This is a genomic window from Dysgonomonas sp. Marseille-P4361, assembly GCF_900343125.1.
In the GTDB taxonomy this organism is placed as follows: Bacteria; Bacteroidota; Bacteroidia; order Bacteroidales; family Dysgonomonadaceae; genus Dysgonomonas.
The window spans coordinates 346,029-403,699 of sequence record NZ_OPYL01000002.1 but is presented as its reverse complement, the minus strand read 5'-3'; the positions used below and the strand labels follow the sequence as shown (position 1 = coordinate 403,699).

Sequence of the window (57,671 nt, the reverse complement as noted above, 5' to 3'; positions counted from 1 at the left end):
CACCCAATTTCGCAGCATATACTCCATATCAGTCCATCCCGGTTTCCGCTGAATATGCCACAGAGAACTGCCGAAACGAGTTACATGAGCAGAAACAATATCGCCAATAGCACCTTCTGCTACACGACGATAAGTTTCGATACAGTCTTTTTGTGAGCGTCTGATTGTCCCGCTTATTACAGACAGACCTCTTTGGGTTGCTCTCTTTCCTGCTGCCAATATTTTTCTTGCTCCTACTGCATCAACAGCACAAGGTTTTTCAATAAAACAATGTTTCCCTTTCTCAATTGCATATTCGAAATGCATAGGTCTAAATACTGGAGGGGTACATAATAAGACTATATCTACTCCGGCATCTATTACTTTCTGATATGCATCAAAACCTAGGAAGCATTTATCATCAGGAATATTTTGTCCTTTTTCACTTAACGTTTTTCTACAACTATCTAATTTATCTTGGAAAACATCACCTATTGCAACAATTTCTAAACCATCACCTGAATCAATAAAATTGATTGCCGCTCCTGTACCTCGGCCACCACATCCGACTAAGCCGGCCTTCAAAGGCTGTCCATCAGGTGCCTTTGCTAAGATTTCGGGAACATCTGCTTTAATTTTCGTTTTGCTATCTTGGTCACTACTTCCACCTGAACAACTTGTCAGGATAGAAGGGACTGAGATTGCGCCTAGGGTTCCAACAGCTGAATGCTTAAAGAAACTCCGACGATCTAATTTTCCATTTTTTTTCATGATATATTAAATTATAGTTATTTGAACCTAGTATATGATTGGATAAAAGGGCATATTTTTTATCCATACGAATGCATCCCACTAAGATAATAATTTACTCCGAAATATGTCATCAAAACACAAGCAAAAGCGATGACCGATAATAAATTAAACAAATATGGATTATCCCACTTCTTCACCAGACGCACATGAGTTACGATAGCATATACTACTACTGTAACTAATGCCCAAGTTTCTTTTGGATCCCATCCCCAATAGCGTCCCCAAGATTCATTCGCCCATATTGCACCTAGAAATGTACCAATAGTCATCAAAGCCAGTCCTGCCCACAAAGACATTTCATTTATTATACAAAGTTCTTCTATTCTACTTTTGAGCATAATATTTTTCTTATTTTTATTTATACGTAATAAGACTAAGTTAGTTGTTCCCAGAAGAAAACTAATTCCGAAAAAACCATAGGCTGCTACTATTACAGCAACATGAATCATAAGCCAAGGCGACTTCAATACCGGAACTAAAGGACTTATCTGAGGATTCATCCAGTTTAATCCGGATACGAATAAAATAACCCCAGCAAACAACGTAGCAAGAGCAACTGTGAGTTGACTCTGTCTTGCAAAGACCAGTCCGGCTATAACTGTTATTGCGGAAACGTAGATCATTGTCTCGTACGAATTACTCCATGGAGCATAGCCTGCTATATACCATCTCATTGCCATACCAAAGAGGTGATATAATACCCCTAGAACAACAAAAACGAGTAAGATATTAAATGCTATATTAATCGATTTTCTTTTTTTAAGAATATTTATAAAGGCCAATAACAACAGTACACCTCCTAATATTAAATACACTTTCTTACAAAATCTATTTATATTTAACTCATTGTACAGCAGTTCTGCATCTATTTTATCAGAAGAGACCTCAACCGTTTTATTCTTTTCTAATTGGAATGACTTTATTTCCTCTAAAATTTTATCTGCATCAGCCCAGTTATCAGTACGAACACCTTCTTTTACACTTTGGAGGTAGTGTTCAACATTTTGTTTCACGAAAGAGGAGTCTAAACTGGAAAATGTAGATAAATTATCCCCATAAGCAAACCAGCTATGATTTTTATCTAATTCGTTAGGGAAAATCTTAACCATTTTACGTCCTAGAAGTTGATGCAGAATATTTATTTGTTCATCGAGTTTTATCAGATCTTTATCAAACTTCGTTCGTTCAGATATAGGCTTTGCAAATACCTTATCCAAATCTTCATGCAGCTTATAATTTCCATTCGAATCAAAGAGTTCTGTATAAGCGCACATTTTTTCCGAAATGTCATAATTGAAGGCTATATCATCATTCTTATAGGAAATTAAAGGTATATGCATCCACATTTCAGGGAATGTCAATACGCTTAATAAAAATTGATCTGAATTTAAGTCTCCAAACTTATCAGAACTATGCAACTTCCTTAATACTTCGGACGAGAATGTATTAATAGGCTCTATCCTTCCATCAGTAGCCTGCATGGGTAAAGCTCCAAACTTGGCAGCATGCTCTTTGTCCACTCTATTTTTCTGCAAAGCTTCAACAATATGATTCTCTGCATTCTGCCCTATTAATGAAGATAGAGGGATAGAAAAACATAATAATAATATCAATAATGATTTTTGAGCCTTAATTTCTTTCAAACGAGCTATTAAGTATCTAAATCGAGAGTTATGAACAACGAACGAAAGCAAGAAACCTACTATTAATAAAGCATACCCGGCATATGTGATAGTCCTACCCAACACATCTCTATTTACAGACAAAATTGTTCCCTTCTCATCTGTGTCATATGATGCCTGAAATAATCGGTAACCTTTTATATCTAAAACGTTATTCATAGATATTACTTTTTGCTCAAAACGTCCTTCAGTATGAAGTGTTAAGAGACTTTCATACGAAGAGGGACTTGATGAACCCGGATATCTGGTTAAAGTAAACTTATCCAGCTTAATACTAAATGGCAAATTAAATTTATGCATTCCTTTATTTGTCTGCACAACCATATGGCTAACCGATTCTCCTTCTCTGATATGAATAGTACCCTCTACACCCGAAACGTGGGTAATAAAAGCTCCTATTAAGATTATTATCAATGAGAAATGGACTACTATCCCACCCCACTTCTTCTTTTTGAATAATTTATTTTTTAATGAAGAAAAAATAAAGTTCAGTACTAGAAGCAATTGCAATAAAATAAATAATGGAGAATAGTATATCCATATTTTTGCAGTTTCTGTACTTGTGTATTTCTCTACAAAAGTGGCAATAGCCATAAAGAGTGCATACAGAAGCATCATTATAATCGAAGCCTTGTATGAATACAAAATACCAACTAGAAAGTTTTTCAATTTCATTATTCTATTATAAAATGTTTTATACAAAAGTAAAAAAGTGAAGGATATAAAATATCTCTTCACTTATTTACTTACATATTATATTTTAAGATTGTATTTACAATACAGCCTTTTCCCACTGATCACGCAATAATTTTACAGATTCAGGTACAACGACAGCTCTATCGCCTTTACATCCACATTCGTAGCTAACATACTTATCGTAATTTAGCATTTTCAGAGCTTTAAATCCTTCGATGTAATTATCTGCATCTCCGTCTTCACCTGGCATACTACGACGTTTGCGGCTAGCCACATGCACGTGCTGTAGATATTCTCCTGCAGACAAGAAAGCTCCCATATCTGAATTTTCTTCGAATGTCATATGCCAGAAGTCTCCCATACAACGAACACCCGGATTGTTAATATCGCGACAGATTGAAGCTGCATCTCCTACCTGACGTAGATAAAATGCTTCTTTTCTGTTTAGAGGTTCAAAGATTACAGTTGTACCATGCTCTTTAGCGAAATTTCCCATTTCGTTAAATTGCTCACACAAGAAATCTCGTGTTTCTTGAGTGTGAGGCATAACCGGAACTTGTTGATTAAATGCCGGAACAATAATAACTCCTGTGGATTCTAATTCTCCTGCAGCAGCTATAATCTCCTTCATTGTATCCATACATTCCTTTCTCACTGCAGGGTCTGTTGATAAAATAAAACCTTTAAAACCAGCGCAAATAGCACTTACTTTGATATTGCGTCCACTTAAAGCTTCTTTTATCTCAGCAACACGACCAGCAAGACCTCCACCCCAAGGTTCAAAACCAACAATGCCTAATTTCTCCATGTAGTCGAACTTTTCGTTCAACGTTTCTCCCGGAGCAATTCCTTCTTGAAAAGAAAGTTTTAATTCAGTTGTATTTATTGGTTTTTCCTCTTTAGAAGCAGGCGCTGCACATGCAGAAATAGCTGTGCCGCTTAGTGCTACTAAAGCGGCTCCAGATACTGACGATTTCAAAAAATTTCTTCTATCTAATGTCATAATTCTATTCAATTATTTACCAGATCCAGGAACAGGAACTGTAAATGTACTCATATCCATTTTACCTAAGTTCAAATCAGCAGGAGTATAATCTTGAGGAGATGCTGTCATTTGCTCCCAAGTAATCTCAGCCCCTGTATATGCTGATTCGCGTCCCATGATTGCAGCCATATTAGATACTGCTGTTTCAGAAGCCTGATCAATTGGTTTCTTAGCACGGATATGATTTACTAAGTTAACATGTTCTAGTACATAAGGATTCATTTGTTTAAATTGAGCTTCTGTAGCTTCTTTATCATATTTCCAAACAACATTTCCAGCTAGATCTTTAATTTCATTAGTTGCACTATCCCAAGAGCCTTTAGTCCCTTGTACAAATTCACTTACATTATTAGCACAACCATCAATTTGACGAGACATGCTATGTAGATGAATGCCATTTTCCATAGTAAAGTCAATACTAAAATTATCGTATTGGTCTCCAGTTATACGACGTTGACGAGATCCAAATCCTGTAGCTTTAACTGGTTTAAGACCACTGAACCATGTAAATACATCTATATTATGTACATGTTGTTCAACAATATGATCTCCTGATAACCATTTCCAATTTACCCAGTCCTTAATCATCCACTCAGCATCAGACCATCCTGATTGACGTTCTTTATACCAAAGCATTCCCTGATTCCAATATACAGTTCCTCCTGTAATTTCCCCAATAAGACCATTCATAATCTGCTGATATGCTTGCACATATCTATGTTCATGATGACGTTGTGTTCCTGTAACTACACATAGATTTTTAGCTGCAGCTTGTTTCGAAGCAGCCATGATTGTACGATAGCCGACAGCATCTACACAAATTGGTTTTTCCAAGAATGAGTGTTTCCCTTTTTCTGTTGCATATTTAAAGTGTAAAGGACGGAATACTGGCGGTGTTGCTATAATCACAACATCAATATCTGAATCGATAACTTGTTTGTAAGCATCAAGACCTACAAAGCGTTTATCTTCCGGAATATCTATACCTTTCTTTTCTTTTAATTGATTTGCTAAACCATCTACTCTCTCTTTAAAAGTATCAGCAAGTGCTACAACTGTAACACCATTAGCAGCCGCTAAGAAGTCAAAAGCTGCACCAGAACCACGTCCACCGCAACCAATAACTCCAGCTTTAAGTTCTTGACCATCTTTTGCTATATCCATCAATTCAGGAACATAATAAGTTCCTGCTGCTTTTAATGGTTTTACAGCAGTATCTGAACTATCACTGCCACCACATGAAGTCAACATTGCAACTCCACCAGTTGTACCTAATGTACCTGCAACTCCTACAAGAGCTGAGCTTTTTAAGAATGATCTTCTACTAATACTGTTTTCTTTTTTCATGACTGTGTATTTAAGATTTTATATTTATTATTTAACTAATCCATTTGTGTCGCATACAACGCGGAAACCAATACCTTTTATATCAGAATACCACCAAATACTTTTAGGCTGCTGAGGGTCTGTTTTCAGCCATGCATCGTGTTTTGTATAATCTCTGGCTGCACATCTTAAATCTGCAGCATCAGATGTATAGTTTCCTCCACGAACAACCCACTCTTCGCCTTCGGTATTAAGAGGATTCGTTACGTTATCACCTCCTTTTGAGTATGCTTGAGGGTCATATTTATCTGCACAATATTCCATAACGTTTCCTAACATATTTTTAAGTCCGAAAGGATTGGCTTTAACAAGTGAAGGTTCTTGTGATCTGTTCTTACTGTTTTTACCATAAATAACGAATCCTGAAATAGGATCTACATCCGCATCAAAGAATTTACGCCAAAAACCTTGATCTGAAAAATCTTTAGGATCTCCCTCAAAGAAATATGGTGTCTCTGTACCACCTCTAGCAGCATATTCCCATTCAGCTTCGGTTGGTAGACGATATTTTTTACCTGTTTTTTTAGATAACCACTGACAGAACGTTTCTGCGGCATAGTGAGTCATTGTAATAGCCGGACGATCTCCGCCTCCCCAGCCTTGGTCAGGGAATCCAAACGGAGGTGTAGGTCCAGAAACCGCATCTACATCTGGGTTACTATTGTTAGCATACACCTTTTCAGGAGGGGTACGACCTTCACTCATTGTTTCTTCATAGAAAGACCAATACATATCCCAAGTTACTTCAATTTCTGCCATAAAGAATGGACTAAGTGTTACATTTCTCATAGGGCTTTCATCTTCTTTGCGGAAAGATTCTTTTTCATCGCTACCCATTTTGAAAGTACCTCCAGGTACAGCAACCATATTGAACGAAACTGGTGTTCCTGGAATTTGTTCCACATAGTTTTCAAAAGCAGTTACTTCTGTTGCTGTTTTGAAATAAGCACTTGTATCAACAGCATTTTTAGAAGTAGGAGCAGCAGCCAATGTTCCATGTTGGTAATTTGGATTATAGTGTCCTGCATCTAAGTGGCAACTGATACATTGTAGATCTAGTTTTTCTTCATTCTCTTCGTAGTATAAGTGAGCTGTTACAGCATCATCTGTCACTCCATCAGGAAATAAATTATAATGACATTCTTTACACGATGCATTAGGAATATATGTTACGGCATAGTCTAATTCAGACATTCTATCCCAGTCAAAATCAGCACTATCTTTAGTTAGGTATCCCCAAACATCACGAATACCAAGCTTAGCCTTCGCCGTATAATGATCCCAAGTTTGATTTTTGGGGGGTAAGTGACAATCGACACAATGGACTTTGGTTCCACTGCCATTATCCATGTGCTTGGAGAGTTTCCAACTTTCTTCCGCATGAGGATGCACATGACACATCATACAAGACTCATCTGTAGAAAAGTACACTGATGTTTGATACACTGATATCATGAGAATGATACCAAAAACTAAACCGAGAAGTAAATAAAATGATTTACGCTTAAAAAAATTCTTTTTTTTGTTTCTATGGCTTTCGATCGTCATCTTAATTTTTAATAAGGTGCCTAAATTTATATTAGTTTCAGATTTTTAAGAAATACAAAGAACGATAAATTATTTAATATATCATAATTTCCATTTCACGAAAGAACAAATATAAATATCATTTTTATCTTTTTTTAATAATTAAGCAGTAAATTTGCAATATAATATTTCAAATACAATCATTTTCGACTAACTTACTCAATATTTGATATTTAAAAAAGCATATTTTATTACTATAATTTATTCTATGAGATATATCTATATATTTTTAATTGTATTCATGATCGCAACTAGCTGTAAAGAGAAAAAAGAAAGCTATTTTGAGACAAGAGGAAGCATCTTTCACACTACATATTCAGTAAAATATAAGCATACACATTCTCTTGATGAGGAAATAACTGAAAAGCTTGCATTATTCGACAATTCCTTAAACCCTTTCAAGACGACAAGCATCATATCGAAAGTAAATAATAATGAATCTGCAAAACTGGATAGCTTTTTCATTAATGTATTTAACAAGTCAAAGGAAGTATCTATGGACACAGATGGGATGTTTGATATAACAGTATCCCCTTTGATCAATGCCTGGGGATTTGGGTTTAAAAACATAGATAATGTATCTCCTGAAATGATAGACAGCCTAAAGCAATTTGTAGGCTTTCAAAAAATAAGATTAGAAGATAATAAAATAATAAAAGATAGACCCGAAATTCAAATAAATACCTCAGCTATAGCAAAAGGCTACTCCACTGATGTCATTGCTCAACTTTTAGAATCTTATGGCATTAACAACTACATGGTTGACATAGGTGGAGAAATAAGAACGAAAGGCTTGAACGCAAAAGGAAAATGTTGGCAAATAGGTATCACACAGCCTGTAGATAAAGATATTTTTGATTACGAACATTTACAGACAATAATAAAGTTATGTGATAAATCACTTGCTACGTCGGGCAATTACAGAAAATATTACACGCGGGACGGAAAAAGATTTGCTCATACAATAAACCCTAATACAGGATACCCTTCCGAATCAAATATACTAAGTGCTACGATCATTGCCGATGACTGCATGACAGCAGACGCTTATGCTACAGCCTTCATGCTTACAGACACAGCTACAGCGAGAACCATAGCCAAGAAAAAAGGTTTATCCTACCTTTTAATATTAGGAACAAGCGACAGCACATATATGACTGTAAAATCTGAAGACTTTGATAATTACGAGCAAAAGCAATAATCTTAACCCTTACTTAAACAAAGGCTGGGATAATAGATACAATTACTTCTTTAACAAAGTAAAAAGCCAAAACAGCCGCTACGACCAGTTTTGCGACAGTACCAACCAAGAATCCAAGGAAGGCTCCAAAACCTGCTTTCATTGCTTCTTTAAATTCTTTTTCATCAATAAGCTCGCCTATTACAGCCCCGACAAAAGGGAAAATTATAATACCCCAAGGCGGTAATATAAATACACCTAAAACAATTCCCAATAGGCTTCCCCACATCCCCTTCTTTCCTCCGCCAAAGTACTTAGTACCCCAAATGGGGATAAAATAATCGAGAACCTGAATTACAATTACCACAATACCCCATACAATAAGAAATTGGGGTGAAAAATTAACTACAGATGTGAAGTGGAGTAGGACAATACCCAAATAACTCAGAGGAATCCCCGGAAGAACTGGTAATATACAACCGGCAAAACCTACAAGGATACAGATAAAACCTAAACTAATAAGAATAATATCTAAAATCATAATATTTATCAATTAAGTAATATTGCAAAGAAAAAGAAAGTTTATTTACTCCAATAGAGAATTGTATTTATTTAAATGATTTCTTTTTTACAGATACCATAATAAACTACATAGCAAAAACGCTGGCGAACAAATATTCACCAGCGTTGAGAACTATAACTTAATAATTAAAAACGATAATATTAGAAAATTCTATATGTTAACTGAAAGTTAAGCATTGGCCACCATTTCAACCATTGAGTATAGGTGTCAATATCTTCAAAATTTTCTGTTGCATTTTCTAATACATCAAGTTTTTTCCCATTTTGCTTTATCGAATATTTCCCTTGATAAATCATACCTAATTCGAATTTGAAACTTACTCGGCTTTTAGAAATAGCACGCCCTAAACCAAGACCGAAATAAGGTTTGATCACATTTCCTAATTGAAGTGTAGCATCAAGGTTAGCATCATCTAACTCTAATTTATGACCATCAAATTCGATAGAAGGCCATGATTGTCCGTCTTGTAATTGCACCGGACTACCATCCATATTAGCTAAAAAACCTTTAGCCTTAAGCTGATTCTTTCCGATAAAAGCTCCGGCTGTTATATGAAATATACCTTTCTTTACAGGATGAAAATCAACTAACACATGACCATTCGTAAAATTCAACTCTCCCTTCATTTTATAGTCAGGAATCTCACCGAATGCTTGAGAAAGATCTCCATTAGGATCATCTAGAGATATATCAAATGTTCCGGATTTAAATCCCATATAGTTAATACCGGCACGCAACTTCAAAAAACTATTGATCGGTGTTGCAGCTTCAAGACCTACCCCCATTGTTGACAAACGAAGAGATACATTAATATGAGAAAGAGGTCCTCCCTCATAAAACTCATCATCATTTTGTTTTCTATCTTCATCTAGCTTTAGATCCGATGATACTTCTTCTAAATTGGTTTCTTGAGAAATATTCACCATTTGTGCCTCTTGAGAGAATAGATACAGTGAGTTTAACAAAAAAAGTGTTAAGAAGAAACGCTTCATAATTGATAAATAATTTGTGTTAAATTTTTATTATTTTAAAACTGAGCGCAAATATATAACAATATTTAACAGCAAGAAAAATTACAGACTATTTATCTAACAATTCATTATTTAAAGTGTATTTTTGCATCAAAACAATGAATTATGGTATATATAGAAGTTAAGTTCGTTTGTAATCCAAACACCGAAATAGTAAATAGCGTTCTATCTGTAGTGATAGCTGAAATTGGGTTTGAAAGTTTTGTGGAAGATGAAACCGGTACTACAGCATACATTCAAAATAATTTATTTAACCCCACAGAATTAGATAAGGTTCTTCAAGAGCTACCAATTGAGGCTGATATCAGCTATACATATAAGAGTATAGAGGACAAGAATTGGAATGAGGAGTGGGAAAAAAATTATTTCCAACCTCTGATTATAGATAATAGATGTATTATACAAAGCACCTTCCACAATGCCCCTGCTACATATGAATACAATATTTTTATTGATCCTAAAATGGCTTTTGGAACAGGGCATCACCAAACAACAGAATTGATGATTAGAGAGATTTTAAACGAAGATTTTAATGGTCGATCCGTTCTTGACATGGGCACCGGAACCGCTATACTAGCTATTTTAGCTTCGATGAAGGGAGCCAATCCTATAAAAGCAATAGATATAGACAAATGGGCCTATGACAATGCTATCGAGAATTTGGAACTCAACAAGATAAAAAACATTTCTGTTGAAATTGGAGGAGCAGAACTGCTTGGCAATACTACTTTCGATATCATATTAGCCAATATAAACAGAAATATACTACTTAACGACATTCATGTATATGCATCCGTTCTAAATAAAGGAGGCTTATTATTCATGAGCGGATTTTATGTAGAGGACATCCCTGCCATTACAGAAGAATGTAATAAACATGGGCTTAACTTTGTTCACAACAATGTAAAAGACAACTGGACTTCTGTAAAATTCACAAAGTGTTAAGAAAGACATAAGAGGAGGCTTCTGAATCGAAACCTCCTCTTATGTTTGAGTTAATTAGGTATTAGGCTTTAAGGTAAATAAAGATTGTTTGGTTATCAGTACAAAGGAACGCGATTTAGATAACCTCACCAAATAAAAAAACATATTATAAAACATATTTTTATATAAAATTTATTAACCTCACAGCTATTACCTTTATTTTTTAACACTTGATATTTACCTTCATTTTTCTTAATCTACTATACAGCAACTAGATATAGCTAATTTTAGAAAGAAAACACTTTAATTCATATAATCCCACATAGGTAACATTATTGGTTTTTCGTTCAAACTATTGATAGCCTTTCCGTCTAAATATTTCTTATGAATTACTAAGCGAAACATATATTCATCAAACCATTTATCTGTAAAAGTTAAATAACCTCTATTCCCTGAAGCAGATCCCCAGCTATTTTCAAATTCCCATTTCACTGGTTCATCGTTTTCGTCTGTATCACAACCTATCAATAACATGGCATGACTCGATCCGCTTTGACGAGTAAGGATACGCGCTTTTTTATCCATTGTTAAATTAACTCCCAAAAGTGACTCATAATCATACATCGAAGGATCTGATATACCTTCAGCTGAATTCATCTGTTTACCTACGTCACACGATGCATACATAGCTTCATTATTCTTGATTGAAGCCAAGGCAGCTTTCTTTATATCATCATTGGGTAGATTTAGATATACCCAGTTAATCCCTTCAATACTGTTTCTATAATTATCTATCTCGTACACCTTATAATATTCGCGTGTAGGATCATTCATTATCATAATGTAATTTTGAGGAGAATAATCCGCAGGTGTTATTTCCTTATAAAACTGTTGTGGTGTATAATTTTTCAATTCTTGAACATTTCCACTTTTATCCTTATATCTCCACGTAAACTCTGCAGGAGGTTCCCCTAGGCAAAGTGTAAGAATACGATAAACATCTTTCAATATAGAAACTTTTTCTGCTCGAATCTCTTCTATCTTCTTATTGGTAGCAATCAAGCCTCTTAATTGGTATCCTCCCAAGCGTAATTTTTCATTAACCAGCCCAACCATTTGACGAGTATTGTTTGAATGAGCAGTTTCTGGCATTACACTCTTAGGCACAGCGCCATATTTTTCTCCGAGATTATAATACAGATTCCATACCCCTCCGTCACCAACCGGCGATTTGAAAATATAATCTACAGTCCTATCTCCAAAGGCTTCCTTCCCTGTTGCTATTACATTTTCCAGAAACAAATTGGCTTTCTCAAATATATCCCAGAAATATAGATAATTGTGAGAGAAATCAAACTCAGCCACATTATAACGTTCCATTATGCTTGGGCGTAAAACATTCAACGAGGTAAACATCCAACATCTACCCGAGCTTTTCTGATCTGTTATTCCGCTAACTTTTACTCTATATTTGAAATAATGATCTATTTTACCTTGTAATTCTCTATTCAGAGCATTAGCCGTAATGTTTGCATTAGAAGTCAGCACATTTTGAACTGCTTTTGTAGAAGCATCCCGATTGAGACTTGCTTTAATTTCATCTAGCTCTTTAGTAGTAATGTTTTGCGATGATAAAAATATAGAAGAGCATAGTAAGATGCCCGTAAATAATACCTTTTTCATGAATATGTCTTTTAGATATTTAAGTTAAATTACAAATGTAAAGAATTATGCATTAATTGTGATACAAAACAATATATTTAGTCCCTTTTATTCGCATTACAGCCCCAAATTAGAGTAAATTTATTTACCTTTGCCCGATTTAAATAAAGAACGTATGTCTGAATTACAAGCAACCATATACAGCAAACAAAGAATACGTTATGCTGTAATGAGTCTTTTCATAGCCCAAGGGCTTTGCTTTGCCAGTTGGGCAAGTCGTCTGCCTGATATAAAGAAAGATTTTAATGTAGAGAGCTTTTTACATTATGGTTTTCTGATGGCCTTAATACCAATCGGTAAATTTGCGGCTATTCCCCTGGTAGGCTTTCTTCTTCCCCGCATAGGGAGTAAAAAAACTGTATTGATAAGTATCATGGGTTTTGCCCTTTCCTTATTTTTGGTGAGTATAGTACCTGGAATCACAGGTCTCGGCATTATGATGTTCTTATTCGGAACATTCTGGAATATGACAGACATTTCTCTTAATACTCAAGCTATTGAAGTAGAACGCATATATGGCAAACCAATTATAGCCTCTTTTCATGCGAGCTGGAGCCTTTCGGCATGTATTGGTGCACTGATAGGATATGCCATGATTAATATGCAAGTTGGAACTTATCTTCACTTCGCCATAATAGCTGCTCTTGCGGTATTTCTTATCTTATTTAATTATAAATATCTACAAGAGGCATCCGTTGAACCTGAGGAAGTGAAAGTTGAAGCAAAAGAAGTAAACGAACCCAAAAGAAAATGGTTCCACATGCCTGAGATGTTACTTATTCAACTAGGCTTGATTTGGCTGTTAGCTCTTGTTGTGGAGAATACCATGTTTGAATGGAGTGATGTTTACTTCCAGTCGGTGATAAAAGCACCTGAATCGATGCAAGTAGGTTTTTTAGTATTTATGGTAATGATGTTCACCGGTCGTATGTTAACGAATCTGGCTTATTCTAAATGGTCAAAAAAGACTGTATTACAAATAGCCGGAGCTTTGATATTTGCAGGCTTTACGGTCTCATCTATATTTATTGATTATTCAGACTCGCTGACAATAAAAGTTATTATCAACTCTATAGGCTTTATGATGATAGGGCTGGGCATATCGTGTGTAGTTCCTACTATATACAGTATCGTTGCTGAGAAAGCAAAAACACCTGCCGGTACAGCCCTTACAATTATGTCTAGTATTAGTTTTGTGGGACCGCTAGTTGCACCACTGTTGGTTGGGGCAATCTCTCACAAATATAATTTAGAATGGGCTTACTTAACTGTCGGATTATTCGGAGCTTGTATAATCCTTATTGCAACAGTAAGTAAAACCCTTAGAAAGTAGAGTAGTAAGAATTAATAAATTAGATAATAGGAATTCGCTGTTCAGCGGTTCCTATTCTTTTTTCCACATCTTCTTTTGTTCCTTGAAAAGGACCCGATCCTTCTATTTTTATAGTAGCCATAGCTGCTGCAAATTTCCCTGCATCTTCTATGCTTGCACCTTTAGCTCTCTTATATAGATAACCTGTTACATAAGTATCTCCACATCCGGTAGCATCGACCACCTCTGTTGGCTTATAAGCCGGAATTATATAAAATTCTTTTCCGTCATAGATAACAGACCCTAAGCTACCAAGAGTTACAAGAACTTCTTTTATACCCCAGTTATACAGTTGCTGAGCAGCTTGTTTAACATCCGACAGTCCTGTCAGAACTTCCATCTCCAGTTCGTTGACCTTCAGGATGTCGATATATTTCAACGTTTCCAACTTATTAGCCCAATCGATAGGATATACCTTATGATCTCTTACTTCACGCAAGTATCCTTGAGAATCTACAGCAATTAGCCCTTTCTTTGATAGTGACTTCAATATTTCGAGAGGGAAATCATCTGCTAGCAATGCACCCAGTAGATAAATCTTCGCATCTATATTGCCTAACGCATCTACAGCAAATGGATCGGCCTTAGCTAAAACTCGCTGTGTACGATTATCCTGATTTTCACCATAGATATTCTCGAAATAAACAGAGCTCTTACTTGGTATTACCGATACATCAACCCCTTTCGAACGTAAATCATCCACAACAGGCATTTCTGAGAGCGCCAAAGATGTTACCAATTTATAATCAACATCATCAAAGTGACGTATAGCATGTGAAAAATAAAATGCCGTTCCTCCAGGCATATGTACTGTTTTTTTAGGAGTTACTACTTTATCCAAAGTTATATGTCCTATACAGCAAAGATCATGTAAATGCATTATTAATAAATTTTTGAAATGCAAAAGTAGTAAAAAATAATAAAGGTAACAGACTTAACAGGTTTTAAAAACCTCTTTATCCATTACCTTTATTTAAGACTCAATTTAGACCGTATTCTTCTCCAAGAATTTTATCTTATTATTTTTTATTCTTTACATATTTTTCGAGCCACTGATCTTGTTCCCACAAAACATGCAATACCGATTCTTTTGCTGCATATCCATGACTTTCTTTAGGAAGCAACACCAAACGAGCCGGAGCTCCAAACCCTTTCAGAGCATTGAAATAACGTTCACTTTGCATAGTATAAGTGCCAGAGTTATTATCATCTGCTCCATGTATCAACAATAAAGGATGTTTCATTTTATCTGCATGCATAAAGGGAGACATCGCATTATACACATCCGGAGCCTCCCAGTAATTACGCTCTTCTGCCTGAAAGCCAAAAGGCGTAAGTGTTCTATTATAAGCTCCACTACGAGCTATACCTGCTGCAAACAAATCGGAATGACTAAGCAAATTAGCGGTCATAAATGCTCCGTACGAGTGTCCACCTACAGCCACACGATTTCTATCTATATAACCCATTTCATCTACGGCATCAATAGCCGCTTTAGCATTAGCTACCAACTGTTCAATAAATGTATCATTCGATTCCGTGTCACCTTCTCCTACAATAGGGAATGCAGCATTATCCAATATTACATAACCTCTGGTCACCCAATAGATAGGAGAACCATAGTATGGATAAATAAACTCATTCGGATTAGTAGTATTTTGTCCGGCACTACTCTTATCCTTATATTCTGTCGGATAAGCCCACATCACCATCGGTAGTTTTTCTTTATTCTGCATATCATAACCTGCTGGCAAATATAGAGTACCTGTTAATTCAACACCATCAGGACGCTTATATTTAATAACTTCTTTATAAACATCTGCAATACTCTTGAATGGATTTTCGAAATGAGTAACAGCAATCGGAGCTATTCTTTTCTTCGTATTTAAAATATAGAAATTAGGATACTCCGATGAAGATTGCAATTGAACTAAATATTCTCCTTTCTTGATATCAATAACAGATATTATATCAAGCTTCTTATCTGTATAATTTGATTGATACAGTCTTTTTGTAGCTTTCGTTTTGAGATTAATTTCATCAACAAAGGGAAATTGTCCTGCTTCTGTATACCCCTCTCCTATCAGATAAGCTTTTTCACCGTCAAGATTCAACACATATCTGCCATATTCATTACGTTTGGTATCGAACTGCCCCGGATCATTATATACATCCTGATAATTTCTATCTGACAGAATCTCAGGTTTAGTACCAGTTTGAGATGGGTTAAACACATAGGTTTTCGTATTTCGTGTATTCCACCAATTATCATACAGAACAGCTACCTTATCATTTCCCCATAAGATCCCTGCATAACGATTTATAGTTTTTACCATACTCACAGGTGTACTTGTAAAAGGATAATCTAACTGAAACACTTCATCTCTAAATTCCACCTCTTTTTCTGGATCTCCTCCATCCAAAGCTTCAACCCAATATAGAGTTGCAGGTTTATCACTTCTCCATCCTATACTACGCTTACCTGTATAAGTAGCCATAAATCCCTTAGGCATAACTTCTAACAATGCTCTATCATCAAAATCGCTCACCAATTTTCCATCCGAATCATATATAGCAGTTTTCATAGGAAAACGGCTGAATGGTACTATATACGAATATGGACGGTGTATCGTATTTATTAAAATATAGTTCCCATCAGGAGAGAAAGACATTCCTGAGTAAATTGCCTTATTTTTCCACAATGTTTTATTTCCAGACAAATCGACTTTATATAATTGGGATGTAACCAATGTTTCGAAATTAGCCTCATCTGTCGCATTTTGCAATAAATCCTGATAAGTTCTATTCTGAGCCTTTGCTCCTACTTCACTCACCGAAACTGTAGGACCAGTCGGTATTGCTACTTTAGTATCTATTATCTGCGCTTTATCTTTAGGCAAAACCCTAACCAAAAGAGAATTGTTATCCTTAAACCATGTATATGGGTTACCCAAATTTGCATTCAGATTAGCCTCTGTCAGCTTCACAGCTTTAGCAGTAGCCAAATCAACATACCACAATTCTACTCCATTTTCGGCTGTATTCGTAAAGGCAATTTTTGTCTCATCCGGAGACCATGACCAGTTTGAGATTCTAGGATTTTCAGGCAATCCCTCAATTTGCTTTGCTTCACGATCACCGAGAGCTTTGTACTTCAGATTTTCAACATAGGTTGTTGTACTTGAAATATTTGTTCTAGGATTTATACGAAGACCTGCTAATCGCATTTCTGTATCAGATAGATCTGCAAGAGTTTTATACGTACTTCTGTACAGAAAAATCATTTTAGTTCGTTTACTATCCATCATCAAAGATGGAGCTCTCTCAAAGTCTGCTAGCTCTAATATCTCCTGAGGTGGTTTCTGATAGACCAATTCCTCTTGTGCAAATATGCCCAAAGAGAAGCCTATGAATACAAGAATAGGTAATAACCGTTTCATAATCGCTTTATTTTAAGTTTAATCTTCATTCAGTAAATTCAAATATAGTTATTTTACCATTATCTATAGGACAATCAAGGCTTATTTGTTCAACAAAAAAGCCACTCTATAATAGAATGGCTTTTCATAATAAATATAGAAAATCTGTTATTTTTCAATTCCGTTTCTCTTCAACAAAGCTTTCACTGTGGGTTCCTGTCCTCTAAACTTAACATACAAGCTCATTGGTTCTTCCGTGTTCCCTTTTTCTAAAATATTCTTACGGAACGATTTTGCTGTATTCTTATTAAAGATACCAGTTTCTTGGAAAAAAGAATAAGCATCTGCCTCAAGCACCTCTGCCCATTTATAACCATAATATCCTGCGGCATATCCACCCGAGAAAATATGTCCAAAGGTTGGAGACATTGCTGTATTTTCTAATACAGGTAATACTGCTGCTTTTTTCATCGCATCATGTTCAAATTTGATAACATCACCTGTATAGGCTTCTGTTAACGTATGCCATGCCATATCTAGGTATCCGAATGATAGCTGACGATAACATAAATAACCTGCATTATAGTTAGAAGCATCGATTAATTTCTGTACCAACTCTGCTGGAATCTTCTCTCCAGTTTTATAATGTACGGCAAATTTATCCAAGTATTCTTTTTCTGTCAACCAGTTTTCCATTATTTGAGAAGGAAGTTCTACAAAATCGTGTAATACATTTGTTCCCGACAAAGACTCATAAGTACATTTTGTCAACATTCCATGAAGAGCATGACCAAATTCGTGCAAGAAGGTTTCTACTTCATCAAATGTAAGTAAAGCCGGCTCTGTTTCTGTAGGGCGAGTAAAATTCATTACGATCAACACATGCGGACGAGAATCTTTTCCTTTTTCAATATATTGACCTTTAAACTCTGTCATCCAAGCACCTTGTCTTTTTCCTTTACGTGGATGAAAATCTGTATAAAGAACAGCTAAGAATTCACCATTTTCGTCCAACACGTCGAAAGCTTCAACCTCCGGATGGTAAACTGATATATCCGTATTCTTCTTGAATGTGATACCAAATAAATCTGTAGCTAAACCAAATACGCCTTTTTTTACGTTTTCCAACTCAAAGTATGGACGCACTAATTCATCACTAACGTTGTATTTTGCATCTTTCAACTTTTCGGAATAATATGACCAATCCCAAGGCATGAGTGTAATATCTTTACTTTCCATACCCACTGCAAAACCTTCTACCATCTTCACATCCTGGCGAGCTGCCACACCATATGCATCGTACAAGTCATCAAGAAGATTGTAAACGTGTTCTTTATCTTTAGCCATCTTGTTACGCAATACATAAGTTGCATAATCCGAATACCCTAACAGATTCGCTATTTGCATGCGTGTTTTTGTGATTTCTTTTATGTTCTCCAAGTTATCATATTCTCCACCTATACACTGAGTAGTATATGCCATATATAGCTTCTCACGAAGATCGCGACGTGAAGAATATTTCATAAATGCTATGTAACTTGGGGCTGACAGATCAAAGATCCAGCCATCTTTTCCTTTTTCCTTAGCTTTTGCTGCTGCTGCATCTTTAATCATAGCCGGTAAGCCTGCTAAATCAGCCTCATCGGTCAGCAACATTTCGAACTTATTATTTTCCTTTAAAGAGTTTTGACCAAAAGTCAATGTCAGTTGGCTAAGTTTAGCAGATAAATCTTTATATGTATCTCTATCTTTTCCTGTCAAATTAGCACCACTATCTTCGAATGAACGATATATTTTTTCTACTAAACGAATTTGCTCCGGAGTCAGATTAGATTCGTTCCTTTTTTCATAAACAGCCTTAACTCTTTGGAATAAACCTTCATTTAAACTTATTTTATTTGAGTATTCTGATAGTTTAGGTTGAATACGTTGAGCTATTTCGAGCATCTCGTCATCACTTTCGGCACTCAAAAGATTGAAAAATACCGGAGCTACTCGCGACAATAGTTTACCCGACTCACTATAAGGCACAATCGTATTTTCGAAAGTTGGTGCAGCTTTTGTCTTAACTATTTTGTCAATCTCTGCTAGATGCTCTTTTATCCCCTTATCAATAGCCGGTTCGTAATGTCCGTTCTTTATTTTATCAAATGGAGGTGTTCCATATGGTGTCTTATAAGTCGAAAAAAATGGATTTTGAGCTTGAACTGTAGTCATAGTCATAATGAATAAAATAATTGAAAAAAGTCCTTTTTTCATAAAATACATTTTAATATAAAAATTCTAATAATCTCTGAATAGATACAGAGGTTTGCAAAGATATAAAAAAGTAAATCTAAAAATGTATCTTTGCCCTCCAAATAGAAACAAAGAGAAAGTCTAGAATTCAAAAAGTTCTGTAAATCAAATATACTTTTTTTAAGACTTTTTCGTTATTATTTATAACTATAGTTACAAGACCAATATGATCGATTATATAAAAGGAGAAATTACGGAATTAACCCCTGCTTCTGCTACTTTAGAGACGCATGGTATCGGGTATTTTATTAATATTTCTGTAAATACATATTCACAACTTACAGACAAAAAAAGTGCACAGCTATACATTTACGAGGCTATTAGAGAAGATGCATACCAATTATTCGGATTCTTTGACAAGTCTGAACGCGAGATGTTTCTACACTTGATCAGTGTTTCAGGTGTTGGAGCCGGAACTGCCCGAATGATTTTATCTTCGCTAAATACGCAGGAATTAGCAAGCATTATTACTTCAGGGAATGCAGACATTCTGAAGACGGTAAAAGGAATTGGAGCTAAAACCGCACAACGAATCATTATTGATTTGAAAGATAAGGTAAAAGTTGCCGGATTGGAACAAGTTGAAATGTTTGCAACTGCAAATCCTTCGGGAGAGGAAGCCATAGCAGCTCTTGTAATGTTAGGCTTTCCTCAACAAGCTTCCCAGAAGGTAGTTTCAAAAATATTGAAAGAGAAACCAGACAGTGCTACTGAACAAATCATTAAGATGGCACTAAAAATGTTATAGATAAAGGGTTGAAAAGTTTTTTTAAATATTCGTTTATAACAAGCTTATTTCTGTGTTTTACCGGTCTTTTCTTTGGAATGACTGGTAAGCATGAACCTATATTTGTACCCGAAATAGAAGTTTCGCCACACCCTGAAGATACAGTTCCTCTGTTTCCCGTAAAAAAAACACAAATTACAAATTACAAAGATATACAAACAACACCTCCGCTTGACTTAAAAGACCCTTCAAATATAAAGACAACCGTAGAGTATAACCCGAAAACAAAACTCTACATATTTAAAACAAAAATTGGGGACTCTGAAATTTCAACGCCTTTCTCGTTGACTCAGAGCGAATACATGGACTATTCGCTGAAAGAGTTTATGTCTGGATATTTCAAGGGGAAAAATGATTCTTTATATAGCAACAAAGAAGATAATGGTGAATTTTCTTTGAAAAATATACAACTCAACATAGGACCTGCCGAAAAATTATTTGGACCCGGTGGTGTAAAAATCAGTACGCAAGGATATGTTGAAGCAACTATGGGGGCTAAGTATTCCAATACGGACAATCCCACCCTATCTGAGCGCAACAGAAGTAGAACTTCTTTTGAATTCAAGGAAGACATTCAAATGAATGTAACAGCTTCGGTTGGAGACAAAATCAACTTTGGTATGAATTACGATACAAAAGCATTGTTTGATTTTGACTCAAAGAAACTAAAATTAGGCTACGAAGGAAAAGAAGATGAGATAATCAAGCGCATAGAAGCCGGAAATGTAAGTATGGCAACAACAAACTCCTTAATCAACGGAGGAACTGCCTTATTTGGCATCAATGCTGAGCTACAATTCGGAAAACTAAGAATTAACACTGTTATATCTCAACAAGAGGCACAGTCACAGACCACAAGTTCCAAAGGCGGTATACAGACCAACAATTACGAGATCAAAGCCGATCAGTATGATGAGAACAGGCACTTTTTCCTCGGACACTATTTTAGAGATAATTACGACAAGGCTTTAAGCAAATTTCCGTATATACAATCTCCGGTCAATATAACCCGTATAGAAGTATGGATAACGAATAAGCGAAACGACCCTAGCCAAACCAGAGATATTATTGCTTTTGCTGATATTGCTGAACATGATTCTATTAAAAATGCCAATAATCTTTGGAGTAAAACAGGTATAACAAAAACACCCTACAACGGAGCTAATGATTTATACAATAAAATAACGACCGATCCTGTCAGATACCCTTATATCAGAGACATTGATAAAGTCACCAGTCTTTTCGAGAATTACATAGAAAACAGTCTGGATTATGAAAAAGTAGGAAAGGCAAGGTTGCTTGATCCTTCCGAATATACTTTCAATCCTCAGCTAGGTTACCTTTCATTGTCATCAAGACTTCAAGCCGATGAAGTTTTAGCTGTTGCATATGAATATACGATGAATGGATCTTCTTATCAGGTAGGAGAATTCTCTGCCGATATTGTAGATCAATACAATGAATCAAACTCTAAATCAGGAGCTTTATTTGTAAAACTGTTGAAACCCGTTGCTTTATCGCCAAGATCATATACTTGGGATTTGATGATGAAGAATGTGTACAAGGTAAGTGACAATTCGATACAACAAGATCATTTCAGACTTAATATATCTTACCAGTCCGACACTCTAGGAACGTATATTAATTATCTTCCTGAAGGTAGAATTAAAAACGAACTTCTTATCAGAGTCATGAATTTAGACAGATTAAATTCTAAGAATAATGAAGTTAAGAACAAAGAAGGCGCCACTGGTGATGGAATTTTCGACTATGTCGAAGGCATAACCGTACAGTCAGAAAAAGGTCGTATTATCTTCCCTGTTGTAGAACCGTTCGGCTCGCATTTGAGAAGCAAAATAGGAAGTGATATTATTGCTGAAAAATATGTATATCAAGAACTTTACGATTCAACGCTGACCGTAGCCAGACAAATAGCTGAGAAAAATAAATTCAAACTATACGGCTCATATAGAGGGTCAGGCTCTAGCAACTCAATAATTAATCTGAATCAAGAAAATCTTCCTCAAGGATCTGTTATACTTACAGCCGGAGGTAACACTTTAATGGAAGGTGTTGATTATTTGGTAGACTATAATGCCGGAATTGTAACCATTATAAATCAGAATTTGATTGACTCCAATATCCCTATCCAAGTATCAAACGAGAGTTTACAACTCTCGATGCAGAGAAAAACCTTACTTGGGCTGAATTTGAGTTATGATATATCCAAAAACTTCAACATTGGAGGTACAATCATGCACTTGTATGAAAAACCTCTTACTACAAAAACCGAATTCGGGAATGATGCTGTAAAGAATACCCTTTGGGGTGTAAATACATCATTCAAGACGGAGTCGATGTGGTTGACAAATCTTGTAGATAAGCTACCTTTTGTGAATACAACTCAGCCGTCACACATTAGCTTCAATGCTGAATTTGCTCATATGATCCCCGGACATTACGAAAACAAAGAGTCGGGAGGTTATTCCTATTTAGATGATTTCGAAACCTCAGAATCTCGTATTGATATAAAAAACCCTTATTCGTGGACTCTGGCAGCTACTCCATTCAGTAAAGATGGAGACGCTTTATTTCCCGAAGCGGCATATAGTAACGACATCAGATATGGTCAAAACCGAGCCTTGCTTTCTTGGTTTATGATAGACCCTATATTTACTCGTAGAGGATCGTCCCTGACTCCAGAACACATAAAAAATGATAAAGATCAACTGTCTAACCACTATGTTAGAGAAATTCAAATTAGTGAAATATATCCTAATAAGGATATACCGTTCAACGAGTCAGCTACAATACCTGCCTTAAATCTTTCTTTCTATCCTAAAGAAAGAGGACCATACAATTTAGATGCGACCAATATCGACTCTGACGGGAATCTCTTAAACCCTAAAAAAAGATGGGGAGGTATTACAAAAAAGATGGACGTTTCAGACTTTGAAGCGGCAAATATAGAATATATAGAATTCTGGCTAATGGATCCATTCATTTATGCTGATACAATGGGTTCGGTTAAAGCAGGGGGTGACTTATATATCAACTTGGGAGAAATATCAGAAGATGTGTTGAAAGATGGCAAAAAATCATACGAGAACGGACTCCCTATTAATGATAACGATCCTGATGCTATAGAATACACTAAATGGGGTAAAATGCCTAAAAGGCAAGCTATTACTTATGCTTTCGACAATAATTCAGGGGCAGAAGGACGTAAGAAACAAGATGTGGGACTAAACGGGCTCAGCATTGAAGAAGAGTTTGAGTTTGAGACATACAAAAACTATCTGGAATCTTTTAAGGCAAAAATAACACCATCAGCTCTAAGTCGTTTACAAGATGATCCATTCTCTCCTTTGAACGCACCGGCTGGTGACCGCTTCCATTTTTATAGAGGAAGCGACTATGACGAGAAACAAGTTAGCATCTTAGATCGTTACAAATATTATAACAATACTGAAGGCAACTCACCTGCAACCGACCAAACAGACGAAAGTTATTCTACTGCATCCCGATCAACTCCTGATGTTGAAGACATCAATCAGGACTATACTCTGAATGAGCACGAGGCTTACTTCCAATATAAGATTGAGCTAAATCCTCAGAAAATGAATGTAGGAGAAAACTACATTGTTGATAGCAGAAAGGTTAAAGCTAACTTAAGAAATGGTAATGAAGAAGTTATCACTTGGTATCAGTTCAAAGTTCCGGTAAGAAAAGGGCAACGAATCGGTAATATTCAAGACTTTAAGAGTATCCGTTTTATGCGTATGTTTCTCACTAACTTTGAAGAAACAGCATTCTTACGCTTCGGAACTTTACAGCTAGTACGAGGAGACTGGCGAATATATGAACAAACACTCAACAAAGACAATACGCCTTCCGGAAACGGGACGTTGGACCTATCAACAGTAAATATTGAAGAAAATTCAGAACGTGAACCAGTTCGATACGTATTGCCTCCGGGTGTAAGTAGAGTTGTCGATCCACAACAAGCACAGATGATAGAAGACAACGAACAGGCTCTATCATTGCGCGTATTAAATTTGGAACCGGGTGATGCCAGAGCTATCTACAAGAACACATATTATGATTTGAGACGTTACAAACGTATTCAGATGTTCACTCATGCAGAAGAACTAATCAATGGTGATAAAATAGAGAACGGTGAACTGACAGTATTCATGCGATTAGGTTCTGATTATAAGAACAATTATTATGAATATGAAATTCCTCTGATAATAACTCCTGAGGGAAAGTATAGTTCAAACAATCCTAACGACCGTTATGCTGTATGGCCAACAGGCAATATGTTTGACTTTCCGTTAGAACTTCTCAAAAATGTAAAACTCAATAGGAATAAAGAAAAAAGGAAAGCCGGTTCGAAAATATCATATACTACACTCTATTCAAGCGAAGACCCTGAGAAACCGACAAACAAGGTAAGTGTCATAGGAAACCCTTCATTGTCTGAAATTAATGTTATAATGATTGGTGTGCGAAACAATAGCCGATTGACAAAATCGGGAGAAGTATGGGTTAACGAACTTCGCCTTACCGACTTTGACGAAGAAGGAGGCTGGGCTGCACAAGGAAACTTGAACATCGCCTTATCTGACTTGGCAACGATTAGCGTATCTGGGAGAAAAGAGACTGTTGGTTTTGGAGCCCTTGATCAGAGCCTGATGGAACGTCGTTCCGACGATTATCATACATACAATATTGCAGCAAGTGTAGAGCTTGGTAAATTTTTACCGGAAAAGGCACAAGTCAGTTTACCTTTATATTATTCTTATTCGAATCAGACTACAACTCCTAAATACGATCCATTTGATCAGGATGTAACATTGGACGAATCATTCGACCTCGTAGAAACTAAAGCAGAAAGAGACTCTATAAAGAGCCTTGCTCAAGAGAAAACGACTACGAAAAGTCTTAGCATGAATAATATTAAAGTGAATATTCAGAGTAAGACTCCGATGCCGTACGACCCTGCCAATTTCAGCTTAGGGTATTCATACAGCGAAAGTGAGACCAAAGCCCCTTCGGTGGCATACGACGTAAATAGAAACTATAAAGCAAATCTTAACTACACATATACTCCTATGGCGAAGACATGGGAGCCTTTCAAAAACATAAAAAGTAAATCTGGTGCTGCCAAGTTTGCAAAATCATTAGGATTCAATTATCTCCCTAACAACATCACTCTAAACTCAAATATCAACAGATTCTATACCGAAACAATGCTTCGAGATATAGAAAACTATACAATTGGAGGGCCTAACAACGAGAGCCAGTTCTTATCATGGAGCCAGTCTTTCTTATGGGATCGTGATTTTAATATCAATTGGGACTTTACAAAAAACTTGAAGTTCTCCTTCCAATCAAATACTCAGGCTGAAATAGAAGAACCTTACCTACAAGTTAATAAGAAAGCGAATAGAGACGACTACGATGAATGGAAAGACGCAATCATGCGTAGTCTGAAAGGACTAGGTGATCCATTATCTTATCGCCAATTAGTGAAAGTTACTTATCAGCTTCCGACCAAAAGCATTCCTGCTATGGATTGGCTAACTTCAAATGCTAGTTATACAAGCGGCTATCAGTGGGAACGTGGAGCCAGAATAGATAGTATAGAAGTAGGAAATACGATTAGCAATACGATGACTTTCGACTTTACAAACAGATTAAACCTGACTAGCTTATACAATAAATGGGATTTCTTGAAAAAAGTGAATAATCGCTTCGATCGTAGAAGAAGTTCTGCTCCTAGAGAAAGGCAAAGAGAGAGCCGCGAACCGGAAAGACGTCGCTTCACTCAAGATGTAGCATTACAAGAAGATACTGTTGTCACAATTACTCATGGACTGAACACGAAGAACATTCAGGTTACAGGGAAAAAAGACGGAAGAAACTATAAGGTAAAATTCAAGAAGAAAGACGACAATACAATTGTTATTACAAACAAAGATACAGCCAATATACAATTGAGTATAGTAAGTAACAACAAACAAGGTGGATCTTCTGAAACATTACGAAACATTGCCGAATACACAGCACGAGGACTAATGTCTCTGCGATCTGTCAGCTTTAATTATTCGAGGAGAAACGACACTCATATTGCAGGATTCAGACCAGGAACAGGTGACGCTTTTGGGCAGAAAAACTCTGAATATGGTTTAGTGCCAGGAATGGGATTTGCTTTAGGTTTTGATGGAGGAGATGACTTTATCCAAAAATCTTTAGACAGAGACTGGCTAGTTATAGACGAAGATGGCATGAATATAACTCCGGCAGTATATAACCTAGCCGAGAAGTTTGAATTAAAAGCACAAATAGAGCCAATAAGAGACCTAAAAATAGAGCTCAACGCAAACCACGAAAATAATAAGCGTACCGAAGTTCAATACATGTTTGCAGGAACTCCTCGCACAATGGGAGGAAATTTCTCTATGACTACGGTTGCTCTATCGACAGCACTTAGAAGCAGTAAAGCTTCTGACAATTATTATTCCGAAGCCTTTGAAACCTTTTTGAATAATAGAACAATCATAAAAGGTAGGCTCGAAAATATTTACAGTAAATCTGTTCATTATCCAACCGGAGGTTTTATCTCTGAATACAATCCTGTACTAGGAGGAACATCTTATAACCCTCGGAATGGGGAGATAGATATAAACTCAGCAGACGTCTTGATTCCTGCTTTCATTTCCGCCTATACCGGAAAAGATGTAAATAAAGTAACATTATCGGCATTCCCGTCACTGTTGGCAATGCTTCCTAATTGGAGTATATCTTATGACGGATTATTGTCTATACCTTTTATTAAAGAAAAATTCAAAAATTTGCGTCTTAACCATAATTACAGATGTTATTACCAAGTAACAAATTATTCAGTTTTCAATAGTTGGATGGATTCAGGCGAAGGCGATGAACTTGGTTTTATTCGAGATGTATTGAATGATAACCCCACCCCATCCTCTCCGTATAATATTACATCGGTAGGTATTACAGAAGTCTTTAATCCTCTGATAGGTGTTGATGGCACACTCAACAATAACATGTCATTGAATACAAGATACAATACGGGTAGAACTTTGACTCTAAACATGTCTGCATATCAGATTATTGAATCATTGTACAATGAATTTGTTCTTGGGTTCGGTTATCGTATCAATGAGTTTAACAGGCTAATAGGTCTTAATCCGAAGGGTACCTCTACTATTAATAATGATTTAAATATCAAAGCTGATATATCTTACAAGATGAATGAAGCCTTACTCAGAAAGATTGAAGAAAGATATACTCAAGCTACAACAGGTATGACTATTGTTACTCTAAAACTTTCTGCCGATTATACAATGAGCAGAGCACTCACTTTAAGAGCCTTTTACGATCGAATATTGAACAAACCTCTAATATCATCATCTTCCTACCCTACGACGAACAGCAACTTTGGGGTAAGTTTAAAGTTTACACTAGTACAATAAAAGTGAATAAATATTTAACTTGTTAAAAAAAGAAGAGAGAAGTTTATTTTTTCAAATGTTAAACAATATCTTTGTTTTAATTGTTAAATAGTAGAACTTATAACAATTGAGTGATTTAAGTAAAAAAAGGGGATAAAATCTACTAGGTGTAGAAATACTAAAATGAGAAAATCAACGATTTGGATACTTGCTGCTATAATGGCTTTTGCATTCTTTTCTCTATTGTTTTTACAAATCAGGTATTTGCGTGAATCAATAGAGCAGAAGAACGAACAGTTTAAAGAAATAATAAACAGGAGTTTAAGTTCTGTATCAAGCGAGCTAGAAACAGCTCAAGCAAAGAAATATTTAACTGAAGCCTTGTTAGAAAGTCAGAAAAAACAGGCGGCAGCATACAAAAGGGATAAATCTCAGGAGTCTGCCATACTGTTTCAGGAAAGAATAAAGGTCACAGCCAATGATAGTAGATTCAATATGGAATACAATGCATCTACTGTACAGACAAGACCTCAGAATCAGATTTTTCAGACCCCGAGCAAGGCTGGTTCTAATGCAATATCAAGGACAATATATGATATGCAGGATGAACAAAAGAAGAAATTACTATATGAATACGATATTTTATACGAAGTAGCAAAAACAATTGTTAATACAGCGAGTAACATTCCTATTCAAGAAAGAGTAAACTTCAAGGAGTTAGGAAACAGCATAAGAGATCACATAAAGTACAATGGTCTAGAGATGCCATTCGAATATGAAGTAGTAGACAAGAATAACAGACCTATATATCCCGAAGGTGGATTAGGGGCAAAATATAAGAAAGAAGATTTCAGTCAGACTTTATTTCCGAACGACCCGGAGGATAAAACAGTTTACCTGAAAGTCTACTTTCCTACAAAAAAAGATTATTTGATAAGTGAGGTATCGTTTATATACCCATCAATAATATTCACGTTTATTCTATTGGTGACATTTATCATTATCATCTATACTACATTCCGACAAAAGCGTTTGTCAGAAATGAAAAGTGATTTTATGAACAATATGACTCACGAGTTAAAAACTCCGGTATCGACAATATCCCTTGCTGCACAAATGCTGAAAGATGGATCTATTGCTAAATCGCCAGAAGTATTCAAACATATATCGGGAGTCATAAATGACGAAACAGAAAGATTGAGCTTCCAAGTAGAAAAAGTTCTCCAAATGTCTCTGTTCGAAAGGCAAAAAGCTACTCTTAAGATGAAAGAACTGGATATGAACGATATCGTTGTTAGCGTAGCAAACACATTCCAGATTAAAGTAGAAAAGTTTGGAGGAAACTTGGATATCGACTTGCAGGCAACAGAATCTACCATCAATGGTGACAAGATGCATATTACAAACGTATTATTTAACTTATTAGATAATGCAGTGAAATACAGAAGGGAAGACATCCCTTTAGAATTGATGATTCGCACTTGGAACAACAGCAATAAGCTATACATAGCTGTTGAAGATAATGGTATCGGAATCAAAAAGGAATCGGTGAAGAGAATTTTCGATCGTTTCTATCGCGTTTCCACAGGAAACAGACATGATGTGAAAGGCTTTGGATTAGGATTAGCCTATGTAAAAAAGATAATTGATGATCATAAAGGGACAATCAAAGCAGAAAGCGACCTGGGCAAAGGATCCAAGTTTATCATCTGCCTCCCTTTAATGACGAATAATTGAATTAAATAGAAATTGTAAATATATAAGGTAATAGTTATGGAAGAAAAATTGAAATTATTTTTATGCGAAGATGACGAAAATCTAGGTATGCTACTTAGAGAATATCTTCAAGCAAAAGGATACGACACTGACCTTTATACAGACGGAGAAGTAGGATATAAGGGGTTTGTAAAAGAGAAATACGACCTTTGTATTCTAGACGTTATGATGCCTAAAAAAGATGGTATCACATTAGTTAAAGAAATTAGAGCTATCAATACAGAAATCCCTATCATCTTTCTGACAGCAAAGAATATGAAAGATGACATTCTTGAAGGGTTCAAAGCTGGTGCTGATGACTACATCACTAAGCCATTCAGTATGGAAGAGTTAGTTCTTCGTATTGAGGCTATCTTCCGCCGTGTAAAAGGCAAGAGAGCTAAAGACCAACAAGTTTATCAGTTTAGCAATATGAGCTTCGATACTCAAAAACAAATTTTGACTATCGATGGTAACAGCACTAAATTAACTACTAAAGAAGCTGAATTATTAGCTTTATTATGCGCACATGCAAATGACATCCTTGAAAGAAATCATGCCCTAAAACAAATCTGGGTAGACGACAACTATTTCAATGCTCGCAGTATGGACGTATATATCACTAAGCTTCGTAAATTATTGAAACCGGATCCGAATATTGAAATCATAAATATACACGGAAAGGGCTACAAGCTTATAGTTCCGGTTAATGAAGAAGAAGGTGCAGAATAAAATATCTATAATATAAATATAGGTTATAAAAGGTCAGAGGAATTTTCTCTGACCTTTTGTTTTACGACAATGATATCATAAAGAATATTTATCAGTCCTATTTTCTTTTTTCATTTATAAACAGCTATTTTTGTAAATTATTAAAAAATAAAAGGAAGAACATAAAATATGAAACAATATCACGATCTGCTAAAGCGAGTTCTAGCCGAAGGTGTTGAAAAAAGCGACCGTACCGGAACCGGTACAATAAGTGTATTTGGTCATCAAAGCCGCTATGACCTTGCCGAAGGGTTTCCTGTACTAACAACAAAAAAACTGCATTTAAAATCAATTATACACGAGCTACTATGGTTCTTGGCAGGAGACACAAACGTCAAATACCTGCAAGAAAATGGTGTTCGTATCTGGAACGAATGGGCTGACGAGAATGGAGACCTTGGGCATATCTACGGATATCAGTGGCGCTCATGGCCCGACTACGACGGAGGTCATATCGATCAGATCACAGAAGTTGTTAACACCATTAAGAACAATCCTGATTCGCGTCGTATCATAGTTAATGCTTGGAATGTAGGTGACATTAAAAACATGAACCTCCCACCCTGCCATGCATTTTTCCAATTTTATGTAGCAAACGGAAAATTAAGTTTGCAACTATATCAACGCAGTGCTGACATATTCTTAGGTGTTCCGTTTAACATTGCATCTTACGCCCTGCTACTTCAGATGATGGCGCAAGTAACCGGACTAGAAGCAGGTGAATTCGTTCATACTCTAGGAGATGCACATATATACACGAATCACTTAGAACAAGTTAAACTACAATTAACAAGAGACTTCCGCCCTCTTCCTCAAATGAAGATTAATCCGAATGTAAAAAGCATCTTTGATTTCAAATACGAAGACTTCGAACTTATAGGTTACGATCCACACCCTCATATAAAAGGAGCTGTGGCTGTATAAAAAAATAAAAATAGTAGGACTGCCTTTGCTATCTCAATAATAGCAAGGTAGTTTTCTTTTATATCAGACCTACACTTTGAGAATAAACTCTTAGACGTATATTTCAGCATCTTCGAAACATTGATCCAACGTAACAAAATAATATAGAATGTATAAACCTTAAGTCATCAAAGACTATTATTAATTCTAATTCAAAAAAAATATACATCATTTTATCTACTCTTTTCTTTGCTAATTCGCTCATAATTTGTAATTTTGCATGCCGATTATTACGAAATATAGCGTAAAAAATTGATAAACAAACAATTATCATTTACCATACTTAGCTCGGTGAATGGATAAACGTTGTGTGAGTCAGAAAAGTAATTAACCAAATTAATTTTTAAGCAAGTGGATACTTTAAGTTATAAGACCATTTCCGCGAACAAAGCAACTGCAAACAAAGAATGGGTTGTAGTTGACGCAACAGGCCAAACACTAGGACGTATGGCGTCTAAAGTGGCAAAACTTCTTAGAGGGAAGTACAAACCAAATTTCACTCCACACGTTGACTGTGGTGACAATGTTATCATCATCAATGCTGATAAAGTTGTTCTTACAGGAAACAAATGGAACGATCGTGTATACCTAAGCTATACAGGCTATCCAGGTGGACAAAGAGAAATAACTCCTGCTAAATTGATGGAAAAAGGAGCTGACCGCCTAGTTCATAAAGTAGTAAAAGGGATGTTACCTAAAAACCGTTTAGGTGCTGCTCTTCTTAAGAACCTTTATGTATATGCAGGAAATGAGCATACTCATGATGCTCAACAACCAAAATCAATAGATATTAACGCTCTTAAATAAAAATTAATGGAAGTAGTAAATGCAATAGGAAGACGTAAAGCTGCTATAGCTCGCGTATTCGTAAGCGAAGGAACCGGAAAAATCACTATCAACAAACGTGAATTAGACAATTACTTCCCTTCAACTATTCTTCAGTATGTTGTAAACCAACCTCTAAACAAATTAGGAGTTGCTGAAAAATACGACATCAAGATTAACCTAAACGGAGGTGGATATAAAGGACAAGCAGAAGCTGCTCGCCTTGGTATCGCTCGTGCTTTGGTAAAAATCAATCCTGAAGACAAAGCTGCTCTTAGAGCTGAAGGATTTATGACTCGCGACCCACGTGTTGTAGAACGTAAAAAACCGGGACAACCAAAAGCAAGAAAAAGATTTCAATTCTCAAAACGTTAATTTGGAAATTATTTTACCCAATTACGCTTTATCGGCTTTTGCCGCTTAGAGACTTTAGATTGGTTAATATATGATGAGTCGGCCTCATCTCTAAAATTACGTTTAGTATCTAAATTGCCGGGACTTCAACAAATGAGCTACCCGACAATTCGCTAACAGAAAAAGAAAGTAAACGAAACAAAAATCAAAAAATGGCAAAATTAGAATTCGACCAATTACTAGAAGCAGGTGTACACTTCGGTCACTTAAAAAGAAAGTGGAATCCAGCAATGGCTCCTTATATTTTCATGGAGCGTAACGGCATCCACATTATTGACCTTTATAAGACAATAGCTAAGACAGAAGAAGCGGCAGCTGCTCTAAAACAAATAGCTAAATCTGGAAAGAAAATTTTATTTGTTGCTACAAAAAAACAAGCAAAACAAGTTGTTACAGATCTAGCAGAATCAGTAAACATGCCATACGTTGTAGAACGTTGGCCTGGAGGTATGTTGACTAACTTCCCTACAATCCGTAAGGCTGTTAAGAAAATGTCAACTATCGACAAAATGATCAAAGACGGAACTTTCAACACTCTTTCTAAGAGAGAAAGACTTCAAGTAACACGTCAACGTGCTAAACTTGAAAAAACTCTTGGTTCGATCCAAGACCTAACTCGTCTTCCTTCAGCTCTATTCGTAGTTGATGTTATGAAAGAAAACATCGCCATTAAAGAAGCTAACCGCCTAGGTATACCTATCTTTGCTATGGTTGATACAAACTCAAATCCACATGATGTTGACTTTGTAATCCCAGCTAATGACGATGCTGCAAAATCTATCGAACTTATCCTTGGAAGCCTTTGCGAAAGCATTAAAGAAGGTCTTGAGGAAAGAAAAATAGAAAAAGCTGACTCTAGCGCAGCTGAAGCACAAGAAGGCGAAGATGCTCCTAAAAGAGAGCGTAAAGCTAAAACTGGTGCTAAGAAAGTTGTAGCTAAAGAAGACCAAGAAGCAATAAATGCTGCTGTAGCTAGCAAATTTGCAAAAGAGGACGAAGAATAATTTATTATAATTGACTAAGAACTAGCCTCTAAGATACTTCTTAGAGACTATTTCTTGGTCTTTTTTATTAGAAAATAATTATAAACCTAAATAAAAAGAAATAAAATGGCAATATCAATGGCAGATATCCAACACCTACGCAAAATGACAGGTGCAGGTATGATGGATTGTAAAAATGCTTTAACTGAAGCAGAAGGAGATTTCGACAAAGCAATTGAAATTATTCGTAAAAAAGGACAAGCTTTCGCAGCAAAACGTGAAGACCGTGAAGCTACTGAAGGGTGTGTTCTTGCAGCAACTAACGGTGAATATGCTACAATCGTAGCAGTTAACTGCGAAACTGACTTCGTTGCTATGAATGCTGATTTTGTAAACATGACAAAATCTATTCTTGATGCTGCCCTTGCAAATAAACCAGCTGACCTAGATGCTTTAAAAGCTCTTACAATTGATGGTCGTTCGATCTCAGATGTTGTAACAGACAGAATGGGTATCACTGGCGAAAAAATGGAATTAAGTGTATACGAGCAAGTTTCAGCTCCTTATGTAATCGCTTACGTTCACCCAGGAAATAAATTAGCTTCTATCGTAGGTTTCAACAAAGCTAATGTTGACGAGCAAGTTGCTAAAGACGTAGCTATGCAAGTTGCAGCTATGAATCCTGTAGCTCTTGTACCAGAAGAAGTTTCAGAAGAAATCAAACAAAGAGAGCTTTCTATCGCAAGAGAAAAAGCTATCGAAGCAGGAAAACCTGAAAACCTTCTTGATAGAATCGCAGAAGGAGCTTTGACTAAATTCTACAAGGAATTTACTCTACTTCAACAAGAGTTTGTAAAAAATCCAAAACAAACAATTGCTCAATATTTAGCAGCAAGTGATAAAGATCTTGCAGTTGTAGCATTCAAACGTTTCACTTTGAACGCTGAATAATCAGATCTTTCTATAGATAAAAGAAAAAGCAACTCTAAAAAAAGAGTTGCTTTTTTTATGAAAAAATTCATATATAGGTCGTTATTATCTATCTTTTGAACTATTAGCATTTCAAGTTGTTTGGTAGTATATAATATAATTATAAAAATAAAATTAAAAGATATGCTTATCATATTATCACCTGCAAAACTGCAAAACTTTGACACACCAGCTAAGATAAAAGAAGCAACCACTCCCCTATTCGAAAAAGAAGCAAATGAATTATATGCTTCGATGGAAGGAATATCAGTAAGTGAAATAGGTTCACTAATGAATATCAATCCTCAGCTAGCTCACGATGTATATCAGTATATCCATGCTTTTTCTCTGCCCAAAACACCACAAAAGCAAGCGATTTTTGCTTATAACGGAATTGCGTACAAAGGCTTAGATGCCGAAAGCATGACTAAAGAAGACTTAAAATTTGCTCAAAAACATCTTGCACATATAACCGGGCTATACGGTGTGCTTCGCCCTTTAGATTTGATAAAACCATATCGTCTGGAAATGCAGATCCCTTTAGCAAATAATAAAGGTAAAAATCTATACGATTTCTGGACAGAAACTATTAGTAATTATATAGCTAAAGAAATGGAAGCGGATGATAATGTATTAATAAATCTGGCTTCAAAAGAATATTCAAAAGCTGTAAACAAAAAACTACTACCTAAAGGACATCGCATCATAACACCAATCTTTAAAGAACATACTGATAAAGGCTACAAGCAGATTGTTGTCTATGCTAAAAAAGCAAGGGGAATGATGAGTCGTTTCATTATCCAAAACAAACTAACCGATGTAGAACATCTTAAAGCATTCGATACTGAAGGTTATGCATTTTCTGAACAATTATCAAATGATAAAGAATGGGTATTTGTCAGATAACCATCTGACAAAATACAGAATTTAATTTTCCAAATATATTTTACATCTTGTAATTTGTCAGTATTTTAAATACCTTTGCGACATACAGTAGAAATCGTAATTTAAAAATATTATAATGAAAAAAATTGTATTAATTCGCCACGGAGAAAGCGTTTGGAACAAAGAAAACCGCTTTACAGGATGGACAAATGTAGACTTATCTGAAAAAGGAGTAGAAGAGGCTCTAAAAGCTGGTAAACTTTTAAAGGAAGAAGGCTTTAAATTTACTTTGGCATACACTTCTTACCTTAAAAGAGCTGTTAAAACATTGAACAATATTCTAGACCAAATGGACTTGGACTGGATACCTGTTGAAAAAACTTGGCGTTTGAACGAAAAGCATTATGGTATGCTTCAAGGATTGAACAAAGCTGAGACTGCTGAAAAATACGGCGACGAACAAGTTCTTGTTTGGAGACGTAGCTATGATGTTCCACCTACACCACTAGAAGAAACAGATCCACGTTCAGCATCTCAAGACCCTAGATATGCTGATGTACCTAAAGCTTATATCCCTCAAACTGAAGCATTGAAAGAGACTGTAGACCGTATTCTTCCATACTGGCAAGAAGTAATCTACCCATCAATGATGCATCACGACGAAATCATCGTTGCTGCTCATGGTAACAGTCTTCGTGGTATCATCAAATATTTGAAAGGAATTTCAGACGAAGATATCGTAGGACTAAACCTGCCAACTGCTGTACCTTATGTATTTGAATTCGATGATGATCTAAACCTAGTGAAAGATTATTTCCTTGGCGACCCTGAAGAAATCAAAAAATTGATGGAAGCTGTAGCAAACCAAGGCAAGAAAAAATAATATAATTTCTTACTATATATCTAACCCTCTCTATCTTACAAGAGAGGGTTATTTTTTTATTGTAAAACAAATAGGATTATAGTCAATAATTCCTCCTACCCTTTTTAATATTTTAGCTAGGATTATTAAAAGATTTGCATTATCTTTGCACCGCTTTTTGAGCCCGTACGTGTGATGGGAATGAGGAAGCAATCCTTAATTTGAGTAACACAATTAGAAAAATTAAAAAAAATGAAAACATTTGAGTTAAAAGGCCAAGCCAGAGAACTTGTTGGAAAAAAAGCAGCTAACGCACTTCGTAAAGAAGATAAAATCCCTGCTGTAGTATATGGTGTTGATAACAAAGAAGCTGTTCACTTCACAGTAAGCAATAGCGATGTTAGAAAATTAATTTATACTCCTGAGATTTTCCTTGTAGATCTTACTATCGATGGTAAAAATCTTAAAGCAATCCTTAAAGATATCCAGTTTCATCCAGTAACTGACGCTATTCTACACCTTGATTTCTATCAAGTAGCAGAAGAAAGACCTATCGTTATCGATGTACCTGTTGTACTTGATGGTCTTGCTGAAGGTGTGAAAGCAGGGGGTAAACTTTCATTAGACTTACGTAAACTGAAAGTAAAAGCTTTATACAAAAATATTCCAGAAAAATTACATATTAATGTTTCAGCTCTAGCTCTTGGAAAATCTATCCAAGTTGGAGAACTGAGCTTCGAAGGACTAGAACTTCTTAATGCTAAAAATTCAGTTGTTTGCCGCGTTCAATTAACACGTGCTGCAAGAGGTCTTGCTGCTAAAAACGGCTAATTAGGATAACAATATTATTCATTGAATGAAATACTTGATTGCCGGCTTAGGTAATATTGGTAGAGAATACGAATATACCCGCCACAATATAGGATTCAGAGTATTGGACGCTTTAGCTAAAGCGTCCAATATTGTTTTTACAGACAGGCGCTATGGTTCTGTGGCTGAGTTGAAAGTAAAAGGACGTACCCTTATACTTCTCAAACCATCTACTTACATGAACCTCAGTGGCAATGCTGTTCGTTATTGGTTGAATCAGGAAAAAATTCCTATCGAAAATCTCCTTGTTGTAGTAGACGACCTTGCCTTACCTTTTGGCACACTTCGTCTAAAAGGAAAAGGAAGTGATGCGGGACACAATGGGCTGAAGAATATTCAAAGTATCTTGGGTACTCAACAATATGCCCGACTTCGCTTTGGAATTGGGAACGAATTTCCTAGAGGTGGACAGGTTGACTATGTACTAGATAATTTCTCGGATGAAGAAGAGACAGTCCTTCCCGAAAAATTTGACATTTGTGCAGAAATAATCAAAAGTTTCTGTTTAGCAGGAATACAAAATACAATGAATCAATACAATAATAAATAAATTATTTGCAGTAACATCTGCATGTTAACCCCAAAGCAACTAGCTATGAAACATTATATAACTATTTTGCTATTATTGGGAGCATTTAACCTTTATCTCCCCTTAAAAGCGCAAAACACAGTTCCACCACAGTCAAACTTAGCATTGTGGTACAAGCAACCGGCTACAGACTGGATGACTTCTGCTCTACCTATTGGTAACGGACGAATAGGTGCTATGATTTTTGGCGGAATCTCACAAGAGAGAATCCAATTTAACGATAAGACCCTCTGGACCGGCAGCGACACCATAAGAGGGGCATTTCAAAACTTTGGAGATATTTATATAGACTTCGAAGGTCACCAAAACTATAGTAACTACAGACGCGAACTTGATATTGAGAATGCCATTGCAAGAGTAAACTATACAGTAGGAAACATTTCATATACTCGCGAATACTTAGCAAGCTACCCTGATGACGTTATTGTTATGCGTCTTACTTCAAATAAAAAGAAGAAACTGGGCTTTAGCATAAGATTAAATGGAGCACATAATGAAACAACTGAAGTACAAAACGATAATTCCTTGAATATAAAAGGTAGATTTGAGCTTCTTTCTTACTATTCTAAACTCAAAATTGAAACAAAAGGCGGAACGATCACCAAATCAGATTCGTCCATTATTGTTAATAATGCAGATGAAGCCATAATATATTTAACTGCCGGTACGAATTACGACGCAAAAAATCCCGACTATTTAGCAAAAGAGGCTTGGCTTGACCAAATCATCACTTCAAATACCAAAGCAGCAAAAAAAGGATACAAGAAAATCAAAGAAGACCACATCAAGGATTTTCATTCTCTATTCAACCGTATATATCTAAACGTAGGAAATTCGAAACCAACGATCCCTACGAACGAATTATTCAAAAATTATACAAACGGAATTTATGATCCTGCCGCCGACATATTATATTTCCAATATGGGCGTTATTTAAAAATAGCTTGTTCGAGACCGCGGTTAGATCAACCATCAAACTTACAAGGTCTTTGGAACGATAGCAACAATCCACCTTGGGAAAGTGATATACATTCCAATATCAATGTACAAATGAACTATTGGCCTGTAGAAACTACAAACTTAGCCGAGTGTCACCTACCCTTTATCAATTACATATACAACGAAGCTATCCTTCATGACTCTTGGAAAAACATGGCAAAAGAGCTTGATTGTGCAGGATGGGTGGTAAAAACAGAAAACAACATATTCGGACATTCGCGTTGGATGTGGAATCGTCCCGCAAATGCTTGGTATTGCATGCATATATGGGACAAATATCTATTCGACCCTCAGAAAGAATACCTTGAAAACATAGCTTATCCGATTATGAAATCGGCATGTGAGTTCTGGTTAGACAGACTTATTGTTGACGATGATGGAAAACTAGTCGCTCCCAACGAATGGTCGCCCGAACACGGACCTTGGGAAAGCGGAAATGCCTATGCCCAACAATTAATATGGGATTTGTTCTCAAACACTATCGAAGCCGGAGATATTCTTGGTACAGATAAAGAATTCATATCAAATTTGAAGCATAAATTCAACCGCCTTGATAATGGTCTTGCCATAGGAGAATGGGGACAACTTCGTGAATGGAAACATGAACAGGATGATCCTCAGAACCAACATCGACATGTATCTCACCTTATAGGACTTTATCCAGGTAAACAGATATCACCGATGCACAATAAAGAGTACGCAGATGCAGCAAAGGTTTCTTTGAATGCCAGAGGCGATGGAGGCACCGGATGGAGCAGAGCTTGGAAAATATCTTTTTGGGCTAGATTATTAGATGGCGATCATGCCCACCTCTTACTCAAAAGCGCAATGACACTGACAGGGAAAGACCCTAATGGTTTGAACTATAGTGGAAGTTCTGCGGGAATCTACGAGAATCTATTCGATGCCCATCCTCCATTTCAGATAGATGGCAATTTTGGAGCTACTGCCGGAATTGCAGAAATGTTATTACATTCGCATCTGAAAGAATTGCACCTGCTACCAGCTCTACCCTCTGTATGGAAAAACGGAGTTGTGAAAGGACTACGTGCAAGAGATGGCTTTGAGGTAGATATGGAGTGGAAAGAAGGTAAATTAACGAAAGCTACCATTCTATCAACTCATGGAAATAAATGCCGAATAAGAACAGATATTCCAATAATGAATAAAAAGCTAGACATAGTTTCTACCCCTGATATTGAAGGTTATTATATTCTTGAATTTGAGACAAAAACATCAGAAGTTTATCATTTAACTGTGACAGATCAATAGAAAATTGATATTTTAGGAAAATAATATATACGTAATGAAAGAACCTAAAACAGAAGTACGAATTGACAAGTGGTTGTGGGCTGTAAGATTATTCAAGACACGCTCCATAGCTATAGATGCATGTAAAAAAGGACGTATTTCGATAAAAGGAATGACAATCAAACCTTCCAGAATGATTAAAGTCGGAGACGTTATTGATGTAAAACGTCCTCCTATCACCTACTCTTTCGAGGTACTTAATCTGACCGAAAACAGAATGGGAGCTAAACTCGTTCCTGAATTCATGAAAGATGTTACATCTCCCTCTCAACTCGAAATATTGGAACTGTCTAAAGTTAGCGGTTTCGTTGATAGAGCTAGAGGTACAGGACGTCCTACTAAAAAAGACAGAAGAGATCTCCAACAATTTTCTGAAGACTTTTCATTCTTCGACGATTGGGATTTGGATGAAGATGAATAAAAATACTGTTTACATATCTTTTTATAAAGTAAAGGAGACTCTAAGTAAGAGTCTCCTTTTGTATTTTATTCAAAATTATTTCATAACAAGGAAAATTCAATATAGAAAAACACACCTCTAAAATCAAAGGAAACTTCAAAGATACAAAAAATCAAAAATAAATCAATTCCATATCACCAAAGAACAACTAAATAATAAAAACTTAATTTTAATTTACATTTTAATATGAAATTAGTCTCGATTTCATTGAAATGTCTAGCTAAGATTCCTTAAATTTGGAAGCTAGAAAATTTAGCATTTACAAGTGTGATATAAGAAATTTTCTCAACAGAAGCCTCCTCGTTTTATCCGTATGGACAAGAGGTTGAAAAATGAACATTAATATAAGAAAGACAAACTATAAAATAAATAAAGTATGCTACAAGAATTTACGTTAAGCGAAGGAAAAGCAATTATAAACTTCACGTTAAAATATTGTGACACTCGACAAAAAATTTTAAACAGTTACGGGTTCCATCGCGTAATGGAAACTTTTATCAGAAAACTCAAAAAAGAACAAGTTATCATATATGATTATTATATGAAAGAGTTCGAATCTGAGGAAGAGTTTAAACGCACACTCATCGAAGCTTTCAAATTACTAACTGTCTGTAACTCAGATGAAGTACAAACAGTTCACAATAAATATGCTATTTTCTTCAATGATAAAGACTTGTTCATTGAGTTAATCGAACTTCTGTATAGTTTCTGGAGAAGTCTCGAAAGATATACAATCGTACACAATAGCACTGTTGGTCAAGGTTTGCAAAGTGTTAGATTCATGCAAGCCAATGAACTATTCAACGAACTAGTATTATCCATTTATCGTCGTATAGAAGAAACGATAATGGGATACCAACATAGAGTATACCGCCAACTAAACGCTGGTGCTAATGCTGCATTAACTCTTAGTAATGTTAGCTGGAACTGCCCTGTCGAATACAATGGTCTTTCTCAAATACCATTTATAACAGGTGTAATGTTCCAACCTCCGTTTATGTCTTATACTAAAAGAAATACACGCGATGGTATTTTTCAGGAGCATCAACAGAATCCTATCAAGAATATACAGCTGAGTGAAGATGATTGGTTCTTGTTCCCTGCAAAAGTAGGTAACATGCTCACATTTGTGTATTTCCACAAAGACTTTATGGTACATGGATTCTCTCTTTCCAACTTATTCGAACTAGCAAAAGAAAGTGAATATATTGGTAAAAAACCAGATATAATATATGTATTTGGTTACCCTGACGGACAAGAAGAAAAACGTACTTTCTATTATAAAGATACGCAAAACAATATTCTTATCGGGTATGCGAATCATTGCGATGATATAGACTATTTCGGTTACATGAAAAAAATGCTTTTAACATTACATAATGTTAAGCAAATGGAATTTAATCGTCTGCCAATACACGGTGCAATGGTAAACATCCTTTTAAAGAACGGAAAAGAATCTAACATTATCATTATGGGTGATAGCGGAGCCGGTAAATCCGAAAGCTTAGAGGCATTCCGTACACTGAATGAAAAATATATCCGTCATATGCGTGTTATTTTCGACGATATGGGATATTTAAAGAAAGAAGAAGACGGAACAATTAAAGGATATGGAACTGAGATCGGAGCATTTGTGCGCATCGATGACTTAGATCCGGCATATGCATTCCAGCAACTTGAAAGAGGTATATACTCTAATCCGGACAAAGTTAATGCTCGAATTACTATTCCTGCGGCTACTTATGATATTATAATGAGAGGGTATAAAGTAGACTATTTCCTTTATGCCAACAATTATACAGATGCTGAAGATAATAAGCAAATTGAGTTCTTCGACGATCTGGAAGAAGCTATAAAGGTATTCGAAGCCGGAGCTCGTAAAGCAAAAGGAACAACTACCGAAAAGGGACTTGTAACTTCTTATTTTGCAAATCCTTTCGGACCTGTACAAGAACCCGAATTAGCAGGAAGACTTATCAGAGAGTATTTTACCGACATGCATAAAAATGGTGTAAAAATAGGTGAGATATACACCCTCCTGGCAATTGACGGGAAAGCGAAAGAAGGTCCTCGCGAAGCTGCAGAAGAACTATTTAAACTGATAAACGAATAACTTTATTACATGCGACTAGAAGTATGACTTACATCTATTGTAGTCTGCTTCTGGTTACTGTATAATGACTACTATAATAATTTAATAGTAACAATTATGGACAACTTGCAACAACCATTGATGCAGGCCAACATCAAGCTTCTAGGAGATTTGCTGGGTAAAACCATCAGCGAAGCCAGAGGTAAAGATATGGTTGACCTTGTCGAAACTGTTCGCAGACTTTCAAAAGCATCGCATTCCGGCGATATTGAAGCACATAAGGCACTCGTAAAGACATTACAAAACTTAAGAGATGAAGAATTTTTACCTGTTGCTCGAGCATTCAATCAGTTTTTGAATCTGACAAACACTGCAGAACAGTACAATAGTGTTTCTCCCCATTCGCAAGGGGCAGAAAACCCGGTAAACTTTAAAGGGATTTTTCGTAAACTAAAAGAAGCTAATCTTAGCGACGAAGAGATTATCCAAGCAATTGAAAATATATCTATCGACTTAGTATTAACGGCACATCCGACCGAAATAAACAGACGATCTCTTATCAATAATCTTAATCAAGTAGACCATTGTCTGGGACTACTGGATCATGATGACCTATCGGCACATCAAAGAGTTCAGATTTTACGTCGCTTGAAACAATTAGTAGCTCAATATTGGTATACTGACGAAATCAGACAAAACCGCCCTACCCCTAACGAAGAAGCGAAATGGGGATATGAGGTTATCGAAAGCAGTTTATGGAAGGCTGTACCAGCCTATCTAAGAGAACTAGATGAGCAGATACAGGAAGTCTTACATTATAAAATCCCAATTGATGCCCGCCCAATACATTTTTCATCGTGGATGGGAGGAGACAGAGACGGCAACCCTAATGTGACATCAAAAATTACACACGAAGTACTACTTGATAGCAGAAGAAGAGCGACAAGATTGTTCCTTGAAGATATTGAGGTTCTGGTAAAGGAACTTTCGATGGCTACTTGTACTACCGAATTTAGAGATTACATAAAGGATTACAAGATACAAGAGCCTTACCGCGAACTGATGAAAAGACTTCGTTCGCAATTGAAGGAAACCCTTGCATACATAGATGCCAAAATTGCGGGTAAAAATCCTGAATTTACAGAAAACATCTTAGTTCGCAACGAACAGCTTTGGGAACCTCTATACGAATGCTACAAATCGCTAGTTGCCTGCAAAATGGAAATTATAGCGAATGACAATCTGCTCGATACCTTACGCAGAATAAAAGCATTCGGTATGACATTAGCTCAACTTGATATACGACAAGAAAGTACAGTTCACACTGAAGCTTTATCAGAGATTACCCAATATCTGGGTATGGGAGATTATGAGGCTTGGACTGAAGAAGAAAAACAAGCCTTCCTTCTCAGAGAACTAAATTCCAGAAGACCTTTACTTCCTCTTCATTGGGATCCTAGTCCTCAGACAAAAGAGTTATTAGAAACATGTAAAGTCATAGCAGAGACACCGGTTGGCGCAATACCAACATATATAATCTCTATGACCCGTACACCATCTGATATTCTTGCTGTTTATTTATTCCTAAAAGAAGCTGGCTGCCCATATATACTTCCTGTCACTCCGTTATTTGAGACATTGAATGACTTGAATAATGCAAATAAGATCATGCAACAGCTATTTAGCATCGACTGGTACAAAGAAACCATCGCCGGTAAACAAATGATAATGATCGGTTATTCCGACTCAGCCAAAGATGCCGGATCACTAGCTGCGGGATGGGCACAATACAGAGCTCAGGAAGCGTTGATTAAAACATGTCAAGAAGAAGGAGTAGCATTAACCTTATTTCATGGACGAGGTGGTACTGTCGGACGTGGTGGAGGCCCTGCTAAAGTGGCTCTATTCTCCCAACCTCCGGGTTCACTAAAAGATGGATTAAGAGTAACAGAGCAAGGTGAAATGATTCGCTTCAAACTTGGATTACCAAATCTAGCAATCAAAACACTGTCTCTATATACTGATGCTATCCTCGAAGCAAATCTATTACCTCCTCCTGCTCCTAAACAAGAATGGAGAGATTTGATGGATGAGCTTTCGGATATTTCGTGTAGAAGTTATCAGGATCTTGTTTACAGAAACCCTGATTTTATACCATATTTCTATCAAGCTACACCCGAGTCGGAACTTACACGCCTGCCATTAGGCTCGCGTCCGGCTAAAAGACGCCCAAATGGAGGAGTAGAAAGTCTTCGTGCAATTCCTTGGATCTTTGGATGGACACAAAACAGGCTTATGCTTCCGGCATGGCTTGGAGCAGGACAAGCGCTACAAGAGGCTATTGATAATGGAAAACTAGATACGCTGAAAGCAATGTACAGTGAATGGCCATTCTTTGGAACTCGTATGAGCATGTTAGAAATGGTATTTGCTAAAGCTGACCCTAGAATGTCTGAATATTATGACGAAAGGCTGGTTGACCCTAATTTCCTTCCGATAGGAGAAAGACTTAGAGAGCAGCTCGAAAGTGATATAGAAACAATATTAAAGATTTCTCAAGACAATTACTTGATGGAAGGCTTACCGTTGATTGCTGAAAATATCGCTATGCGTAATATTTATACCAATCCGCTAAATCTTTTGCAAGTAGAATTACTTCATCGTACCAGAAAAGATGGTGAACACTCTCACGAATTAGAATTAGCTTTAATGATTACAATTTCAGGTATTGCTGCCGGTATGCGTAATACAGGGTGATGCTCTTGCTGTAATCTTGAAAATAATTTAAAAGAGAATAAGATCTTAGTACCTTATTCTCTTTTCTTTAAAATTACAAGCTGATAAAAATCTTATAATTAATTATAATTATACAATTTAAAGGTCTATAAATATCAAAATATATTTCTCCATCATATCTCTTAATCTATGTTTAAATCTTTGATATAATCTAGGCTTTTGATTAAATTCGCAAAACGAATTGTGAATATTATGCAATATAAAATTAACGCACCAGACGCTATTGATTCTACAATACAATTGCCCGCGTCGAAAAGTATAAGCAACAGAGCTCTTATATTAAATGCTCTTAGTCTTAATTCATATGACATTGAAAATCTGTCCAACTGTGACGATACAAATGTGATGGTAGAAGCTTTCAGAAGTGAAAGTAACCTGATAGATGTAAAAGCAGCAGGAACATCGATGAGATTTCTTACAGCCTTTCTCTCCATTACTCCTGGTCAATGGGTTATCACAGGAACAGAAAGGATGAAGGAACGTCCTATTCATATTCTTGTTGATGCGCTAGTTTCGTTAGGTGCACGAATTAAATATTTAGGAAAGGTAGGATATCCTCCTTTACAGATAAACGGTACAGCCCTAGAAGGTGGTAGTATTTACCTTTCGGGAGATGTAAGTTCACAATTCATCTCGGCTTTGCTGATGATCGCCCCTACAATGACAAAGGGTCTAACAATCCATTTAGAAGGAGATATCATTTCCATCCCTTACATTAAACTTACACTGGGAATGATGGCTCAGTTTGGCGTTAAAGCCCATTGGGAAGACAGAACAATAAGAATTCACCCTGAAGAGTACAAACCAACACACTACGTAGTTGAATCTGACTGGTCAGCTGCTTCATATTGGTACGAAATGGCAGCATTAGTAAACGATGCAAAAATAGAATTAAAAGGACTCTTCAAAAATAGTATGCAAGGAGATTCTAAAGTAGCCGAACTATTTCTAGACTTGGGTATTGAAACGGAATATACCAAAGACGGAGTAATCTTAAGAAAGACAAATAGGACTACTAAAAAAATGTTCCATAATTTTATCAACGAACCTGATCTTGCTCAAACTTTTGTAGTGACATGCTGCTTGATGAATATTCCTTTTATGTTCACAGGTCTGCAAAGCCTTAAAATAAAAGAGACTGATCGGATAGAAGCATTAAAAGCTGAAATGAAGAAGCTAGGCTATCTAATCTACGATAGCGAAAATAGTATTCTGGAATGGAATGGTGAAAGATGTGAACCGGAAGAGACTCCTGTCATTAAAACATATGAAGACCATCGTATGGCAATGGCCTTCGCTCCTGCTGCAATTAAGATTAAAAATATCACAATTGCAGAACCTATGGTTATTACAAAATCTTACCCAAGATACTGGGAGGATTTGAAAGCTGTCGGTTTCTCTATCGAAGAATAAAATATATTAATCTAAGCGATATCCGTATTGGCGGAGTAGGTTATCCCTGCTTCGCCAATCTTTTTCCACCTTGACAAAAATTTCCAGGAATATTTTCTTATTGAAGAATCGCTCTAAGTCTTTTCTCGCCATAGTAGCCATCTTTTTTAAAGCTGCACCTTGATGCCCGATAATAATACCTTTTTGAGTATCGCGTTCTACTATGATTAAAGCTTTTATATTGATTAATCCATCTTCTTCGATAAACTGCTCAACAACTACCTCTACTGCATAAGGAATCTCTTTCTGATAATAAAGAAGTATCTTCTCACGGATAATCTCTGTAACAAAGAATCGAGCCGGACGGTCAGTTAAAGCATCTTTTTCGAAATATGGGGGCGAATCCGGAATCAAATCAAGAATACGTTTTTTTACAATATCGATATTAAATTTGTTTAAGGCAGAAATTGGATATATTTCAGCCTTAGGCAAAAGATCTCTCCATTGTTCTACCAATGTTTCCAGATCTTTTTGATTTGTCTGATCTATTTTGTTGATGAGTAACAAAACAGGAGCCTCTGCTTTCTGAACTTTCTTCAAGAATTCTTCATTCTTATCCGTTTTTTCAATCACATCAGTCACATATAGCAACACATCAGCATCACTCAAAGCTGACTCTGAAAAGTTCAGCATCGATTCCTGTAATTTATAGTTTGGACGAAGAACTCCGGGAGTGTCAGAATAGACAATCTGATAATCATCGGTATTTACTATTCCTAATATACGATGGCGTGTTGTCTGAGCTTTAGATGTTATAATAGAAATCTTTTCTCCTACCAATAAGTTCATCAATGTTGATTTTCCGACATTAGGGTTACCAACTATATTTACAAATCCTGATTTATGCATCAATATAACGTTTTTATTTAAATACAAAAGTAAGAAAGTTTTCAAGAAATATAAACATTATCTATTCTTGCATTGTTCAAAACATTGAAAACTGTCAAAGATTTATTATATTTGTTCAATAAGCTATACACTTATACATACTCTTTTGACCTCTAATATAACTTTATGAAGCATTATTCTCTGGTCTGTTTTTTTGCTATATTATCTCTATTCTTTTGGAGTTGCAAACGAGGGCAGACAGTCATCTCAGAATCAAGTAAAAAAGAAGTTGTAAAATCTATTTTTGCTCAACACTATCCAGAGTTTAACCCTGGTGACCTAAAAGAGAGATTAAAAGAGGTTGTCTCTACCGACTCTATCATAGCGCCTTTTTATGCACATACCTCCTATACTCCAATATGGGTTCATGATACGTTAGACACTAAAAATTTAGCAGAGCTTATCGAACTACTAAACGATGTAGATAAACATGGCTTATCTAATGATTGCTTTACATCTACAGAGATAGCTGCGATAACTGATTCTATATCATCAAAGCTATATGGTGAAGATTTGAATACCATCTATTCAAAAATAATCCATTTGGAACAGAGCGCTACTAAAGCTGTTGCTAAGTATGTAACAGGAATGCGATTCGGTTTTCTTAATCCAAAAGATATCTATGGTAAAAAACTATACGACATAGATTTGTTGAAACCAGACTCAACATACACTGTTTCTCTTTATGAAGAAATGAAGGAGAACCCTATAAAAGCTATGCTAGAATCTCATCCTACTGATAGTATATATCGAAAATTGCAGGAAGAGTATAGCCGTTTAGCAAATTTGTCTGATACAATGTTCCAGAGAATAGTAATGGGAAGCAGTAACTATAGATTGGGTAGCAAAGGGAAGAACATTTCGGCTATAGCAAACAGACTTATATTAACAGGGGAATATACTCCTGATCCTAACAGTAGAGACAGTCTTCATTCAGAATTGAACGAAGAATTACTAGCTGCAATCAATCTTTTCAGAATCAGGAATTCTTATCTGGAAGAAAAAGAGGTTGGACTACTGACTATAAATGCACTTAACCGCCCTATAGAATATTATCTCAATACCATTAAAGCGAATATGGAGCGCTACCGTTGGAAACGAAGCAAGCAAGAGCATGATAAACATATTGAAGTGAATGTTCCTGCATTTATGCTTGTTGCATCTGACAAAAGAAATGATAGCCTTCTTCTTATTTCGAGAGTCTGTGTAGGTTCTATAAGAAATAAGACGCCTCTAATGACGAGCGACTTAGCTTATATGAATCTTAATCCGACGTGGAATATCCCTTCCAGTATAGCTAAAACAGAGGTTGCTGTTTTGCAAAAAAAAGATCCTACATATATCAAACGGAAAAACATGAAATTATATAAAGGAGGAAAAGAAGTTGACCCTGAATCAATAGACTGGTCGAAGATAAACACCTCTAAGTTTTCTTATATTGTAAGACAACAGCCTGGACCAAGCAATTCTCTGGGCTTAATCAAATTTATGTTCAACAATTCTTTTTCAGTATATCTTCACGATACACCATCAAAAGCTACATTCAACAGAAAAAATAGAGCTGTCAGTCATGGATGTATACGGGTTCAAAAACCTTTTGATTTAGCTGTCTTTGCTATGTATCCGGTAGCTGAAATATATAAAGACAGACTATTATATAGCGTAGGTATGAGTGTGGAAACAAAAGAAGCTAAAAAGCTATTGAAAGAGGAAAAATTAAAAAAACTTCCAGACATCATAAACATCCCTGCTGATAATAAGATATCTTTAGCTATAGACTATCGAACAGCTTTCTGCTACCCAAAAGACAAAGCTTTATATTATGCTGATGATATTTACGAATATGATGAATTAATCCTTGAAGAATTAGATAAAATATAATAAAAAAGAGAGAGCAAAAGCTCTCTCTTTTCATTATATATAATTTGTTTAAAATCGAAGACCTAAGAGTATTGATATATTTCTGTTTTTGAGAGTACTCCAACTCTCTCGGGTTATATTATTGAGACCTCTCTCATAATTCAGATTGATAGTATAAATATCATAGATGAAGCCAATACTACCTATTAAACCATAATCCAACCTTTTCCATTTATTCAAATCAAAAGTCTCGCCACTTCCTACTTGCAATGGTTCATATATTATATTTCCTCCATATGGAATAGTTGCTTTAGAATACTTATTTTCATAAGTTCCTTTGAAACCATAAGCTCCATATAGCCCCATATTTACATTAAAAGCGAAATTTCTAGTCAGATACACTTCATAACCTATTGCTAAAGGGATCTGAATGTAATTAGCAACAGTTGTCCTTACTGTATCCAGAATATAGACATCTTTCAGAGCTGTGGTCGTCTCACTATGAGCCTCTTGCTTCAATCCTTTCTTAGATACATAAAACCCTGTTTGCAGTTGGATATTTCCATAGATCTTATAGTTTATATTTACACCAACAACCGCCCCCAATTTAAGTTTATTATCTTCATTCTGCCCATTATTAACATCCATTTCAGCAAAGTTCAGCCCGGCATGGAGATCTGCTGTTAATTTTTTCTTTACTGTTTGTGCATCAGCACTAAACTGGAAACAACCTAATAAACAAAAAATGGAAAATATTTTAAAAAAAGTTTTCATAAAGCTTATATAATAGCACAAAGTTAAAATAATTAATTATATATCAATCGAAAAAGATTTCTTTCATCAAATATTTCATTTGCAACTTCCAGTACTTGCTCTGATGTTATTGAATCTACTTTTGAAAATATTTCATCCAGACTACTGAAATGATTATAATGCATAAAACTTTTGCCTAACGACATAGCTATATTCTCATGATTGTCATTCATCACTCCCAATTGCCCCATAAATTGCTTCTTAGCTTTGGATAATTGTAAGTCTGTCATTTTTTGCGTTTTCAGCTGCAATATTTCTTTTTCTACAAGCCTTAAGCATTTATCGACATTCTTCTTGTCGCACCCAAAATAGATAAACAAAACTCCGGTATCGGTGTATGAAGTTACAGAAGAATCAACCGTATAAACATACCCTCTTTTCTCTCTTAGCGACAGATTTAATCGGCTATTCATTCCCGGCCCACCTAGTATATTGTTCAGTAGTTTAAGAACTCTTCTCTGAGGATGATGAAGTGAATATGATCTGCCTCCTAATACAACATGAGCTTGAGCTGTATCTTTTTCTTCTATTTTTTTCAGAGAATCTACTTTCTGAGGCGATAACCTATCAAAATACTTTATTAATGAAGGTTTTATTGCTCCCATATACTTCTCTGCCCAATATATAATTTTCTTGAAATCTGTTTTACCCAAAGAAAAGAAAACGATATTCTCTGGAACATAATAACGATCTACAAATTTCCGTACTTTTTCTGTATCAAAAGTCAGTAGAGATTGTTCATCACCCAATATATTATGTCCAATAGCAGAATCTTTAAAAACAAGATTTTCAAATTCATCAAAGATCAATTCAGATGGAGTATCTTCATATGAATGTATTTCATCAATGACAACATCAACTTCTTTTTCTATTTCTATTTGAGGAAATTCTGAATTGAAAGTCAGGTCTGACAATAGCTCTATTGCTCTTTGAAAATGTTCTTCTAGAAAGGCCGAATAGATAACGGTTTCTTCTTTATTGGTAAAAGCATTCAAGTCTCCCCCCACGCTTTCCATCCGATTTACGATATGATAGGAACGTCTTTTCTTCGTTCCTTTAAATAGCATATGTTCAACAAAATGAGCCATACCATGCTCGTCCGGATATTCGTCACGAGTACCGGCATTTACAATGAAACCGCAATAAGAGACATTGCTAACTATTGGTTTGTGGACAATACGAAGCCCGTTACCCAATGTATGTGTTTGATAATTTATCATTTCTTCATAAAATTATAAAATGAAAATATAGGGGTCTGAAAAAATATAAATTATCTTATGAGTTATAACCTTTATTTCAATGTCCACTCTGTTCCGTCTTTACCATCTTTAATTTCAAAACCGGCTTCAGCCAATTGATTACGAATAAGATCTGAGGTAGCCCAATCTTTATTCTCCTTCGCTTTCTGACGAATATCTAACAATATATCTACAGCTTTACCAAAGGCTTCAACATTTGCTCCTCCTGATACTACCTGATTACGAATTCCTAATATCTCAAACAAGAACGTATCAAATATATCTTTTAACTCTTCTTTATCGGCTTTCGTCAGTGTGATATTGCCTGCACAAGCCGAGTTGATAATAGTGCTCGCTTCACTCAAGTGAGCAATCACCATTGCCGAGTTCAGGTCATCATTCAATGCATCATAACATTTTTGACGTAAACCTTGAAGACCTACACAAGACACACCTGACAGTGGAGCTTTTTCTATTCTTCCATAAGCTTCGAGCAATCGTTGCAGACCTTTTTCTGCCGCTTGTAAAGCTTCGTTACTGAAATCTACAGTACTACGATAATGCGCTTGAAGAATGAAGAAACGGATAGTCATAGGAGAATAAGCCTGAGTCAGCATCTTGTGCGAACCTGTAAAGAATTCATCCAATGTAATAAAGTTGCCCAACGACTTACCCATTTTTTGACCATTGACTGTAATCATATTGTTATGCATCCAATACTTAACAACACGTTTTTTCTCTATGGCAGTATTTTGTGCTATCTCACACTCATGATGCGGAAACATTAAGTCCAAGCCACCACCGTGTATATCAAACTCTTCGCCTAAGTATTTAATGCTCATGCAAGTACATTCGATATGCCACCCCGGAAAGCCATCGCTCCAAGGTGAAGGCCATCGCATGATATGCTCAGGAGAGGCCTTTTTCCATAAGGCGAAATCTATCTTATTCCGTTTTTCTTCTTGTCCATCAAGCTCTCGCCCTGAAGCCAGCATCTCTTCTATATTGCGGTGCGAAAGAATGCCGTAATCGAAATCTTTATTATATTTTTCTACATCAAAATATACAGAGCCATTACTTTCGTAGGCATAACCACTCTCCAATATCTTTTTTATCGCTTCTATCTGTTCTATAATATGTCCCGAAGCACGAGGTTCTATCGAAGGTGGCAATACATTCAGTTCTTCTATAGCTTTATGGTATCTGTTTGTATAATACTGAACAACTTCCATAGGCTCCAATTGCTCCAATCTGGCCTTCTTTGCTATTTTGTCTTCTCCCTCGTCCGCATCATTTTCCAGATGACCAACATCCGTAATATTCCTTACATAACGTACTTTATAACCTATATGGGAAAGATACCTAAACAACAAATCGAAAGTTATAGCTGGCCGAGCATGTCCAAGATGCCCATCTCCATATACTGTCGGACCACAAACATACATTCCCACATGAGGAGCATGAAGTGGTTCGAAAACTTCTTTTGTACGAGTAAGTGTATTATAAATTGATAATTTCTGTTCCATGTTGATTTATGTCGTTCGTTATATAGATATACAAAAATAGGTAATTATAGTGAGAATTGTGTAGGAATATCGTCCATTATAGCAAACAGTTCGTCAAGAGTCTCTGCCCGCAACATAGCTACACGCGTCTTTTTAAAGTCAGGTATTCCTTTAAACAAAGAACTGACAGCTATATGACGGCGACTATGGATAATACCTCCGCGTTCTCCTGAGTTCTCTACATTTTTATTTATCAGGTCTTTCAAGATCGTCAAATAGTAGTTGAACTCTTTTTTAGGCAGTAATTCACCTGTTTTCAGGTAATGTTTTACTTCTTCAAAAAGCCAGGGACTACCAATACTTCCGCGACCAATCATCACGGCATCCACACCTGTTTCATCAAATCGTTTTTTACAGATTTCGGGAGAAGTAACATCACCATTGCCAATAATAGGAATATGCATTCTCGGATTATTCTTCACAGCGCCAATAAGGCTCCAGTCTGCATCTCCGGTATACATTTGCGCACGTGTACGTCCATGTATTGTCAATGCTTTAATGCCGGTATCTTGCAATTCTTCAGCTAAATCAACTATTATCCTAGAATCATTGTCCCACCCAAGACGGGTTTTTACTGTTACCGGTATTTTTACTGCTTTTACTACAGCTTTTGTTATCTCCACCATCAGATCGGGAGTACGCATCATTCCCGAACCGGCTCCTTTACCTGCTACTTTCTTAACAGGACAACCAAAATTAATATCTAAAATATCAGGTTGAGCTTCTTCGCAAATTTTAGCTGCCTCTACCATTGCATCTACTTCGCGACCATAAATCTGAATAGCAACGGGGCGCTCTGCTTCGCTTATTTTTAATTTTTCGGTGGTTTTATTTACATACCGAATCAGGGCATCACTAGAAACAAACTCAGTATAAACCATGTCTGCCCCAAACTGTTTACACATCAAACGAAATCCCATATCTGTAACATCCTCCATAGGAGCTAAAAACACGGGAAAATCAGAAAATTCTATCGTATCTATTTTCATTAATTTATTCTTTCAAAAAGGATTACAAAGATAGTGATCAAAAGGAATAGATCAAGAGCATTAAACTTATCTTTTAAGATAATAAAGCCGCAGAAAACGTTAAAAATCAGATTTGTTTTTAACGTTTTGTTGCTCTTAGCATTTCTCTTTTTCCGGGAGGACCGGGAAGTCGTTCTGTAGTATAACCCGCCTGTTGCATCATCCGACGCACAACACCTTTGGCACAGTATGTCACTAATATCCCTTGCGCAGAAGACAGTTTATATAACTGGTTGAAAATATCCTGACTCCACATATCAGGTTGTTTATCTGGAGCAAAGGCATCGAAATAAATAAGATCCTGCTGATTGGTTATTTGAGAAAAGTCAAATTGTACAAAATCGGCATGGAGTTTTCGTAAATAAAAATTATCTGAAATTTTTACTTCTGCTCCCCATTCTGCATCATGTAACCGATAGAAGTAAGATAGAGAATCTGCTGACAGTTGATGAGGATAATTAAGTTCTCTTATCAAGTCCTTATCTAAAGGATAAGCCTCTATGGAAGTATAATAAATCACTTTATCACTTTTCTTGGCTTCGAGCAGGGTAAGGTACGCATTCAGTCCGGTACCAAATCCTACTTCAAATATAGAGATTGTATCTTTTTCGCAATGCTTCAATCCAGTCTCTATAAAAACATGATTCGATTCTTGTATCGCCCCATTTACAGAATGATAGTGCTCGTCTAGCTCCGAAACAAAGAGAGTATGAGACCCATCTGCTGTTTTTTCAATAATAGGTTTCATACTCTCTTCTCCTGCCATGTGTGTTTAACTATCATTTCTCAATCAAAGCAACAGCATATGCCGCAAAGCCTTCTTCGCGACCTACAAACCCCATTTTTTCCGAGGTTGTTGCTTTAATAGATATATCGTCTTCCGGTATATTTAATATCTCTGCTATTACTTTTTGCATTTGAGGAATGTGAGGATTAATCTTAGGACGTTCGGCGCATATTGTAGCATCTATATTCCCTATCTTATATCCTTTCTCTGTGATTACTTCCAATGTTTTCTTAAGCAACAGTTTACTATCTACATCTTTGTATTCACTTGCCGTATCAGGAAAATGAAAACCTATATCGCGCAGATTAGCAGCCCCCAAAAGAGCATCACAAATTGCATGTAATAAAACATCAGCATCAGAGTGTCCTTGAAGCCCTTGTGTATGTTCTATCTTAACACCACCAAGCCAAAGGTCTCTATTGTCAGCTAAACGATGGACATCGTATCCAAAGCCTACTCTTATCTTCATCCCTCAATAAATTGTTTTATCTAAATAAATTTTTCATACCATCAATATCAAATGCCAATGCAAAGCGCAATGTTTGATCCAATGGATTTTGTTGTGCTGTTGCCAGCATATAAGCTACATCTAGCTGGAAAGCAGTCAACTTAAACCCTGCACCAAAAGTCAGGTATTGACGGTTTCCTTTATATTTGTTTTCGTAAAAATATCCTGTACGAAGACGGAACTTATTATCAAAGTCATATTCTGCACCTAACGACCACATTATTTCTTTTAGCTCTTCCGAAAAACCACCGGGAGCATCACCGAAAGATTTGAATATACCTGTTATAGGGCTAATATCACGGTATTCTCTCATTCTACTTTCAAAGTCAGATAATTCTTCACCATCTTCTCTAAGAGGAGGTGTAGGAACTAATAACTTATTCAGGTCGAGACTAAATGATAAAGTACTCACATCATTCACCGGATACATTAATGATGCACCTATGCGCATATTAGTTGGAAGAAAGTCATTTGTAACTCCGTCGTTGTTCGATATTTTTGTACCGATATTGGAAATATTGAATCCAAAGCTCAATAAACTTTCTGATTGACCTAAGTTGATATAAGATTCGTTATATCCCGAAATATCAGCTGCAAAAGCATTCCCGGCTGAGGTTTCACCGTTATCTGCACCCGAATAGTCTGCTCTGATATAGCGTACAGCAACCGATCCGGAGAATGTTTCTGTCAATTTACGAGAATAGGCTACATCCACTGTGAATTCGTGAGGACTAAGGATTAATCCGTCAAAAACACCTGATGCATTAGCAACTTTCACATCGCCAACAGAAAAATAACGAACAGAGGCACTCAATGCCTGATTGTTTTCATTTCCTAATTTGTAATAACCTACTCCATATACAAGAGCAATGTCATTTACTATTTTGCGTAGCCAAGGAGTATATGAAAGTCCTACCCCTGCTTTACTTACTGCAAATGCATATTTTGCAGGATTCCAATGTTGAGAATAAATATCAGGAGCTGTAGCCACACCTGCATCCCCCATACCTCCGGCTCTGGCATCAGGAGCAATTCCTAGCGATGGCATAGCTGTTGTTATAGGATTCATTTCTTTTTGAGCAAAAACACTAAACGAAGCCAAAGCTAAGGCTCCTACTAGCATGCTTTTCTTTAAACTATTCTTCATTGATCTTTTTTTATTTCTTTTATAAAAATACTTTGGTTAAGGTAATTATAAGTTTGCATTATATTACATATATAGATAACATTTTTTTATAGTCTTTATTGTTTTATACAATAAATTTAACATTCGAACATTAGCAAATATTCAAATCTAACACGATATCTCCTTCTAGCGTCCCCACAAGATGATTACCGATAGCTACTCGCCCGACTCCCGCCGGTGTTCCCGTAAAGATTAAATCACCAGTCTTCAGCGTAAAGAAACGGCTTACATAAGCCACAATTTTATCAACAGAATGAATCATATCGGAGGTATTTCCCGCCTGAACGGTTACACCGTCTATATCCAACTGAAAATCGAGCTGTTGTATTTCTTTTTCATATTTATCTTTAGGTATGAAAGATCCGATTGCAGCTGAATTGTCAAAAGCTTTGGAGATTTCCCACGGAAGTCCTTTCTTTTTCAGTTCGGCCTGTATATCTCTTGCCGTAAAGTCTATACCTAGCGTTATTTCTTTGTAATAACGGTGGGCAAAGCGCTCAGCTATATTTTTACCCATCTTATCTATTCTGACAACAAGTTCTGTCTCGTAATGAATATCGGAAGAAAAATCAGGGATATAAAATTGATGTTTATCTCCGCTTAGCAATGCTGTATCGGGTTTCATAAACAAAACAGGATCATCGTCGGGGTTAGACAATGGTCTGTTCATTTCTTTATTGTGAGATTGGTAGTTAAGACCGACGCAAATAATTTTCATACGAAATATTTACAAACTTTAAATTATTTGCAAAGATAGGTTATTTATTTCTTTTTTTTGATTCCTCCGAATAATTGTCGGAAGCGCATTGTTATA

Annotated in this window: 43 protein-coding genes (2 of these 43 cut by a window edge); 22 read left to right on the top strand and 21 right to left on the bottom strand. The window is 36.1% G+C overall.

The features are described from left to right. The 5 genes from DHU68_RS05485 to DHU68_RS05465 form a co-directional block, all read right to left on the bottom strand. On the bottom strand, window positions 1-750 hold the 5' portion of the coding sequence (locus DHU68_RS05485) for a Gfo/Idh/MocA family protein (protein WP_255412455.1). Its footprint begins 615 nt before the window's first position; 750 of the gene's 1,365 nt are visible here — the first part of the coding sequence; the start codon lies at window positions 748-750; its stop codon lies beyond the left edge, outside the window. A gap of 59 nt (window positions 751-809) precedes the next feature. Then, window positions 810-3,149, bottom strand: coding sequence for a cytochrome c biogenesis protein CcsA (ccsA, locus tag DHU68_RS05480; RefSeq protein ID WP_108821974.1), 2,340 nt, complete (start codon window positions 3,147-3,149; stop codon window positions 810-812). Between the two features lie 97 nt (window positions 3,150-3,246). Continuing rightward, window positions 3,247-4,173 (bottom strand): sugar phosphate isomerase/epimerase, encoded by a 927-nt coding sequence (locus DHU68_RS05475; RefSeq protein ID WP_108822144.1) that lies wholly within the window; start codon window positions 4,171-4,173, stop codon window positions 3,247-3,249. Window positions 4,174-4,185: 12 nt separating this feature from the next. Beyond that, window positions 4,186-5,562, bottom strand: a complete 1,377-nt coding sequence (locus DHU68_RS05470; protein WP_108821973.1) for a Gfo/Idh/MocA family oxidoreductase — start codon at window positions 5,560-5,562, stop codon at window positions 4,186-4,188. A gap of 27 nt (window positions 5,563-5,589) precedes the next feature. Continuing rightward, a complete protein-coding gene (locus tag DHU68_RS05465; RefSeq protein WP_108821972.1) occupies window positions 5,590-7,149 on the bottom strand; it encodes an SUMF1/EgtB/PvdO family nonheme iron enzyme in 1,560 nt (519 codons plus the stop codon). 280 nt (window positions 7,150-7,429) lie between these two features. Between DHU68_RS05465 and DHU68_RS05460 the strand changes: the two genes are divergently transcribed. Further along, a complete protein-coding gene (locus tag DHU68_RS05460; protein WP_255412453.1) occupies window positions 7,430-8,389 on the top strand; it encodes an FAD:protein FMN transferase in 960 nt (319 codons plus the stop codon). A 13-nt stretch (window positions 8,390-8,402) separates the two neighbouring features. Here the strand turns inward: DHU68_RS05460 and DHU68_RS05455 are convergent, their stop codons facing one another. Beyond that, a complete protein-coding gene (locus DHU68_RS05455) occupies window positions 8,403-8,909 on the bottom strand; it encodes a DUF456 domain-containing protein (RefSeq protein WP_108821970.1) in 507 nt (168 codons plus the stop codon). Window positions 8,910-9,091: 182 nt separating this feature from the next. Then, the gene (locus DHU68_RS05450) at window positions 9,092-9,943 is read right to left on the bottom strand and encodes a hypothetical protein (RefSeq protein ID WP_108821969.1); all 852 of its coding nucleotides are present in this window, start codon (window positions 9,941-9,943) and stop codon (window positions 9,092-9,094) included. Between the two features lie 144 nt (window positions 9,944-10,087). Here DHU68_RS05450 and prmA point away from each other — a divergent pair, with 144 nt between their 5' ends. Beyond that, complete coding sequence (prmA, locus tag DHU68_RS05445) at window positions 10,088-10,927, top strand: 50S ribosomal protein L11 methyltransferase (protein ID WP_108821968.1); 840 nt, start codon at window positions 10,088-10,090, stop codon at window positions 10,925-10,927. A gap of 282 nt (window positions 10,928-11,209) precedes the next feature. On the opposite strand, the gene DHU68_RS05440 is transcribed toward prmA, so the two are convergent. Beyond that, entirely contained in the window at window positions 11,210-12,589 is a 1,380-nt protein-coding gene (locus DHU68_RS05440; protein ID WP_108821967.1) for an aminopeptidase C, read from the bottom strand. Window positions 12,590-12,743: 154 nt separating this feature from the next. Here DHU68_RS05440 and DHU68_RS05435 point away from each other — a divergent pair, with 154 nt between their 5' ends. Then, on the top strand, window positions 12,744-13,961 hold the full coding sequence (locus DHU68_RS05435; protein WP_108821966.1) for an MFS transporter: 1,218 nt from the start codon (window positions 12,744-12,746) through the stop codon (window positions 13,959-13,961). Window positions 13,962-13,980: 19 nt separating this feature from the next. Here the strand turns inward: DHU68_RS05435 and DHU68_RS05430 are convergent, their stop codons facing one another. From DHU68_RS05430 to DHU68_RS05420, 3 genes are all read right to left on the bottom strand, one after another. Beyond that, complete coding sequence (locus tag DHU68_RS05430) at window positions 13,981-14,880, bottom strand: PfkB family carbohydrate kinase (protein ID WP_108821965.1); 900 nt, start codon at window positions 14,878-14,880, stop codon at window positions 13,981-13,983. Window positions 14,881-15,019: 139 nt separating this feature from the next. Continuing rightward, window positions 15,020-17,440 (bottom strand): S9 family peptidase, encoded by a 2,421-nt coding sequence (locus tag DHU68_RS05425; RefSeq protein WP_108821964.1) that lies wholly within the window; start codon window positions 17,438-17,440, stop codon window positions 15,020-15,022. A gap of 147 nt (window positions 17,441-17,587) precedes the next feature. Then, window positions 17,588-19,678 (bottom strand): M3 family metallopeptidase, encoded by a 2,091-nt coding sequence (locus tag DHU68_RS05420; RefSeq protein WP_108822143.1) that lies wholly within the window; start codon window positions 19,676-19,678, stop codon window positions 17,588-17,590. Window positions 19,679-19,883: 205 nt separating this feature from the next. Between DHU68_RS05420 and ruvA the strand changes: the two genes are divergently transcribed. The 18 genes from ruvA (at window position 19,884) to aroA (ending at window position 46,945) form a co-directional block, all read left to right on the top strand. Next, window positions 19,884-20,465 (top strand): Holliday junction branch migration protein RuvA, encoded by a 582-nt coding sequence (gene ruvA, locus DHU68_RS05415; protein ID WP_108821963.1) that lies wholly within the window; start codon window positions 19,884-19,886, stop codon window positions 20,463-20,465. Between the two features lie 77 nt (window positions 20,466-20,542). Then, a complete protein-coding gene (gene sprA, locus DHU68_RS05410; protein ID WP_108821962.1) occupies window positions 20,543-28,009 on the top strand; it encodes a cell surface protein SprA in 7,467 nt (2,488 codons plus the stop codon). A 162-nt stretch (window positions 28,010-28,171) separates the two neighbouring features. Continuing rightward, entirely contained in the window at window positions 28,172-29,725 is a 1,554-nt protein-coding gene (locus DHU68_RS05405) for a sensor histidine kinase KdpD (RefSeq protein ID WP_108821961.1), read from the top strand. Window positions 29,726-29,761: 36 nt separating this feature from the next. Further along, entirely contained in the window at window positions 29,762-30,475 is a 714-nt protein-coding gene (locus tag DHU68_RS05400; RefSeq protein ID WP_108821960.1) for a response regulator transcription factor, read from the top strand. A gap of 168 nt (window positions 30,476-30,643) precedes the next feature. After that, window positions 30,644-31,438 carry a thymidylate synthase gene (locus DHU68_RS05395; protein ID WP_108821959.1) on the top strand — a complete coding sequence of 265 codons (795 nt, stop codon included), beginning with the start codon at window positions 30,644-30,646 and terminating at the stop codon, window positions 31,436-31,438. Window positions 31,439-31,828: 390 nt separating this feature from the next. Next, window positions 31,829-32,284, top strand: a complete 456-nt coding sequence (gene rplM, locus DHU68_RS05390) for a 50S ribosomal protein L13 (protein WP_108821958.1) — start codon at window positions 31,829-31,831, stop codon at window positions 32,282-32,284. A gap of 6 nt (window positions 32,285-32,290) precedes the next feature. After that, window positions 32,291-32,677, top strand: coding sequence for a 30S ribosomal protein S9 (gene rpsI, locus DHU68_RS05385; RefSeq protein ID WP_108821957.1), 387 nt, complete (start codon window positions 32,291-32,293; stop codon window positions 32,675-32,677). Window positions 32,678-32,868: 191 nt separating this feature from the next. After that, window positions 32,869-33,720, top strand: a complete 852-nt coding sequence (rpsB, locus tag DHU68_RS05380) for a 30S ribosomal protein S2 (protein ID WP_108821956.1) — start codon at window positions 32,869-32,871, stop codon at window positions 33,718-33,720. 105 nt (window positions 33,721-33,825) lie between these two features. Continuing rightward, complete coding sequence (tsf, locus tag DHU68_RS05375; protein WP_108821955.1) at window positions 33,826-34,650, top strand: translation elongation factor Ts; 825 nt, start codon at window positions 33,826-33,828, stop codon at window positions 34,648-34,650. Window positions 34,651-34,812: 162 nt separating this feature from the next. Next, window positions 34,813-35,574, top strand: a complete 762-nt coding sequence (gene yaaA, locus DHU68_RS05370; RefSeq protein ID WP_108822142.1) for a peroxide stress protein YaaA — start codon at window positions 34,813-34,815, stop codon at window positions 35,572-35,574. A 115-nt stretch (window positions 35,575-35,689) separates the two neighbouring features. After that, a complete protein-coding gene (gene gpmA, locus DHU68_RS05365) occupies window positions 35,690-36,436 on the top strand; it encodes a 2,3-diphosphoglycerate-dependent phosphoglycerate mutase (RefSeq protein WP_108821954.1) in 747 nt (248 codons plus the stop codon). Window positions 36,437-36,667: 231 nt separating this feature from the next. Continuing rightward, window positions 36,668-37,246 carry a 50S ribosomal protein L25/general stress protein Ctc gene (locus tag DHU68_RS05360; RefSeq protein ID WP_108821953.1) on the top strand — a complete coding sequence of 193 codons (579 nt, stop codon included), beginning with the start codon at window positions 36,668-36,670 and terminating at the stop codon, window positions 37,244-37,246. A 25-nt stretch (window positions 37,247-37,271) separates the two neighbouring features. Next, complete coding sequence (gene pth / locus DHU68_RS05355; protein WP_108821952.1) at window positions 37,272-37,835, top strand: aminoacyl-tRNA hydrolase; 564 nt, start codon at window positions 37,272-37,274, stop codon at window positions 37,833-37,835. A 45-nt stretch (window positions 37,836-37,880) separates the two neighbouring features. Next, the gene (locus DHU68_RS05350; protein WP_108822141.1) at window positions 37,881-40,145 is read left to right on the top strand and encodes a glycoside hydrolase N-terminal domain-containing protein; all 2,265 of its coding nucleotides are present in this window, start codon (window positions 37,881-37,883) and stop codon (window positions 40,143-40,145) included. Window positions 40,146-40,179: 34 nt separating this feature from the next. Then, window positions 40,180-40,605, top strand: coding sequence for an RNA-binding S4 domain-containing protein (locus DHU68_RS05345; protein WP_108821951.1), 426 nt, complete (start codon window positions 40,180-40,182; stop codon window positions 40,603-40,605). A gap of 415 nt (window positions 40,606-41,020) precedes the next feature. Beyond that, window positions 41,021-42,757: a phosphoenolpyruvate carboxykinase gene (locus tag DHU68_RS05340; protein WP_108821950.1), complete on the top strand. Its 1,737-nt coding sequence runs from the start codon at window positions 41,021-41,023 to the stop codon at window positions 42,755-42,757. A gap of 96 nt (window positions 42,758-42,853) precedes the next feature. Continuing rightward, window positions 42,854-45,493, top strand: coding sequence for a phosphoenolpyruvate carboxylase (gene ppc / locus DHU68_RS05335; protein ID WP_108821949.1), 2,640 nt, complete (start codon window positions 42,854-42,856; stop codon window positions 45,491-45,493). A 231-nt stretch (window positions 45,494-45,724) separates the two neighbouring features. Further along, window positions 45,725-46,945, top strand: a complete 1,221-nt coding sequence (gene aroA / locus DHU68_RS05330) for a 3-phosphoshikimate 1-carboxyvinyltransferase (protein ID WP_108821948.1) — start codon at window positions 45,725-45,727, stop codon at window positions 46,943-46,945. Between the two features lie 6 nt (window positions 46,946-46,951). Here aroA and era read toward each other — a convergent pair whose 3' ends face one another. Continuing rightward, window positions 46,952-47,833: a GTPase Era gene (gene era, locus DHU68_RS05325; RefSeq protein WP_108821947.1), complete on the bottom strand. Its 882-nt coding sequence runs from the start codon at window positions 47,831-47,833 to the stop codon at window positions 46,952-46,954. A gap of 165 nt (window positions 47,834-47,998) precedes the next feature. Between era and DHU68_RS05320 the strand changes: the two genes are divergently transcribed. Beyond that, the gene (locus tag DHU68_RS05320) at window positions 47,999-49,753 is read left to right on the top strand and encodes a L,D-transpeptidase family protein (RefSeq protein WP_108821946.1); all 1,755 of its coding nucleotides are present in this window, start codon (window positions 47,999-48,001) and stop codon (window positions 49,751-49,753) included. Window positions 49,754-49,801: 48 nt separating this feature from the next. Here the strand turns inward: DHU68_RS05320 and DHU68_RS05315 are convergent, their stop codons facing one another. From DHU68_RS05315 to DHU68_RS05275, 9 genes are all read right to left on the bottom strand, one after another. Next, on the bottom strand, window positions 49,802-50,506 hold the full coding sequence (locus DHU68_RS05315; RefSeq protein WP_108821945.1) for a porin family protein: 705 nt from the start codon (window positions 50,504-50,506) through the stop codon (window positions 49,802-49,804). Window positions 50,507-50,538: 32 nt separating this feature from the next. Then, a complete protein-coding gene (locus DHU68_RS05310) occupies window positions 50,539-51,765 on the bottom strand; it encodes a pitrilysin family protein (RefSeq protein WP_108821944.1) in 1,227 nt (408 codons plus the stop codon). 71 nt (window positions 51,766-51,836) lie between these two features. Continuing rightward, entirely contained in the window at window positions 51,837-53,309 is a 1,473-nt protein-coding gene (gene cysS / locus DHU68_RS05305) for a cysteine--tRNA ligase (RefSeq protein WP_108821943.1), read from the bottom strand. Between the two features lie 44 nt (window positions 53,310-53,353). Then, window positions 53,354-54,337, bottom strand: coding sequence for a tRNA dihydrouridine synthase DusB (gene dusB / locus DHU68_RS05300; protein WP_108821942.1), 984 nt, complete (start codon window positions 54,335-54,337; stop codon window positions 53,354-53,356). Window positions 54,338-54,455: 118 nt separating this feature from the next. Further along, complete coding sequence (mnmD, locus tag DHU68_RS05295; RefSeq protein WP_255412452.1) at window positions 54,456-55,142, bottom strand: tRNA (5-methylaminomethyl-2-thiouridine)(34)-methyltransferase MnmD; 687 nt, start codon at window positions 55,140-55,142, stop codon at window positions 54,456-54,458. A 13-nt stretch (window positions 55,143-55,155) separates the two neighbouring features. Then, window positions 55,156-55,632 carry a 2-C-methyl-D-erythritol 2,4-cyclodiphosphate synthase gene (gene ispF / locus DHU68_RS05290; protein ID WP_108821941.1) on the bottom strand — a complete coding sequence of 159 codons (477 nt, stop codon included), beginning with the start codon at window positions 55,630-55,632 and terminating at the stop codon, window positions 55,156-55,158. Between the two features lie 16 nt (window positions 55,633-55,648). Continuing rightward, window positions 55,649-56,818: a type IX secretion system outer membrane channel protein PorV gene (gene porV, locus DHU68_RS05285; RefSeq protein WP_108821940.1), complete on the bottom strand. Its 1,170-nt coding sequence runs from the start codon at window positions 56,816-56,818 to the stop codon at window positions 55,649-55,651. A gap of 130 nt (window positions 56,819-56,948) precedes the next feature. Then, the gene (locus DHU68_RS05280) at window positions 56,949-57,575 is read right to left on the bottom strand and encodes a fumarylacetoacetate hydrolase family protein (protein ID WP_108821939.1); all 627 of its coding nucleotides are present in this window, start codon (window positions 57,573-57,575) and stop codon (window positions 56,949-56,951) included. A 44-nt stretch (window positions 57,576-57,619) separates the two neighbouring features. Further along, window positions 57,620-57,671, bottom strand: the 3' end of a protein-coding gene (locus DHU68_RS05275) for a polyprenol monophosphomannose synthase (protein WP_108821938.1). 686 nt of this gene lie beyond the right edge of the window; 52 of the gene's 738 nt are visible here — the last part of the coding sequence; its start codon lies off the right edge, out of view; it ends in the stop codon at window positions 57,620-57,622.

Coding starts and splice junctions, on each gene's coding strand:
- mnmD (WP_255412452.1), bottom strand. CDS start 55,142: ATGGCAGGAGAAGAGAGTATGAAACCTATTATTGAAAAAACAGCAGAT.
- dusB (WP_108821942.1), bottom strand. CDS start 54,337: ATGAAAATAGATACGATAGAATTTTCTGATTTTCCCGTGTTTTTAGCT.
- DHU68_RS05400 (WP_108821960.1), top strand. CDS start 29,762: ATGGAAGAAAAATTGAAATTATTTTTATGCGAAGATGACGAAAATCTA.
- prmA (WP_108821968.1), top strand. CDS start 10,088: ATGGTATATATAGAAGTTAAGTTCGTTTGTAATCCAAACACCGAAATA.
- ccsA (WP_108821974.1), bottom strand. CDS start 3,149: ATGAAATTGAAAAACTTTCTAGTTGGTATTTTGTATTCATACAAGGCT.
- era (WP_108821947.1), bottom strand. CDS start 47,833: ATGCATAAATCAGGATTTGTAAATATAGTTGGTAACCCTAATGTCGGA.
- DHU68_RS05470 (WP_108821973.1), bottom strand. CDS start 5,562: ATGAAAAAAGAAAACAGTATTAGTAGAAGATCATTCTTAAAAAGCTCA.
- DHU68_RS05450 (WP_108821969.1), bottom strand. CDS start 9,943: ATGAAGCGTTTCTTCTTAACACTTTTTTTGTTAAACTCACTGTATCTA.
- DHU68_RS05455 (WP_108821970.1), bottom strand. CDS start 8,909: ATGATTTTAGATATTATTCTTATTAGTTTAGGTTTTATCTGTATCCTT.
- gpmA (WP_108821954.1), top strand. CDS start 35,690: ATGAAAAAAATTGTATTAATTCGCCACGGAGAAAGCGTTTGGAACAAA.
- DHU68_RS05280 (WP_108821939.1), bottom strand. CDS start 57,575: ATGAAAATTATTTGCGTCGGTCTTAACTACCAATCTCACAATAAAGAA.
- DHU68_RS05460 (WP_255412453.1), top strand. CDS start 7,430: ATGATCGCAACTAGCTGTAAAGAGAAAAAAGAAAGCTATTTTGAGACA.
- ppc (WP_108821949.1), top strand. CDS start 42,854: ATGGACAACTTGCAACAACCATTGATGCAGGCCAACATCAAGCTTCTA.
- DHU68_RS05420 (WP_108822143.1), bottom strand. CDS start 19,678: ATGAAAAAAGGACTTTTTTCAATTATTTTATTCATTATGACTATGACT.
- DHU68_RS05430 (WP_108821965.1), bottom strand. CDS start 14,880: ATGCATTTACATGATCTTTGCTGTATAGGACATATAACTTTGGATAAA.
- DHU68_RS05340 (WP_108821950.1), top strand. CDS start 41,021: ATGCTACAAGAATTTACGTTAAGCGAAGGAAAAGCAATTATAAACTTC.
- DHU68_RS05395 (WP_108821959.1), top strand. CDS start 30,644: ATGAAACAATATCACGATCTGCTAAAGCGAGTTCTAGCCGAAGGTGTT.
- aroA (WP_108821948.1), top strand. CDS start 45,725: ATGCAATATAAAATTAACGCACCAGACGCTATTGATTCTACAATACAA.
- DHU68_RS05465 (WP_108821972.1), bottom strand. CDS start 7,149: ATGACGATCGAAAGCCATAGAAACAAAAAAAAGAATTTTTTTAAGCGT.
- DHU68_RS05435 (WP_108821966.1), top strand. CDS start 12,744: ATGTCTGAATTACAAGCAACCATATACAGCAAACAAAGAATACGTTAT.
- cysS (WP_108821943.1), bottom strand. CDS start 53,309: ATGGAACAGAAATTATCAATTTATAATACACTTACTCGTACAAAAGAA.
- ruvA (WP_108821963.1), top strand. CDS start 19,884: ATGATCGATTATATAAAAGGAGAAATTACGGAATTAACCCCTGCTTCT.
- rpsB (WP_108821956.1), top strand. CDS start 32,869: ATGGCAAAATTAGAATTCGACCAATTACTAGAAGCAGGTGTACACTTC.
- sprA (WP_108821962.1), top strand. CDS start 20,543: ATGACTGGTAAGCATGAACCTATATTTGTACCCGAAATAGAAGTTTCG.
- DHU68_RS05360 (WP_108821953.1), top strand. CDS start 36,668: ATGAAAACATTTGAGTTAAAAGGCCAAGCCAGAGAACTTGTTGGAAAA.
- ispF (WP_108821941.1), bottom strand. CDS start 55,632: ATGAAGATAAGAGTAGGCTTTGGATACGATGTCCATCGTTTAGCTGAC.
- DHU68_RS05350 (WP_108822141.1), top strand. CDS start 37,881: ATGAAACATTATATAACTATTTTGCTATTATTGGGAGCATTTAACCTT.
- DHU68_RS05345 (WP_108821951.1), top strand. CDS start 40,180: ATGAAAGAACCTAAAACAGAAGTACGAATTGACAAGTGGTTGTGGGCT.
- DHU68_RS05475 (WP_108822144.1), bottom strand. CDS start 4,173: ATGACATTAGATAGAAGAAATTTTTTGAAATCGTCAGTATCTGGAGCC.
- pth (WP_108821952.1), top strand. CDS start 37,272: ATGAAATACTTGATTGCCGGCTTAGGTAATATTGGTAGAGAATACGAA.
- DHU68_RS05315 (WP_108821945.1), bottom strand. CDS start 50,506: ATGAAAACTTTTTTTAAAATATTTTCCATTTTTTGTTTATTAGGTTGT.
- tsf (WP_108821955.1), top strand. CDS start 33,826: ATGGCAATATCAATGGCAGATATCCAACACCTACGCAAAATGACAGGT.
- DHU68_RS05310 (WP_108821944.1), bottom strand. CDS start 51,765: ATGATAAATTATCAAACACATACATTGGGTAACGGGCTTCGTATTGTC.
- DHU68_RS05440 (WP_108821967.1), bottom strand. CDS start 12,589: ATGAAAAAGGTATTATTTACGGGCATCTTACTATGCTCTTCTATATTT.
- DHU68_RS05425 (WP_108821964.1), bottom strand. CDS start 17,440: ATGAAACGGTTATTACCTATTCTTGTATTCATAGGCTTCTCTTTGGGC.
- porV (WP_108821940.1), bottom strand. CDS start 56,818: ATGAAGAATAGTTTAAAGAAAAGCATGCTAGTAGGAGCCTTAGCTTTG.
- yaaA (WP_108822142.1), top strand. CDS start 34,813: ATGCTTATCATATTATCACCTGCAAAACTGCAAAACTTTGACACACCA.
- DHU68_RS05320 (WP_108821946.1), top strand. CDS start 47,999: ATGAAGCATTATTCTCTGGTCTGTTTTTTTGCTATATTATCTCTATTC.
- rpsI (WP_108821957.1), top strand. CDS start 32,291: ATGGAAGTAGTAAATGCAATAGGAAGACGTAAAGCTGCTATAGCTCGC.
- DHU68_RS05405 (WP_108821961.1), top strand. CDS start 28,172: ATGAGAAAATCAACGATTTGGATACTTGCTGCTATAATGGCTTTTGCA.